The organism is Roseixanthobacter pseudopolyaromaticivorans, assembly GCF_043195145.2.
Lineage (GTDB): Bacteria > Pseudomonadota > Alphaproteobacteria > Rhizobiales > Xanthobacteraceae > NCEH01.
The window spans coordinates 3,688,163-3,744,576 of the sequence record NZ_CM195539.1 but is presented as its reverse complement, the minus strand read 5'-3'; the positions used below and the strand labels follow the sequence as shown (position 1 = coordinate 3,744,576).

Here is a 56,414-nt window from a genome sequence, read left to right as displayed (position 1 = left end):
ACCTCGGTTCCGAGGCGCAGACCGCGCTCGGCGGCGATGCGGGCGCCTCCCCGGACGCCGGCTGGGACACCGCCGACGCGCAGGACGCCGGCTATGACAACAGCGACGACGGCGGCTGGAGCGATGGCGGCTCGGACGATTCCTGGGCGTGATCCCGAACGCCGGCCTTCTTCTCCCGGATAAATCGAAAACCCCGCGGCGCTGCCGCGGGGTTTTTCATTCTGGGTGGGCGTCAGTCGCCGATGCAGGCGTCCACGGCGATGCGATAGGTGCGCGCCGCACCGAGCATGTGGGCTTCGTACGGCCCGCCGAACAAGCCCGAAACCGCCGGGTGGCGCACGTTCAGCCCGCCGGTGAGGCTGCCCAAGGCGGGCAGGACCATGCGGGCGCCGTCGGTGGCGAAGCAGCGCCGGCGGATCGAGCGTCCGCGCTGCACCAGCCGGGCGACCGGATGCAGATGCCCCGCGACTTCCCCCGCCGCCGCGCCGGGCACCGGTTCGTGGCGGAAGGTGAGGGGGCCGATGCGGATCTCGCGCGTCCACTCCCCTTCCAGCAAGGCGCTGGGCTCGGGATCATGATTGCCCGCGATCCAGACGAAGGTGCGTCCGCGCTGGAGCGCCGCGAGGCGCTCTCGGGTGCGCGGCGCGATGCGTTCCTGCGCCCAACGGTCGTGCAACGTATCGCCCAGCGCGAGCACCACGGCAGGGGCCCAGCGATCGACGAGCGCTTCCAGCCGGGCGAGGGTGTCGGCCGTGTCATAGGGCGGCAGCATCTGGCCGCGCCGGGCGAAGGCCGAGGCTTTTTCCAGGTGCAGATCGGCCACGGCGAGCAGGCCGCGTTCCGGCCACGCCAGCGCGCCGGCTGGATCCAGCACCATTTCCGCCCCGGCAAGGCCGATGAACGAAGGGGGAACAGAATCGGCGCGCGCGAGCATTCTGCGATATTGCCGATCCCGCGCGCGGGGGCAAGGGCAGAGCGCCGGGCATCCAGCCGGATGGGATCCGGCGCTATTTCTTTCCCAGCGCGCTGCGTTTTACCTGGCGCACGGCGGCCAGCTGCCCCTCCAGCACACGGATCGCGTCGTGTTCGCTGTCGCTGAGATTTTCCAGGGGCACATGCTTCAGCAGGATCTCCAGCACGTCGCCGATGCGGCCGAGCTGGCGGCCATAGCTGCCGACCTCATCGAGGATCGCCTGCTCCACTTCCGGGTGCGCGGTCAGGCCGAGATCGATGTTGAACAGGCCGAACTGCGCGTTTCGCAGGTCGAACGACCAGGGGTTGATCTGCTGCCACAATTCCTTCGGCGCCATCGAGACCTTGAATGCGTTTGCCATGTCGCCCTCCATCGGTAGACAGGCTAGGTCTGCGCCGTGCGGCTGACGAGCGTTAAAGTTGTGCACGTGGTGCCGCGATCAGCCCATGGCTTCGCGCACCAGATCTTCCTCCGCCTCCGCCAGCAGCGCCTCGGAGGCGTCCCCGCCCACGCTCTCGCGGCCGATCTCCAGCAGCACCGGCACCGAGAGCGGCGAGACATGCTCCAGGGGCTGGTGGGCGATGCGGCCCTTGATGCGGGCGAGCATGTCGCCCAGCCGGCGCACGTCCAGAAGGCCGGTCGCGGCGTCGGCGCGCGCGGCACGTAGCAGGATGTGGTCGGGTTCGTGCCGGCGCAGCACGTCATAGATCAGGTCGGTGGAGAAGGTCACCTGCCGGCCGGTCTTCTCCTTGCCGGGGAAGCGCCGCTCGATCAGCCCGGCGATGACGGCGCAATAGCGGAAGGTGCGCTTCATGAGGGCGCTTTCCGCGAGCCAGGCCTCCAGATCGTCGCCCAGCATGTCCTGGTCGAACAGATCGTCGAGCGAAAGCCAGCCCTGCTTCACCGCGAGGCTCATGTCGGACACCGCATAGACGGCGAGCGCGTAATCATTGGCGACGAAGCCGAGCGGATTGAGCCCGGCGCGCTCCAGGCGGCGGGTCAGCAGCATGCCGAGCGTCTGGTGGGCCAGCCGCCCCTCGAACGGATAGGCGACGAGATAATGCCGCCCGCGATTCTCGAACGTTTCCACCAGCAGGTCGAACCGCCCCGGCAGGCGGGAGCGCAGGCGTTGCAGGTTCAGCCAGTCGCGCACCTGTGGCGGCAGCGTCTTCCACCGTGCGGGCGCCGCAAGCAACGCCCGCACGCCGGCCGCGAGGAAGGTAGAAAGCGGAAACTTGCCTCCCGCATAGGCCGGCACGCGCGGCGAGGTGGCGGTGGAGCGCGAGACATAGACCTCGTCCTCCACCATGGCCTCGTAGCGCAGGATCTCGCCGGCGAACACGAAGGTGTCGCCCGGCACCATGGTCTCGACGAAATATTCCTCCACCTCGCCCAGCATCCGCCCGCCGAACCGCACCCTCCCAGCCAGTCCGCTCTTGGCTGAGCCGCGCGCCGAGACGAGACGCACTTTGAGCATGGTGGCTTCCACGATGGTGCCCACGTTCATGCGATAGGTCTGCGCGATCATCGGGTTGGAGACCCGCCAGAGGCCGTCCTTGGTCTTGCGGATCTTGGCGAAGCGCTCATAGGCGCGCAGCGCGTAGCCGCCGGTGGCGACGAAATCCACCGCCGCGTCGAAATCCTCCCGCGGGAGCGCGCGATAGGGCGCGGCGGAGCGCACCTCGTCATAAAGCGCGTCAGCGGAAAACGGCGCCGCGCAGGCCATGCCGAGAATATGCTGGGCCAGCACGTCGAGTGCGCCGGTGCGCTCGGGCGGAGTATCCTGGGCACCGGCCCTCACCGCCTCCAGGGCCGCGCGGCATTCCAGCACCTCGAAGCGGTTGGCCGGCACGAGAACGGCCTTGGAGGGTTCGTCCAGCCGGTGGTTGGCGCGGCCGATGCGCTGCATGAGGCGCGAGGAGCCTTTGGGCGCGCCGATATTGACCACCTGGTCCACATCGCCCCAGTCGATGCCGAGATCGAGGGAGGAGGTGCACACCACGCCTTTCAATTTGCCGGCGGCCATGGCTGCTTCCACCCGCCGGCGCTGCTCCACGTCGAGCGAGCCGTGGTGGAGCGCGATCGGCAGGTTGAGGTCGTTCATGCGCCAGAGTTCCTGGAACAGGAATTCCGCCTGCCAGCGCGTATTGACGAACACCAGCGTGGTCTTGTGCGCGGCGATGAGGCCATAGACCTCGGGCAGGGCATGCAGCGCGGTATGGCTCGCCCAGGGCATCACCGCCAGGCTTTCCAACATGGAGAGGTCGGGCGCCGCGCCGCCCTTGGCGATCACGAGGTCGGCGAGCGCCTCTTCCGCGTCGGGGTCGCCCGGATGCTGGCCCACGAGGTAGCGGCGCAGATCGTCCGGCTCGGCCACCGTGGCGGAAAGGCCGACGCCCTGGAGCCCCGGCGCGATGCTCCGCAGCCGCGCCAGGGCGAGCGCCAGCAGGTCGCCGCGCTTGGAGGTGACGAGGGCATGCAATTCGTCCAGCACCACCCGCTTGAGGCCGGAGAAGAGAAATTCCGCGTCCTTCGAAGCCAGCAGCAGGGCGATCTGCTCCGGCGTGGTGAGCAGGATGTCGGGCGGGTCGCGGCGCTGGCGCTGGCGGCGCGAGGCGGGGGTGTCGCCGGTGCGGGTCTCGACACGGATGGGCAGTCCCATCTCGGCAATGGGCGCCTCCAGATTGCGGGCGATATCCACCGCCAGCGCCTTCAGCGGGGAGATATAAAGCGTGTGCAGCGGGGATTGGCGCGGCGGCGGGACACGTCCCGCGAGGGGCTTGGCGGGCGCGCCGTCTGCCGTCTCCGCCTTTTTCGCTTTGGCCCGCGCCCGCGCATCCGTGCTGCGCGCTTCGCTGAGTTCCACCAGGGTGGGGAGGAAGCCCGCCAGGGTCTTGCCGGCGCCGGTGGGCGCGATGAGCAGGGTGGAGCGCCCCGCCCGCGCCGAGGCAAGCAGATCCAGCTGATGCGCGCGCGGCTCCCAGCCCCGGGTCGCGAACCAGTCCTGGAACAGCTTCGGCAGCGCGTGGGCGCGCCTGTGAGCAAGGGTCGACACGCAGGGAAGATAAGGCGCGTTCCCCCTTTGTGCCATGGGCTGGCGGGTCTTCGCGGCAAAAGCCTGGACGGTGCGCCGCGGCAAATCCGGCGCGGCGTTGCCGGCGATTAATCGCGCGTCAACCAAGCTGTCGCATGGTGTCGACAAATTTCCCGCTCCCGGAGTTCCGCCTCATGATGTCGCGCGCCGACCGGACCGTGCTCAGCGAATGGTGGTGGACGGTCGACCGCCTGCTGCTCGGCACGCTGTTCACCCTTATCGTCATCGGCATCGTGCTGTGCCTCGCGGCCAGCCCGCCGGTGGCGGCGCGCCTCGGCATCGCCGATCCGTTCCATTTCGTGAATCGGCAGGTGCTGTTCCTGATCCCGGCGATCGCGGTGATGCTGTTCACCTCCTTCCTGTCGCCGCGCACGATCCGTCGGGTGTGCATCGTGGTGTTCCTGATCTGCCTGGTGCTGCTGTTCGCGACGCTGGTGATCGGCCCGGAGGTGAAGGGCGCGCGGCGCTGGCTGAACATCGGCCCGATCACCGTGCAGCCGTCCGAATTTCTCAAGCCCGCCTTCGTCGTGCTGGCGGCGTGGCTTTTCTCCGAAAGCAGCAAACGCCCGGAAATGCCGGCCCAGTTGCTCGCCGTCGCGCTGCTCGGGAGCGTGATGCTACCGCTGGTGTTGCAGCCCGATTTCGGCCAGACCATGCTGGTGGTGCTGGTGTGGGGCGCGCTGTTCTTCCTGGCCGGCCTGCGCTGGATCTGGATGGTGGGGCTCATCGGCTTCGGCGTGGGCGGTGCCGTGCTGGCCTATAATGTCGTGCCGCATGTGAAAAAGCGCATCGACCGCTTCCTCGATCCCGCCTCCGGCGACACCTATCAGATCGATACCGCACTGGAGAGCTTCCGCCATGGCGGCTGGTTCGGCCAGGGCCCCGGCGAGGGCACGGTCAAGCGCATCCTGCCGGACGGGCATACGGACTTCGTGTTCGCGGTGGCAGCGGAGGAATTCGGCATCATCCTGTGCCTCATCCTGCTGGCGTTGTTTGCCTTCGTGATCCTGCGCAGCCTCACCCGCGCGCTCGACGAGCAGGACCCGTTCGCCCGTTTCGCCGCCACCGGGCTGGCGTTGCTGTTCGGCCTCCAGGCCTCCATCAACATGGCGGTGAACGTGCATCTGATGCCCGCGAAGGGCATGACGCTGCCCTTCATCTCCTATGGCGGCTCCTCGCTGATCTCGCTCGCCTTCGGCATGGGCATGCTGCTCGCCCTCTCCCGGCGACGACCGGGCGCGGCGGCGCTGGCGGCGCTGAGCGAGCCCGCGACGGAACCGCAGGGGCGTCAGGCGACGGCATGAGCAAGCCTTTGATCCTGCTGGCTGCCGGGGGAACCGGCGGCCATTTGTTTCCCGCCGAGGCGCTGGCCCATGTGCTGCGACGGCGCGGCTATGACGTCGATCTCGTCACCGACAGCCGGGCCGCGCGCTATGCGGGTCATTTTCCGGCGCGGCAGGTCCACGTGTTGCCGGCCGATACGGTGCGGAGCCGCTCCCCGGTGGCAATGGCAAAAACCCTTTTCACCTTGCTGCGGGGCCTCATCAGCGGCCTGGCGTTGATGCGGCGGCTCAAGCCGGCGGTGGTGGTGGGCTTCGGCGGCTATCCCACCTTGCCGCCCGTGCTTTCCGCCACCTTCTCGGGCGTGCCGAGCCTCATTCACGAGGCGAACGGCGTGCTCGGGCGGGCGAACCGCCTGCTGGCGGCGCGCGTGAGCGCCATTGCCACCGGCTTTCCCGACATTCTCGCCAACGAACCGGACCTTGCGCGCAAGACGATATTCACCGGCAATCCCCTGCGCCCTTCTGTGCGGGAGGCCGCCGGCCTCAGGTTCGACGCGCCCGAGGTGAGCAGCCCGCTGCGTCTGCTGGTGTTCGGCGGCAGCCAGGGCGCGCGCGTGATGGCGGACGTGGTGCCGCAGGCGGTGGCGCGCCTCAATGGTGATCTGCGGGCGCGGCTGTCCGTGGTCCAGCAGGCCCGTGAGGAGGATCTGGAGCGGGTCCGCAGGACCTACCTGGATTTCCACGTCCAGGCCGAGGTCGCGCCCTTTTTCGACGATCTGCCGGCGCGCATGAGCCGGGCCCATCTGGTGATCGCGCGGTCGGGCGCATCCACGGTGGCGGAGCTTGCGGCCATCGGGCGCCCCGCCATTCTCGTGCCGCTGCCGAACGCGCTCGATCAGGACCAGGCGGCCAACGCCCGATCCCTCGAAGCCATCGGCGCCGCCCAGGTGATGGCGCAATCCACCTTCACGCCCGAGCGGCTCGCCGCGGCGCTTTCGACCTTCGGCGCCGACCCGCGCGCATTGACGAACATGGCGCAAGCCGCCAGAAGCGCCGGCACGCTCGACGCCGCCGAACATCTGGCCGACGTTGTCGTGCATCTGGCAGGGGGGGCGCCCATCGCCACCTATCAAGGACATTGAGAATGAAGCTTCCGCAGGCGCTCGGCTCCATCCACTTCATCGGCATCGGTGGCATCGGCATGAGCGGCATCGCCGAGGTGCTGCACAATCTGGGCTACCAGGTGCAGGGCTCGGATGTGGCCGAGAACGCCAATGTGAAGCGCCTGCGCGACGAGGGCATCAAGGTCGTTGTCGGCCATCGGGCCGAGAATGTGGACCAGGCCGACGTCGTGGTGGTGTCCTCCGCCATCAAGCGCGACAATCCCGAACTGCAAGCCGCGCGGGCCAAGCGCCTGCCGGTGGTGCGGCGTGCGGAGATGCTCGCCGAGCTGATGCGGCTGAAGAGTTGCGTCGCCATCGCCGGCACCCACGGCAAGACCACCACCACCTCGCTCGTCGCGACCCTGCTGGACGCGGGCGCGATGGACCCCACCGTCATCAATGGCGGCATCATCAATGCCTATGGCACCAATGCCCGCCTCGGTGCCGGCGAATGGATGGTGGTGGAGGCGGACGAGAGCGACGGCACCTTCCTCAAACTGCCGGCGGAAGTGGCGATCGTCACCAATATCGATCCCGAGCACCTCGATCATTTCAAAACCTTCGAGAAGGTCCAGGAGGCGTTCAAGGCGTTCGTGGAGAACGTGCCGTTCTACGGCTTCGCGGTCATGTGCATCGACCATCCGGTGGTCCAGGCGCTGGTCGGCCGCATCGAGGACCGCCGCATCATCACCTATGGCGAGAACCCGCAGGCCGACGTGCGGCTGGCGAATGTGGATCTCAAGGGCGGCGTGACGAAATTCGACGTGGTGTTCCGCGACCGGAGCGGGGAGACCCTGAGCCATATCGAGGGCTTCCGCTTGCCCATGCCGGGCCGGCACAATGCGCTGAACGCGACCGCCGCCATTGCGGTCGCCCGCGAACTGGGGGTTCCGGACGCGCGCATCCTGGAGGCGATCTCCCAATTCGGCGGCGTGAAGCGGCGGTTCACCCGCACCGGTGAATGGAACGGCGTCGCCATCTTCGACGATTACGGCCACCATCCCGTGGAGATTGCCGCGGTGCTGCGGGCGGCGCGCGCCGCGAGCGAGGGACAGGTGATCGCGGTGGTGCAACCGCATCGTTATTCCCGCCTCGCTTCCCTGTTCGACGATTTCTCCACCTGTTTCAACGACGCCGACCATGTGATCGTCGCGCCGGTCTATGCGGCCGGAGAAAGCCCGATCCCCGGAGCGGACCGGGACCATCTGGTGCAGGGCCTGCGCGCCCATGGTCACCGCAGCGTCACCGCGCTGGAAGGGCCGGAGGCCCTGGCCGGGATCGTGAGCGGGCTGGCCAAGCCGGGGGACTACGTGATCTGCCTCGGGGCCGGCACCATCACGCAATGGGCCTATGCGCTGCCCGGCGAACTGGAGGCGCTGGCGCCCGCCGGCGGCTAAGCTTCCCCTGCAGGTTGCGCTGCGGCGTCGGACCGGATAGGCAAGCGGCGTTCAAGACACCGCCCGTCCGGAGACGATTATGAACCGCACGCTCTGGATCGCGGTCGGCAGCGTATTTATAGGCATCGTGGTGCTGGCGCTGAAGAGCGCGGCCTATTGGGTCACCGGCTCCATCGCCCTTCTGTCCGATGCCCTTGAAAGCATCATCAATGTGGCGGCGGCGCTTGCCGCTTTGGTGGCGCTGAAGATCAGCGCCCGCCCGGCCGACGACAACCACCCCTTCGGCCATCACAAGGCGGAATATATTTCCGCCGTGCTGGAAGGCGTGCTGATCGTGGTGGCGGCGGGCTCGATCCTGCGCGAGGCCTATTTCGGCCTGCTCGACCCGCGCTTTCCCGAACAGCCGCTGAACGGCATGCTGCTCAACGGCGGCGCGACCGTCATCAACGCCGTGTGGTGCATGGTTCTGCTGCGCACGGGCCGCGCTTTGCGCTCGCCGGCGCTGGTGGCGGACGGCAAGCATCTGATGAGCGATGTGGTCACCTCGCTCGGGGTGCTGGCCGGTTTCGTGCTCGTGCCGATCACCGGCTGGCCGGTGCTGGATCCGCTGCTGGCGGGCATCGTGGCGCTGAACATCCTGTGGACCGGCTGGGGCCTGATGAAGGAATCGGTCGGCGGTCTCATGGATGCCGCCCCGCCACCGGAGGTGGTGGCGGCCATTCGCGAACTCGTCTCCACCCATGCCGACGGCGCCCTGGAGGCGCACGACCTGCGCACCCGCCATGCCGGGCGCATCACCTTCGTGGAATTCCACCTCGTCGTGCCCGGCGACATGACGGTCGCCGCCGCCCACGAGATCTGCGACCGCATCGAGCGCGCGTTCGCGAAAGACATGGACCACGCCATCGTCACCATCCATGTGGAGCCGGAAGGCGAGGCGAAGCATCGCGGCGTCGTCGTGGTGTAGGGCCAAGGTTGGCTTTCGCGGCGCGGCGTTCTAAACGCTCCCCATGTCCGCGACCTCGCCCTTTCCCGATCTTGTGCCCGAACTGACCGCGCGCCTGCTGCAGCTGCGGGGCCGCCTCTCGGCCAATGCGTCGCTCGCCGACCTCACCTGGTTCCGCGTGGGCGGCCCGGCGCAGGTGCTGTTCGTGCCCGCGGACGAGGCGGATCTCGCCTATGTGCGCGCCCATCTGCCGGACCATGTGCCGGTCACCGTCATCGGCCTCGGCTCCAACCTGATCGTGCGTGACGGCGGCGTGCCGGGCGTGGTGATCCGGCTCGGCAAGGGGTTCGGCGAGCTGAGCGTGACCGGGATGCAGGTTCTGGCCGGCGCCGGCGTGCCGGACGTGAAGGTGGCGCGCGCGGCGGCGGATGCGGGATTGAAGGGTCTCGCCTTCCTGCGCGGCATTCCCGGCGCGGTGGGCGGCGTGCTGCGCATGAACGGCGGCGCCTATGGCGGCGAGACCAAGGATGCGCTCGTCTCCTGCCGTGCGGTGGACCGGAGCGGCGCAATCCACGTCCTCTCCAGCGCGGACATGGGCTTCACCTATCGCCATAGCGCGGCGCCGGAGGATTTCATCTTCACCCAAGCGGTGTTTGAAGGCACGCCGGGCGACGCGGTCGAGATCGCCGCCGAGATGGACCGCATCACCTCCTCACGGGAGGCGACCCAGCCCATCAAGAGCCGCACCGGGGGCTCCACCTTCAAGAACCCGCCCGGAGCGAAGGCTTGGCAATTGGTGGATGCCGCCGGCTGCCGCGGCCTCGTGATGGGGCGGGCCCAGGTCTCGCAGATGCACACGAATTTCCTGATCAATCTCGGCGGTGCCACCGCGGCCGACATCGAGGCGCTCGGCGAGGAGGTGCGCCGGCGCGTGCTGGAGACCTCCGGCGTGACGCTGGAGTGGGAGATCAAGCGCATCGGCATTCCCGCGCCGCTTTAGGGAATTGCAAACGCTGTGCAGCTTTAGATGACAGGCCCGTCGCCGGGCATGGCCGAGGGACAGGCAAGATGAGCAAACACGTCGCAGTGCTGATGGGCGGCTGGTCGGCCGAGCGGGACGTTTCCTTGCGGTCGGGCGAAGCCTGCGCCGTGGTGCTGGAGGCCGCTGGCTACCGGGTCACGCGGGTGGACGTGAAGCGTGACGTGGCCGAGGTGCTTGCCCGCCTCAAGCCGGACGTCGCCCTGAACGTGCTGCATGGCTGCCCCGGCGAGGACGGGACGATCCAGGGAATCCTGGAAATCCTGCGCATTCCCTATTCCCATTCGGGCGTTCTCGCTTCGGCGCTGGCCATGGACAAGGCGCAGGCGAAGATCGTGATGGAAGCGGCCGGCGTGCCGGTCCCGTTCGGCCGGGTGGTCAGCCGCGCCGAAGCGGCGAGGGCCCATGTCATGGAGCCGCCTTATGTGCTGAAGCCGGTGGCCGAGGGGTCGAGCGTCGGCGTGTTCATCGTGCGCGAGGACCAGGCGCACCCCCCGCAAGAACTGACGCGAGCCGACTGGCCCCACGGCGAGAGCCTGCTGGCGGAGCGCTTCATTCCCGGCCTGGAGCTGACCTGCGCGGTGATCCGCGAGGAAGCCACGGGCGTCATCGAGATCGAGTCGACCCAGGCTTTTTACGATTACGAATCCAAATATGCACCGGGCGGCTCGCGGCACATTCTTCCTGCCCGGATTTTACCCGAAGTTTACCAACAGGCGCGGATATTTACGCTCGCGGCACACAAGGCACTCGGGTGCCGGGGCGTCTCGCGTGCGGACTTCCGATATGACGAAAATGCTGGCGCAGGCGCCGGCCTGATCTGTCTGGAAGTCAACACGCAACCCGGCATGACCGAGACCTCCCTGGTGCCCGAACTGGCAGCCCACGCGGGCATATCGTTCGGCGAGCTTGTGACATGGATGGTGGAGGACGCATCGCTGAATCGGTAAGGGAGCGCCCGCGCGGGCTGCGCCCGGGCACGAACCCGCCTGTCGCGTCCGCCGGCCGCAAGCCGGTGCGGCCCCAGCCGATGCGCGAGCCCCCGCCGCCCAGCCGCATCGCCTTGTTCCTGCGCCGCATGACGGTGCGCCTCGGTGCCTCGCGATTCGGCCGGCGCGGCGCCGCTTTGCTCAGCCTCGTGGTGATCGGCGGTTTCACGGGCTATGGCGTGGTGCTCGGCGGCCATGTGGAGGAAGCCCACGAATTCGTCGTCGACATGGGCGATGCGGCGGCCAACATCGCCGGCTTCAAGATCGCCCAGGTCAACCTCTCCGGCCAGAATCACGTCACGCCGTCCGAAATCCTGGCGGCGGCGGGCATCAAGCCGACCACCTCCATCCTGTTCGTGAATGCGGACGAGACCCGCGCGCGGCTCGAATCCATGCCCTGGATCGCCAGCGCCAGCGTGCGCAAGCTCTATCCCGACCGCGTGGACATCCACGTGGTGGAGCGCGAGGCCTATGCGCTCTGGCAGATGAACGGCCAGATCAACGTCATCGCCAAGGACGGCACCCCGATTGCCCCCTATTCCGACGATCCGCGCTACGTGAACCTGCCGATCGTGGTGGGCGAGGGCGCGCAGGAGCAAGTGGGCGAAATCGTCGATGCGCTCGCCCGTGTTCCCGCCGTGCGCGACCAGGTGCGCGCCGCCATCCTCGTGGCCGAGCGCCGCTGGACGCTGAAGCTGCGCAACGGCATCGACGTGCGCCTGCCCGAAGGCCCTGTGGACGACGCGCTGCTTCAGCTCGCCGACCTCGACCGCGACAAGAAACTGCTCACCCGCGACATCACCATCGTCGACCTGCGCTTGCCCGACCGGGTGGTCGTGCGCTTGTCCGACGCTGCCGCCGATGCCCGCGCCCAGATGCTGAAGGCCCGCGCGAAGGCCAAGAAAGGAGGCGCCGCGTGAGACATCGGCTCGCACAAGGTTTCGCCCCGAAGATGCGTCCCATGCCGCCCAAGAAGAGCGGCATCATCGCGGTGCTCGATATCGGCACCAGCAAGATCGTCTGCGCCATCGCGCGCCTCAAGCCGCGCGGCTCGTCCGACGTGCTGCGCCGGCGCACCCATTCCATCGACGTGCTCGGCATCGGCCACACCCGCGCGCACGGGGTGAAGGGCGGGGCGGTGATCGACATGGCGCGCGCCGAACTGGCGATTCGCCAGGCCGTGGACATGGCGGAACGGGCCTCGGGGGTACAGATCGCCTCGGTGATTCTCGGCGTGTCCGGGGCGCGCTTGTCCTCGCAGCATTACGAGGCGGCGGTGCGCCTCACCGCCCCGGCGGTGGAGGAGTTTGACATCCGCCGCGTGCTGGAGGCCGCCTCCACCTATGCCGTCGGCGATGGCCGGGCGGTGATGCACGCCTTGCCGGTGGGCTATTCGCTGGACGGTCGGCGCGGCATTGGCGAGCCGTGCGGCATGCTCGGGCGCGAACTCGGCGTCGACATGCATGTGGTGACGGGCGATCTCACCTCGCTGAAGAATCTGGTGCTGTGCGTGGAGCGCTGCCATCTCGGCATCGAGGCCATGGTGGCCGCGCCCTATGCGGCGGCGCTGTCCTCGCTGACCGACGACGAGATGGAACTCGGCGTCACGCTCATCGACATGGGGGCTGGCACCACCACCTTCTCCATCGTGTCGGGTGGGCACTGCGTCTATGTGGACGGCATTGCACTCGGGGGGCAGCACATCACCAACGATGTCGCGCGCGGCCTGCCCGCGCGCCTTGCCGACGCGGAGCGGCTGAAGGCGCTGCACGGCGCGGTGGTGGCCGTGTCGTCCGACGATCACGACATGCTGTCGATCCCGGCCTTGTCGGGCGACGAGCGCGACCATCCCCATTCGGTGCCGAAATCGCGCCTGGTGACAATTGTTAAGCCTCGCGCCGAAGAAATCGTCGAACTGTTGCGCGATCGCCTCAAGGCCTCCGGACACGGGGGCGACGCCGGTCGCCGGCTGGTGCTCACGGGCGGCGCGGCGCAATTGCAGGGCCTGCCGGACCTGATGGCGCGGGTGATCGGCCCGCAGGTCAGAATCGGCCGCCCGCTTGGGGTTTCGCGCCTTCCCGAGGCCGCGCGCGGCGCCGCTTTTGCGGTTGCGGCGGGCCTGCTGGTCTATCCCCAGGTGGCGGGCCTCGAGCATTTCGAACCCCGCCGCCGTCAGGCGGCCGGCGCGGAAGGCGGCACATATTTTGGCCGCGTCGGGCGCTGGTTGAGGGACGGCTTTTAGAGATGGTTAACGGTATTCCCCTTAACAAAGGGGGGAGCCACGGATTCGGACGGCGTGCCGGCGCCCAGGGCGCGATGGAGTGGGAACATGACGATCAACCTTCAGATGCCTGACATTCGGGAGTTGCGGCCGCGAATCACCGTGTTCGGCTGCGGTGGCGCCGGTGGCAACGCCGTCAACAACATGATCACCGCCGGCCTCACCGGCGTGGAGTTCGTCGTCGCCAATACGGATGCGCAGGCCCTCTCCCTCTCCAAGGCGGAGCGCCTGGTGCAGATGGGCGTCGCGGTCACCGAAGGCCTCGGGGCAGGCTCGCAGCCGGAAGTCGGCCGCGCCGCCGCTGAGGAAGTGCTGGACGAGATTCGCGACCACCTGTCCGGCTCGCACATGGTGTTCATCACCGCCGGCATGGGCGGTGGCACCGGCACTGGCGCTGCCCCCGTCGTGGCCCGCGCGGCCCGCGAACTGGGCATCCTCACGGTGGGCGTGGTGACCAAGCCCTTCCACTTCGAGGGCCAGCGCCGCATGCGCGTCGCCGAGCACGGCATCAACGAATTGCAGAAGACGGTCGACACGCTGATCGTCATCCCGAATCAGAACCTGTTCCGGGTCGCCAACGAGAAGACCACCTTCGCGGACGCCTTCGCCATGGCGGACCAGGTGCTCTATTCGGGCGTCGCCTGCATCACCGACCTGATGGTGAAGGAAGGCCTCATCAATCTCGACTTCGCCGACGTGCGCGCCGTGATGCGCGACATGGGCAAGGCGATGATGGGCACCGGCGAAGCCTCCGGCGACAAGCGCGCCATCCAGGCCGCCGAAGCCGCCATCGCCAACCCGCTGCTGGACGAAACCTCCATGCGCGGCGCGGGCGGCCTGCTGATCTCCATCACCGGCGGCAACGACATGACGCTGTTTGAGGTGGACGAAGCCGCGACCCGTATCCGCGAGGAAGTCGACCCCGACGCCAACATCATCCTCGGCGCCACCTTCGACCAGAGCCTGGACGGCATCATCCGCGTGTCGGTGGTGGCCACCGGCATCGACCCCGCGGTGATCCCCGAGCAGATCCAGTATCGCGGCGAGAGCACGCCGGACCTGCAGGGCCGCAAGATGTCCAACGCCGGCCGCGCGGCCGTGGAACAGGCCCGCGAGGCCCAGATCCGCAGCGCGGTGGCGGCGATCTCCGCCGAAGACCTGATGGCGCTCGACAATGCCGTCGCGGCCCAGCCGGCGCCCCAGCCGCAGCATGCGGCGCCCGCTCCGGCTCCGCAGCGCCCGGTGGCCATCGACGAGGTGACCATCCGCGCCGCAGCGCCGAAGCCCTCCTTCTATTCCGAGCCTGAGCCGGCCCCCGCGCCTGCCCCGGTGGAGGAAGAGGAGTTCGCGCCCTACATCCCGCCGCAGGCCCAGCGCCCCCGCGCGCCGCGCATGCCCCGCGTGGATGAACTGCCGATGCCCGCGCAGAACCAGATCCGCGCCCAGCGCGGCGAGCCTGCCGCCGAGCAGAAGCGCATGACCCTTCTCCAGCGCCTCGCCAATGTGGGGATGGGACGCCGCGAGGAAGAGCCCGAGGCCCCCGCGCGCCGCGAGCAGCCGAGCATGCGCGCCCCTGATTCGCGGGCGCCCCAGCAGAAGCCCGCCGGCCGTCCCGGCGAACCGGTCTCGGAATTCGCAAAGCGCCCGCCCGCGCGGCCCGTCGCCGAGGTTCCGAGCCGCCATGCACCGCAGCACGGGCACGAGGAAGATCACCTCGAGATTCCCGCCTTCCTGCGTCGCCAGGCGAACTGATTCGCTGGCTTTTGGTAACACGCACCTGCGCCCGGGACTGTGTCCCGGGCGTAAGTATTTGATAACCAAGAAGTTTTTTGTGACGTGTTTGGTAACAGGCGGTAAGCAAGCGTGATTTGGCGCAGCGCAACGAGCCCGCTAGGTTGACCCTCGAACCTTGCTTAACGCGGTCGGCGCGGAATGGATCCACACGCGGTCCATCAAATTCCAACCCGGCGGCAAAATTAGGCGGGTGAGGTGAAACATTAGAGGCGGGAATGCGGCGGCCCTTGGGCCGTGACGGTTTCCGGGGTCCATATGGCTTCCGAGATGCAGACGACCCTTGCTGGCGAGATCGCTCTTTCGGGCGTTGGCGTTCACGGGGGCATCGAAGCCTCTCTCACCCTGAAGCCCGCCCCAGCAGACACCGGTATTGTTTTCATCCGCACCTTCGCCGACCAGGCCCCCCGCAAGATGGCGGTCTCCCGCCAGTCGGTGCAGGCCACCGACCTCGCCACCGTGCTCGGCGACAAGAGCGGCGCCCTCGTTTCCACGGTCGAGCATGTGCTCTCCGCTTTGTCCGGCCTCGGGGTCGACAATGCGCAGGTGGAAGTGACCGGCCCGGAAGTTCCGATTCTCGACGGCAGCGCCGGTCCGGTGGTCGCCGCCATCGACGAAGTCGGCATCGCGGTGCTCCCCGCCCGCCGCAAATATCTCAAGGTGCTGAAGCCCATCCGCGTCGAGAACGGCGCCTCCTTCGGCGAGCTTCTGCCCTATGACGCCGGCTTCCGCCTGGAAGTGGAGATCGAGTTCGATCATTCCGGCATCGGCCGCCAGCGCTTCGCCGGCAACCTCACCCCGAACGTGTTCCGCCGCGAACTCGCGAGCGCCCGGACGTTCGGCTTCCTCAAGGATGTGGAGCGCCTGCGCTCTGCCGGTTATGCCCGCGGCGCCTCGCTGGAAAACACCGTCTGCCTTGGTGAAGCCGGCATCCTCAATCCCGAAGGCCTGCGCTTCACGGACGAGTTCGTGCGCCACAAGGCGCTGGACGCGGTGGGCGATCTGGCGCTTGCCGGCCTGCCCCTGATGGCGCGCTACCGCTCCTTCCGCGGCGGCCACAAGCTGAATTTCAACGTGGTGGACGCTCTCCTGGCGGATCGCTCGGCCTTCGCCGTGGTGGATGCCCCGGTTCGCGGCCGGCGCGAAGGCGCGGAACTCGCGATCGGCGCCCCCGTCCTCGCCTACGCCCCGGAGCGGTGAGCCGCGGGGCGTGGCCTTTGAGGCGGGTCGTCCCGCCCTGCGCACCGCAACCTTGTCTTTTTGCGATCCCGTTTTCGATGCCACATGCGGCCGGTCTTGCGCCTGTCGCCTCCATGCATTCTCGCGCGCGGACCGTGTTCTGCCGCGAGCGCCCGCCCGCCGGCTTGACGTGCGCGCCCCCGCCCTTAAAAAACCGAGCGAACCAGGTGGCGGAAACGCATTTGACGGTGCTTCGCCCCCGCCCGCCACATTGCCGACTGAAAGCGCCGTTAGCCGCGTAGTCTGCGGCGTTCTGCACGGAAGCCGACGGCTTGGGATGGAACCTTCACGTGATGCGCCTTTTCTCTGACGCCGCTGTCCTGCGCACCCGGGCGGCCAGCCTGCTCGGACTCATCTTCCTTGCCACCAGCCTCGCCGGCTGCGCCAGCAACAAGGACGATGTCATTCCGCCCGACGAGCCGGCCGAGAAGATCTATAACGAGGGCCTCACCCTGATGCGCAAGGGTGATTATACCGCGGCCGCCAAGCGGTTCGAGGATCTCGACCGCACCCATCCCTATTCGGAGTGGGCGCGCAAGGCGCTGCTGATGGACACCTACGTCTATTACGAGGCCGGCAAATACGACGACGCGATCGCGGCCGGAAAGCGCTACATGGCGCTGCATCCCGGCTCGGAAGACGCGGCCTATGCGAGCTACCTCGTCGCCTCCGCCTATTTCGACAACATTCCCGACATCACGCGCGACCAGAAGGCGACGCGCCAGGCGCTCGATGCCCTGGACGAAGTGATCCGCAAATATCCGAATACGGAATATGCCGCCTCCGCCAAGAAAAAGGTGGAAGTGGCGCGCGACCAGCTGGCCGGCAAGGAAATGATGATCGGCCGCTATTATCTGGAAAACCGCAACTACACGGGCGCCATCAACCGCTTCAAGGTGGTGGTCACTCAATACCAGACCACCCGCCAAGTGGAAGAGGCCTTGTTCCGCCTGACCGAAGCGTACATGGCGCTCGGCATCATCTCCGAGGCGCAGACCGCCGCCGCCGTGCTGGGCTATAATTTTCCCGATAGCCAGTGGTACAAGGACGCCTATAAGCTTGTGCAATCGAGCGGCAAGCTGCCGGTCGAAAACAAGGGGTCCTGGATCAGCCAGGCCTTCAAGAAGCTCGGTCTCGGCTAGGATCCATGCTCTCCTCTCTCTCGATCCGGGACATCGTTCTGATCGAGAAGCTCGATCTGGCGCTGGCGGACGGCCTCACCGTCCTCACCGGCGAGACGGGCGCGGGCAAGTCGATCCTGCTGGATGCCCTGTCCCTTGCGCTCGGCGGTCGCGGCGATGGCAGCCTCGTCCGGCATGGAGAGGCGAAGGGGCAGGTGACCGCCGTCTTCGATCTGCCGCTCGCCCATCCCGCCCGCGCGATTCTCGCCGCAGCCGACATTGCGGACGAGGGCGAGGTGATCGTTCGCCGCATCCAGATGGCCGATGGGCGCACGCGTGCCACCATCAATGAGCAGCCGGTGAGCGTGCAAACCCTGCGCGCGCTCGGCGCCCGGCTGGTGGAATTGCACGGCCAGCATGATGATCGCGCGCTGGTGGACCCGACCACCCATCGCACGCTGCTGGACGCCTTCGGCGGGCTCGCCGGCAAGACCGAAGCGGTCGGCCGGCTCTGGCGCGCCTGGCGTGCCGCTTTGTCCGAGGCTGGCGCCGAGCGTGCCCGGCTGGAGGAAGCGCAGAAAGAAGCCGATTTCATCCGCCACGCGGTGGAGGAACTGACCGCCCTCGGCGCCGAGCCGGGGGAAGAAACCGCACTTTCCGAGCGCCGCACCAGCATGATGCGTTCGGAGAAGATCGCGGGCGACCTCTCGGAGGCGCTGGAGGCGGTCGGCGGCAGCGGCTCGCCGGTTCCCTCGCTGTCCGCCGCGGTACGGCGGCTGGAGCGCCGCGCCGGCGAATCCCAAGGCCTGGTGCGCCCGGCGGTGGAAGCCATCGACCTTGCGCTCGACGCGCTGGAGACCGCGCGCTCGCACCTTGAGACCGCCCTGCGCGACGCCGCCTTCGATCCGCGCGAACTGGAGCGCGTGGAAGAGCGGCTGTTCGCCCTGCGCGCGGCCGCCCGCAAATATGGCGGAGCGATCGACGACCTGCCCAAGGTCGCCGCGCAATTCGCCGCGCAATTGGACGCCTTGAACCGCAGCGCCACCACGCTCGCGGCACTGGAAGCGAAGGTCGCGGAGGCGGAGGACGCCTATCGCGTGGCCGCCGCCGCGCTGTCCGCCGAGCGCAAGGCCGCCGGCGCGAAGCTGGATGCGGCGGTGGATGCGGAATTGCCGCCGCTCAAGCTGGAGCGCGCTCACTTCACCGCCCGCATCGACAGCGACCCGCAGACCCCCGGCAGCGAGGGTTATGACCGGGTGGAATTCTGGGTGCGCACCAATCCCGGCACCCGTCCCGGCCCCATGATGAAAGTGGCCTCGGGCGGCGAGCTCGCGCGCTTCCTGCTCGCCCTGAAGGTGGTGCTGGCGGATCGCGGCTCCGCGCCCACCCTGATCTTCGACGAGATCGATACCGGCGTGGGCGGCGCGGTTGCCGATGCCATCGGGCACCGTCTCTCCCGTCTCGCGGGGCAGGTGCAGGTGATTTGCGTGACCCACGCGCCGCAGGTGGCGGCGCGCGCGGGCCAGCACCTGTTGATTTCCAAGGCGTCCGCGGGTGCCGGCAAGGATGCGCCCGTCACCACGCGCGTCGCGCCCCTCGACGCACCGCGCCGCAAGGAAGAGATCGCCCGCATGCTCGCCGGCGCCAGCATCACGGCGGAAGCCCGTGCCGCGGCGGAAAAACTGCTCCAGGCGGCAACCCTCTCCGCTTGAGGAGGGGGCGCGGTGCGCCCGTTCAGTCGGCTTGCGGTTTGCTCTGGCGCAGGCTCTTCACCACGCCGCGCCGCTCTTTTGCCTCAAGCCGCCGCTCCTTCGAGCCGAGGGTTGGCCGCGTGGGCCGTCGGACCGGCGCCACATAGGTCGCCTCGCGAATCATCTCCACCAGGCGTTCCAGCGCGTCGGCGCGGTTGCGCTCCTGGGTGCGATGGCGCTGCGCCTGGATGATGACAATGCCGTCCTGCGTCATGCGCTTGCCGGCGATGCGGATCAGCCGGTGCTTCACGCCGTCGGGCAGGTTTGGCGAGGCGAAGGCGTTGAATCGCAATTGCACCGCGCTCGACACCTTGTTGACGTTCTGCCCGCCGGGCCCGGACGCACGCACGAAGGCGAGTTCGATCTCGTCCTCGGAGATGGCGATGCGCGGGGTGATTTCGATCATGGACGGCAAACCCGGACGCGCGGAAACGGACCGAGGCCGTAAGCCGGCCCGCGGGCCCCAGCTATGGCAGAAAGCCGCGCCGCGCGACAGGCTTGCGCATTTTCCATGCCGCCCACGCCCCGATGCCCGCCCGATAGCGGTGCGGCACAGTGCATGCCCCCCCCGGCGCGCGTCACGCGAAGGCGGGACTCGCGGAGCCTGGCTCAGATGGCGTGGCGGTTCGCGGTAGGGCCGAAATGCTCCACATAGCGCGCGCTGATGATCGAGCGCGGCAGCACGACCAGCACGTCGGTGGTGCCGAACTGATGGTCCACCACCGCCCCGTCGCCCACGAAGCCACCGAGGCGCAGATAGCCCTTCACCAGCGGCGGCAGGGCATGCAGCGCGGCCTTCATGTTGATCCGGTCCTTGGGAATGCGATCCATGGACACATAGCGCTTGTCGATCGCGCGGGCGCGCCATTCCTCGGGCGCGAGCGCATTGTGGTGCAGGAACGAGAGCTGCAGCGCCAGCGCCTCGGGGTCGGTGCCCTCAAGACTCGCGCAGCCGATCATCACGTCGATATTGTTGCGCAGGATGTAGGCCCACACCCCATGCCAGAGCAGCTCCACCGTGCGTTTGTTGCGGTAGGGCTTGAGGACGCAGGAGCGGCCCAGCTCCAGGAATTTCAGGCCGGGGTGCGCCGCGATGATGCGGTTCACGTCGAACTCGCCCTGGGTGTAGAAGCCGCCGTGGCGGTCCGCTACGTCCTGCTTCAGCAGGCGATAGGTGCCGACGACCTTGGGCTTGCGACGGCCGAGCACCATCTTGCCGGCTTCGTAATCCAGCACCAGCATATGGTCGCAGATGGCGTCGAACGCGTCCACGTCGCGCCGGGCGAGCCGGGCTGCGGCGTCGGGTACGGCGGACATTTCCTCGTAGAAGACCTTATAGCGCAGGCGCTGGGCGCGGCGCACGTCGCGCGCGGTGCGGGCGAGCCGCACTTCCAGCGGCCCGAGCCGGCCGAGCACAACCGGCTCGCCAAACGGGACGGCCTCGCGATGGCGGATGCCGGAATAGGCGCGGAAATCGGAGACCAGCTTCTGCGGCCCGTTCAGCGCCGGCTTGCCGTCCGCCCGCAGGATGGGCGGCGCGAACAGCGGCGCGCCGAACTTGGCGCCCGGAAACTTGGCGAAGCCTTCCTTGGCTACGTCGATGCCGCGGCCCACCAGAGCCGGCCAGCTGAAGGGCTGCGGGTCGAGACCTGAACCGGACGGATCTTGGCGTTTCATGCAACGACCCCCTCCTCGGGCCGCCGCTGGACAACGGCGGTTCTATGGGATGCCGCGCGCCGTCCCAGACGAGCTCGAAAGCGGGTCCGCGCATTGTGCGCGTTCATCCCGCGTGACCATCACATTCACCATAGTTTTCCTACGGCTATGTGACAATGACAGATTGTGACACCCCGGTCGTGTCATATGACGGCGGTGGCGCATTGCCGGGGCTGGGAGCGCATGCTAGCGCGAAACCCGGTTGGGCAATTCGGGGATTCGGGGGCATCATGTCTAAGGTTCGTTTTCTGTCGGGCGTCGCCGGCTGCAGCTTGGCGCTGAGCGTCGCGTTTTCGAGCCTCGCCCACGCGCAGGCTAGGCCCACCCCCGCCGCTGTGAGCGTCATCAACGTGCCGGGCGTCGGCGCGATGAACGTGCTTAGCTATCAGGCGCGGTTCGTTTCCGCAGATCCCGCCACCCGCCGCGTGGTGTTGGAAACCCCGAACGGCAAGCGCTGGGCGGTGATCGCCCCGCCGCTGCTGGGCGATGTCATGCAGCTCGCCAACAGCCGGCAATTGCTCATTCGCGTGCTGCCGGGCCTCGTCACCGCACTGGGCAAGGCACACCAGGGCACGCCGGGCGTGGCGATCTCCGAACTGGTGCTCAAGGACGGCCTGCCGGGTTGGCCGGAGGATTATGGCTTCCGCGAAGTGACCATCACCTCCATGCTGGTGAATATCGACAAGACCAACGGCACCATCAGCTTCGAGGGGCTCGACGGCGTGGTGCGCACCGTGAAGGCGGCGAACCCGCAGGTGCTGGCCGATCTGCAGAAGGTGGAACTGGGCGATCTGTGCCAGATCACCTATTACGAAGGCCTCGCCATCAACGCCATGTAGCGTGGGGCGTTAGCCTGCGGCCGCCCTCGAGTCGCACGGGGCGGCTCAGGCTGCGGCGCGCGAGCGGTCGGCCAGGGCGCGATAGGCCAGAGCCTCGGCCAGATGCCGCCGGCCGAGGCTCTCCGCCCCGCCGAGGTCGGCGAGGGTGCGGGCCACCTTGAGCACGCGGTGGTAGCCGCGCGCCGAGAGGTTCATGGCGCTGGCGGCATCGCGCAGCAAAGCGAGCCCGCCGGCATCGGGCGCGGCGACCACTTCCAGAAGCGGGCCGGAGGCTTGCGCATTGGTGCGGATGTCCGGCCGGTCCAGCGCCGCGTAACGCTCGACTTGGAGGGCGCGCGCGGCAGCGACCCGCGCCGCCACCTCCCGCGAGCCCTCCGCCGGGGCGGGCAGCACCAGATCGGCGGCGGTGACGGCCGGCACGTCCAGATACAGGTCGATGCGGTCGAGGAACGGACCGGACAGGCGCGCCTGATAATCCTCCTTGCAGCGCGGCCCGCGCTTGCAGGTGAAGCCGGGCTCGCCCGCATGGCCGCAGCGGCAGGGGTTCATGGCGGCAATCAATTGGAATCGTGCCGGATAGGTCACGCGGTGGTTGGCGCGGGCGATCAGCACGTCGCCGGTTTCCAGCGGCTGGCGCAGGGAATCCAGCACCTGGGGCGAGAATTCCGGCAATTCGTCCAGGAACAGCACGCCGTGATGGGCCAGCGAGACCTCCCCGGGCTTCGCCTTCGCCCCGCCGCCCACCATCGCCGCCATGCTGGCGGAATGGTGCGGCGCGCGGAACGGGCGGCGGTCCACCAGGGCACCGTCCTGGATCGCGCCCGCCACCGACGCGACCATGGAGACGTCCAGCATCTCCGCCGGCGAGAGCGGCGGCAGGATGGAGGGCAGGCGCTGGGCCAGCATGGATTTGCCGGCGCCGGGCGGGCCCACATACAGCAGATTGTGGCCGCCGGCCGCGGCAACCTCAAGCGCGCGCTTGGCGGTTTCCTGGCCCTTCACGTCCTTGAGGTCCAGGCCGGAGCCTCCGGGCGGGCGCAGGCGCGGATCGGGGCGGGCGAGGATCTGCCGGCCCGTGACATGGTTCGCCAGTTGGATCAGCGAGATGGGCGCGAGAATCTCCATGTCGGGGCTGGCCCAGGCGGCTTCCGCGCCGCAGGCGCCGGGGCAGATGAGCCCGTGGCCGCGCGCATTGGCGCCGATCGCCGCCGGCAGCACGCCCGCGACAGCGGCGATGGAGCCGTCCAACCCCAGTTCCCCAACCACGGTGAAGCCGGCGAGCGCATCGCTTGGAATCGCGCCGATCGCCGCCATCAGCCCGAGCGCGATGGGCAGGTCGTAATGGGAGCCTTCCTTCGGCAAATCGGCGGGCGCGAGATTGATGGTGATCCGCCGCGCGGGCAGGGCGAGCCCGGAGGCGATCAGGGCGGCGCGCACCCGCTCCTTGGCTTCCGTCACCGCTTTGTCGGGCAGGCCGACGATGGTGAACGCCGGCAGGCCCGGCGCCACATGCACCTGCACGTCCACCGGGCGCGCATCCACGCCCTCGAACGCCACCGTCGCCACACGCTGGATCACGCTTCAGCCCCCCGGCTTGCCAGTGGGGAAGAGGGTAGTGGAGTGGGCGTGTCGGCACAAGAACATATTGGGAACATGCGCCCTTATGCGGCCTTTATGGGAGGGCCGCGTGTTCCCAATCGCGCCCTTACGGCGAGCGGCGCGATAAGGGCTGCCGTGAGGACCGACCATGACCCAATCTTATTATTTCTCCCCCACCAGCACCCCCTTTCCGCGCGCACGGCCGCTGCCGCCCCAGCAGACCCGGGGCATTCGCCGGCCCGGCCCGCTGGCCCGCATGGCGCTGAAGGCGGCCTGCCTTGTGCCGCTGCTGGTGCTGGCTTTCGCGTTCCACGCCCTGTGGAGCTAAACGGCCGGCTGTTCCAATCATCGGCGCGCGCCTGGAGGTGGTTCCATGACCCATATTCAGCCCTTGTCCCCCAAGCCGCGCCGCGAGGACGCGCGGCAGACCGAGCCCTCTCCCCGTCTCGGCTGGGCCGAGTGGGGCAGCCTCGGCGGCACGGAGCGCCTCCTTCCCTTCGGTCGCAGCCCGTTGCGGAGCGCAGCTCCGGTCTGCGTGCGTGGTCTGCTGGTTGCATTTGCTCTGGTCTGCATCGTTGCTATGGTGCGATGAGGGACATGCGCACGCCGCCTTCCTTCCGCGATCCCTCGCGCAACCAAAAGCCTTGCCTCATGACCATGACCGATCTGAAAGACGGCGACCACGAGCGCCTCGTCTCCGCCCAGTTCAGCCCCCAGGCCGCCGCCTATGTCGCGAGCGCGGTCCACGCCCAAGGCGCGGATCTCGATGCCCTTGCGCAGATGATGGCGGGCCGCGGCGCGGCGCGGGTCCTCGATCTTGGTTGCGGCGGCGGTCATGTGAGCTTCACCGTGGCACCCCATGTGGCGCAGGTGATTGCCTATGACCTGTCCGACCGCATGCTGGAGGCGGTCGCGGGCGAGGCGCAGCGGCGCGGCCTTTCCAATATCGAGACCGCCTGGGGCGTGGCGGAGGAATTGCCGTTTCCCGACGCCACCTTCGATTTCGTGGTCTCGCGCTTCAGCGCTCACCATTGGCGCGATCTCTCCGCGGGGCTGGCGCAGGCGCGCCGCGTGCTGAAGCCGAACGGGCGGGCCATCTTCATGGACGTGGTGGCGCCGCCGAGCGATGTGCTGGATACGTTCCTGCAGACCATCGAGCTTCTGCGCGATCCCTCCCACGCCCGCGATTTTGCGGTCAGCGAGTGGGTCGAGCGTGCCGAGGCGGTAGGTCTGGCGTGTCAGTCGATTACGGAAGGACGGCTGCGGCTGGAGTTTTCCTCCTGGATCGCGCGCATCAATACGCCCGATCTGCACGTGGCGGCGATCCGTTCGCTTGAAGAACTGGCGACGCGCGACGTGCGCGCCCATTTCGAGATCGAGGCCGACGGCAGCTTCACGCTCGATACCGCGACACTTCTCTTCGCGCCGGTCTGAACGCTATTTCTTCTGGCCCAGCATCAGCTGGCCCTGCTTCTGGATCAGCGCCTTGGCCTTTTCCGCCATCAGGTGCAGCAGCCAGGGCAATTCCACGGAGAGATGCACGGCGGTGTCGGCCACGTCCAGCGTGCCGTGGGCGGTGTGGCCCAGCACGCCGACGCGGAATTGCAGGTGGGAATCGGTCCAGGTCTCTTCCATCACCTGCAATTTGTCGCCGAACTTCGCCCGCACGCTGGTGAGGCCGCCCTGGAGGCGACGGGTCGCCTCCGCCTTGCCGAGCTTGTGGGGGATGGAGACGGTCAAGGGCTGGGGCATGGCTGGCCTTTCCGCGTGTGAGGAAAGCGGCGCGCTCAGGCGCCCCGCTTTTCCTCGATCTTGTCCCAGATCTGCGCGGCGATATCGGGGCCGCCGAGCCGCTTGATGGCGCGAAGCCCGGTGGGCGAGGTCACGTTGATCTCGGTGAGATTGCCGTCGATCACGTCGATGCCCACGAACAGCAGGCCGCGTTCCCGCAGCGCCGGGCCGATGCGCTTGCAGATTTCCTGCTCGCGGTCGGTGAGGTCGGTGGGCTTTGCTGCGCCGCCGCGCACCATGTTGGAGCGCAGATCCCCTTCGCTGGGCACGCGGTTCACCGCGCCGGCGGCTTCCCCATCCACCAGGATGATACGCTTGTCGCCGTGCTTCACGGCCGGCAGGAAGCGCTGGATCACCCAGGGCTCGCGGAAGGTGACGGCGAAGAAATCATAGAGCGAGCCGAAATTCAGGTCGTCGGCGGTCAGGCGGAACACCGCGCCGCCGCCATGGCCGTAGAGCGGCTTCATCACCACGTCGCCGAATTCCGCGCGGAAGGCTTTGATCTCGTCCAGGTCGCGGGTGATCAGGGTGGGGGGCATCAGCTCCGGAAAATCGGTGACGAAAATTTTCTCCGGCGCGTTGCGCACCTGGGCGGGGTCGTTCACCACCAGCGTCTTGGGGTGGATGCGCTCGAGCATATGGGTGGTGGTCACATAGGCCATGTCGAACGGCGGGTCCTGGCGCAGCAGCACCACGTCGTAATCGGTCAGCGCCACGCGCCGCTTTTCGCCCAAGGTGAAATGCTTGCCCGCCTCGTCGGCGACGGTCAGCGGTTCGACGGTGGCGAACACCTTGCCGTCGCGCATGGCGAGCTGGTCGGGGGTGTAGTGCACGAGGGCGTGGCCGCGCCTCTGGGCTTCGAGCAACAGTGCAAACGTGGAATCGCCGGCAATATTGATGCGGGCGATATGGTCCATCTGGACCGCGACCTGAAGGGCCATGGAAATCTCCGGCGGGGCGCCCGGCAAAGGCGTGTCGTGCCCTATCTATAGGCGCACCCGCCTTGCCGCCAGACCGGCGCGACGCCGCGCTTGACGCGGGACCCGTTTTTCCGCACCCGTGCGCCGATCGGAGCAGGCTGCGGGGGACGAGATGATCCGGCGATATGGCGCGGCACTGGCCGCAATGTGCCTGTTCCTGTCGAGCGGGCCGGTGGTCGCGCAAGATGCCCCGGTGCCCACGGCGTTTCAGCCGCGCATCGAGCGGGTGAAGGTGGGTGAGATCGAGATGGGCTATTACGCCCGCGGGAATGGCGCGCCGCTGGTCATGATCATGGGGCTCGGCGCGACCATGTCCGATTGGGACCCCGCCCTGCTGGAAGCGCTCTCCCACGACCACACGCTGATCGTCATCGACAATCGCGGCTGCGGCTTCTCCTCGGACACGGCGCAGAACCATACGACCATCGCGCAGATGGCGGACGATGCGGCCGGCCTCGTGGCGGCGCTGGGCCATGAGAAGGTGGATGTGCTCGGCTATTCCATGGGTGCGATGATCGCGAGCCAGGTGGCGATCCGCCATCCTCAGATGCTGCGTTCGCTGATGCTGCTGGCGCCGAGCCCCGGTGGCAGCCACGAGGTGCCGCCTGCGCCGGGGGTGCTGGAGGCGATCGCCCACCACACGCTCGCCCTGCCGCAGGTGCTGGCGCTGTTCTTCCCGGAAGACCCCGCCGGCCAGGAAGCAGGCCGCGCCCTGGTCCTGCGCGCGGTCGCCGGCCGCAAGGCCGGCACGATCCCAGCCGCGCCGGCCTGTTCGGACGAGACCGGCAGCCGGCAGGTGGAAGCGCTGCGGCAGTTTTCCGCTTCCGATGCCAATTACGACGCGCTGCCTGCCATCGCGGCGCCCACCCTTGTGATGGGCGGTCGCGTGGACAAGGTGCTGCCGCCCGCCAATGCGCAGACGGTGGCGCAGCGCATTCCGTTTGCCTGGAGCACTTATTTCGAAGGCGGGCATCTGTTCTGGGCGCAAAGCCGGGAGCGGGTGATCGCGGCTCTGCGGGCCTTCCTGCAATAAGCTGTTCCGCCCTCACGCGTCGGGCTCGAACGCCCCGGGCAGATGCTCGGCCGCGCCATCGAGGCCGAGGAGGATCGCATCGAAGCGCATGTCGAGCCCGCCGAGCGCGGGATTGACGGCGAGATAAGCCTCGGCGGCGGCGGCGATGCGGCGCCTCTGGCGCGGCAGCACGGATTCTGCGGCCTGGGCCAAGTCCGCGCGCAGCTTCACTTCGCAAAAGACGAGCAGCCTTTCGTCACGCGCCACGATGTCGAGTTCGCCGGCGCCGGTACGCACGCGGCGGGCGAGGATCGCAAAGCCCTGCGCCTCCAGCAGCGCGGCCGCCCGGTCTTCGGCGGCAAGGCCGCGCGCATGGGCGGCCTGCTTCTTGCGGCGGGCGGGGGTGTCCGCCGGCGGCGCCTTCGGCTTCTTGATCTTGACCGGCGCGGTCATGCTTGGTCGGACGCCTCTTCACCGCTCTCGCCAGCTTGGGAAAGCGCGAGCGCGCGGGCATAGACCTCGCGCTTGTGCCGCCCGGTGAGGGCCGCGACCGCGGCCACCGCATCCTTCAGCGAATGCTCGGCGAGGGCGCGGGCGAGCGCGGCGTCCACGTCGTCATCCTGCGCGGCCTGCTCCACCGGCGGGCCGACCACCAGCACGATCTCGCCCTTCGGGTCGCGCTCGCCGGCATATTGGGCCGCCAGCTCCGGCAGGGGCCCGCGCCGCACTTCCTCGAACGTCTTGGTCAGCTCGCGGCACACGGCGGCGCGGCGGGGGCCGAGGATGTCGGCGAGGTCGGCGAGGCTCTCGGCCAGGCGCGGGCCGGTCTCGTACAGCACCAGGGTGGAGGGAATGCGCGACAGCTCGGTGATGCGGTTGCGCCGCTGGCCCGGCTTGGGCGGCAGAAATCCGTCGAACAGGAAGCGGTCGGTGGGCAGGCCGGCGGCCACCAATGCGGCGAGAAGTGCAGAGGCACCGGGCAGGGGGTGGATGCGATGGCCGGCCTCGGCCGCCTCCACCACCAGCTTGTAGCCAGGATCGGAGATGAGCGGCGTGCCGGCATCGGAAACCAGGGCCAGCGCCTGCCCGGCAGCAAGGCGCGCGAGCAGCTTTGGGCGCATCGAGGCGCCGTTGTGGTCGTGATAGGAAATCAGCGGCACGTCGATGCCGTAGCGATCGGTGAGGCGCCGCGTCATGCGCGTGTCCTCGCAGGCGATCACGTCGGCGCCGGCCAGCGTTTCCAGCGCGCGCACCGTGATATCGCCGAGATTGCCGATGGGCGTGGCCACCACATGCAGGCCCGGCGCGAGACGCGCCGCGGGCAGGGTGGTGCCGGCAAGGGTGAAGGAGCGGGGGCATTCGGCAGGAAGAGTCATGACCTCACCTTAACCCAGCCGCGCCGCGTGTTGAATTCGCTCCTCGCCGGCAGGTGGGGATGCCGCTCAGCCTAAGCCGGGACGGGCGCTCCGTCCTTCACCCGAACAGGAATGGTGAGATAGTGTACGCCATTGGCCGAGGCGGGCGGGAAGCGGCCGGCGCGCATGTTGACCTGAATCGAGGGCAGCAGCAGCACGGGGGCGGCCAGCGTCGCGTCGCGCGCGGTGCGCATCGCCACGAATGCCGCTTCGCTCACGCCCTCCTTCACATGCACATTATGCGCGCGCTGGTCGGCCACCGTGGTTTCCCAGGCATAGGTGTCGCGGCCGGGGGCCTTGTAATCGTGGCACATGAACAGGCGGGTCTGCGGCGGCAGGGCCAGCAGGCGATGGATCGAGTGGTAGAGCTGGTGCGCATCGCCACCGGGAAAATCGGCGCGCGCTGTGCCGTAATCGGGCATGAACATGGTGTCGCCGACGAACACCGCGTCGCCGATCTTGTAGGAAACGTCCGCCGGCGTGTGGCCCGGCGTGTGGAGCACCTCGGCATCGAGGCTGCCGATGGCGAAATGTTCGCCGTCCGTGAACAGATGATCGAAGTCGCAGCCGTCGGTTTTCAGGTCCGTGGCGTTGAAGATGGGGCGGAAGATGCGCTGCACTTGGACAATCTCGGCGCCGATGCCGATGCGAGCCCCGGTCTTCGCCTTGATGAAGGGCGAACCTGAGAGGTGGTCCGCATGGACGTGGGTTTCGATCGTCCAGACGACGCGATAGCCGTGGCGCGCCACGGCTTCGAGCACCGCCTCCACCGAGCGCGTGTCCACGGTTCCGGATTTGTGATCGTAGTCCAGTACCGGGTCGATCACCGCCGCGTCCCGCGTGACCGGATCGGCCACCAGATAGGTCACGGTGTGGGTCGGTTCGTCGAAAAACGCCTGGATCACGGCTGGGGTGGGCATGGTACCGGTCCTTTCGCGGCTTCGGCCGCCTGTTATTTAACAAACTGAAATGTGAAATTTCGGAGGCGGCGCGCCGGGCATCGCGCGAAGCGCGGCTCCGCTGCTCGCCCCAAAGGAATCTTTGCCGGGTCGCGCCCTCGCCAAATTGCCGGCATAAGGGTAATTCTGGAATTCGCGCCAACACCCGGCGCCCGCAGGAGAAACGAGTGACGCACCGCGCGCCTTCCCCGCCCCCTGTGCTTTCCTCTTTCGCAGAGGCAACCCGCCGGGAGGCGTTGATCCGTGGCTTGCGTCTTGGCGGCGGGCTCGTGTCTGCGGCGGCGCTGAGCGCCTGCGCAGGCGATCTGGGCGGCAAGGCTGTCGATCTCGGTCCCCAGCCGGGGCCCGCCAATGTGCCGCCTCCGGTTGCGAGCGGCCCGGCGGTGGCGCTCATTTTGCCGCTGGGCGCCCAAGGCAATGCCGGCCTGGTCGGCCAGTCCATGCGCAACGCGGCCGAACTCGCCATTGCCGAGGGCGGTGCGCCGGTTTTCCAATTGATCGTGAAGGATGACGCCGGCAACAGCCAGGGCGCGCGCGCGGCGGCGGAAGCGGCGGTCAACGAAGGCGCGCGCATCATCCTCGGCCCGCTGTTCGCGCATTCTGTCGGTGCGGTGTCCCAGGTGGCACGGGCGCGCGGCGTCCCGGTGATCGCCTTTTCCACCGATACCAATGTGGCGGCGCCCGGCGTCTATCTGCTGAGCTTCCTGCCGCAGAGCGATGTGGACCGGATCGTGCGCTATTCCGTTTCCCAGGGACGGCGCTCTTTCGTCGCCATGATTCCCGAGAACGCCTATGGCTCGGTCACGGAAGGCGCGCTCCAGCAGACGGCGGCCGACACCGGCGGGCGAGTGATGAGCATTGAGCGCTTCACCCCGGCCAAGCTCGCGGACGCGGCCCGGCGCATTGCCGCCGTGGCGCCCCAGGCGGATGCCGTGTTCATTCCCGATGCCGCCGACCAGGTGGCGAACGTGGTGCAGCAGCTCGCTGCCGCGGGCGTCGACCTGAAGAAGGTGCGCCCGCTCGGCACCGGGCTTTGGGACAATGCGGCGCTGATTGCCGATCCGCGCATGGATGGCGGCCAGTTCGCGGCCCCCGATAGCTCGGGCTGGCGCAATTTTTCCCAGCGGTATCGCCAGAGATTCGGCAGCGACCCGGTGCGCACCGCCACCTTGTCCTACGATGCGGTTTCGCTGGTCTCCGCCATCATGCGCACGCAAGGTCCGGAAGGCCTCACCGAATCCACGCTGACCAATCCCTCCGGCTTCAACGGCGTGGACGGCCCGTTCCGCTTCCGCGCCGACGGCACCAATGAGCGCAGTCTTGCGGTGATGGAGATCCGGGGCGGCAGCGCCCAGGTGGTGAGCGCGCCGCCGCGGACCTTCGGAAGCTGAGATGCGCGCGCCGGAGCGGGCGTCCCCCCACGGCACGGTTTTCTCGCCGCCATTTTGCGCTATAGCTGCGCGCGCGTCCGCTGGGCGCGGCCAACGGGCACTAGGAAGGACGAACGGGCCATGAAAGTGATTGCACCTTTGGCGGGCCTTATTCTCGCCGTTTCGGGTTTCGCGGCTCTGGCCCAGACGCCGGCCCCCGCTCCGGCAGCGCCCGCCGCCACCGCCCCCGCCGCAGCGCCGGCTGGCGACAAGGGGCCCGGAACCACCCAGGCCGGCACGCCGCGCCGGCCGGAAGTGCAGATCTCCCGCCCCATCGAGATGGTGCTGACCCAGCAGGCCGTGAGCATGGCCTATGACGGCAAGTCGCTGGTGCTCACGGGCGTCGCCCCGCTCACCACCTTCGCCGTGGACCGGCCCGAGCGCATCGGCGGCACCATGACCACCGAGCAGTTCGCCAAGCTGTGGAACGTGACCGCGGACATCTTCAAGAACGATCCGCCCAACGCTGCGCTCACCATCCTGGGCGCCACGCCGACACAGGTGGTGGTGGAATTGTCCCATGTGACCCAGTCTGGCTCGACGCTCACCTTCGAAGTGGGCCTGCTGGACGGCGATCTGCCCGCCACGGGCGGCCCGGTGACGCTGGTGATGGCGCCGACCGTCTATCGTCCGCTCGACCATGCCGGTCCGTTCCTGAAGTGCTGGTGGAGCCCTTATTGGGTGCAGCGCGTGTGCCGCGCCGCCTGGTGAGCCTTCGAGCTATTCGATACGTCTGCAAAACGGCGCCTTCGGGCGCCGTTTTCGTCAGGCGGCCAGGCGCGCGCGCAGGGCGCCGTCGTGCCATTGCTCCATCTCCAGATGCGTGCCGTCATCGCGAATGACTCGCCACGCGCCTTGTGGATGCGGCAGGCCGTGCAGGGCCACGGGCAGGGCGCGGCTTTTCAGACGGATCACTGGGGCGGTGTGCGCATATCCGGCATGGGGCAGGCCCAGCAGATCGTGGGCGATCGCCTCGGCCTGTTTGGAGATCGGCTCGATGAAGCGGCACGGCGCGCCATCGATGCTGACGCAATCGCCGAGCGCGGAAATGCCCGCCACGCTGGTGCGCAGGCTGGACGGGTCCACCGCGATGCCGCGCTGAAAGGCAAGCCCGGCCGAACGCGCCAGCCGGCTCGCCGTGGCAAGCCCGGTGGCGGCCACCAGAATGTCGGCGCCGAGCACCTCGCGTTCTCCGTCGGTATTCTTCGTGAAGAGGATGGCGCTGCCGTGATTGCCCCGCTCGGCGCGCTCAACCGAAATGCCGCCGAGGAACCGGACGCCGAGGCTTTCCAGCCGCACCCGCAGCCGCTCCGCCGCCAGCTGCGGCAACAGCGCTGCGAGCGGCGCTTTCTCCTTGTCCAGCAGCGTCACCTTGTGCCCCGCGCGGGAAAAATCCTCCGCGAGTTCACAGCCCACGAGGCCGGCACCGACGATCAGGATCGCGCGCGCGGCGCCGTGGAGATGGGCGGCAAGTCCGCGCCAGGCGTCGAGATCGTTCACGCGCCAGCACAGGTCCGCCGGCAAGGCGGGCGGCAGCGCGGGGCGTGCACCCTGGGCGAGCACGAGATGGTCATAGGGCAATGTGCCGGATGTGGTGCGCAGGCGTTTTCGGGCGGGATCGATGCCCACCGCAAAGGTTTCCGCAAGCAGATGCACGCCCAGGCGCGCCGCCATATGGGTTCCGCTCTCTCGGCGCAGCCGGTCTTCCGAAAGGCCGCGCTGGAGCGCGATGGAGAGTTCCGGCTTGTGATAGACGTCGCCGCTGCAGGACGTGACCAGGGTGATGGGCACGTGGGAATCCAGGGCGCGCACCGCTTCCGCCACGGCGCGGCCGGCGATGCCGGCGCCCACGATGACGACCCCCGGCGCGTGCGCACGCTGCACCGCGGGTGCCGGCGCGGCGGCGGGGGCGGAATGCACATAAGGCTCGAAATCGGATTTGCGCACGCCGCAGATCGGGCATTCCCAGTCCTCGGGAATATCCGCGAACCGCGTGCCGGGGGCGATGCCGCTGTCGGGGTCGCCGTCCTTCTCATCATAGATCATGCCGCAGGCGCGACAGATATATTGGCGCCAGACGATCTCGGAGGTGTCGGTCGCGCTCATGCGGGCATCTCCTCGCGGGAGAGGCGGGCCATTTCCCAGCGCAGATGCTTGATGGCGGGCGTGACGATGGCGATGAAGTGCGCCTCGCGCACGCGCCGCTGCGGCGCCGAGGACATCAGATAGCCGCGCGCACCCTGGTGCAGCAGGGCCGATTGGGTCGCCCGCAGCGCCAGCTCGGCGCCCTGGGCGCGCGTGTCGAGCACATCGAGGAAATAGTCCGGATCCTGCTCGAAAGGTGTTTGCGCCAGCATCAAAGCGTGGGCGGTGAGTTCGTCCAGCTCGGCCTGGATCTCGTCCGGCCGGTCGGAGAGGTGGCGGTTCACATGGCCGAGGGCCGGCTCCACCTCGCGCATGGAATCGATGGCGCCTTGGATCACGCCGACCGCCATGCCCGCCTGTAGCAGGATGAACGCGCCGCGGATGCGCTTTATGAACGGACGGGCGGGGTCGGCCACCAGATCCTGCTCGGCGACGAAATAATCATCGAGCCGGATGCCGAAGGTGGAGGTGCCCTCCATGCCGGAGAACTGCGGGCATTGGCGCAACTCCACCGGCGGGTCGCAGCGCAGGATGAACATGATCTCGTGGGAGGGCGTGCCGTCGTCGCGATGGACGCGCGCGATGGCGCCGCAATATTGGCCCGGCGCGATATGGCTGACCCAAGGCAAGGTCCCGCTGACCAGATAACCGCCCACCGTCCTGCGCGCCCGCAGCAGCATGGGCTCGATTTCGGCGAGTGCCTTCATAGGATTGGACAGGGCTGTGCCGCCGAAGGTGCGCCCTGCCGCATGGTCCTCCAGCATCCGCCCCATGAGTGCGGGATTGCCGGACTGTTCCATATAGAGCCCGCACACGTCGTGCGCCCACATGAGGAAGCCGGTGGCGCCGCACACCCGGCTGGCCGCGCCCATGGTGGCGAGCGCGGTATCGAACCGCCCGCCATTGCGTGCCAGATGCGCGCCGAGAGCGCCCTGCGCGCCGAATTCGGCGAGGATCTCCAGCGGATAATGACCGTGGTCGATACGGTTCACGGCCGCCCGCAGTGGGCCTTGGGCGATGGCGGTGGTGCAGGACAGGATATCGTCCGAGTGGCCTGCCTCGGGTCCGGCAGGGGGATGCGACTGGGCAAGCGTCATCGTGGCCTCCGGCGCAGGGGCGGTTTCGGTCAGATTGTGGGGAAGGAAAGAAAGGTCGGCGCGAGGCGGGCCAGGGCAGGAGCCTCGCGCCGACCCCCCCTTCAGTCGGCGAGGCCGATGCTGAAGGGGATCGGATTGCGCATGGTGTTGGCGACGGGCGAGAAATAATTGGCGCGCTTGACGATTTCGTCCAGTTCTTCGCGGCTTGCGTCGCCCTCGATCGTGACTGTCACGCGGATTTCCTGGAAGCCCATCTGCTCGGGTTCGCGGTCCGCGCCGCCGGCGCCCCAGGCGGCGGTGTTGCCGATGTCGCCTTCCACCCGCAGTTCGAGCTTGGAAAGCTTGACCTTCTTCCAGGTGGCGACGGCGGTGATGCCGACCGCAAGGCACCCGCCGAGCGCGGACAGGACAATCTCGCCGGGGGCGGGGGCGGTGTTCTCGCCGAACAGGTGCAGCGGCTCGTCCACGACCACCGGCTTATGGTCGCCCACATAGTTCAAGGTGCGATACTGGCCCTCGACCACGGTATGCACCACGTTGGTGCCGCGCCGTTCGGGGTTCTCACGGCCCTTCTCGGCAAAGCCGAGCAGGCCCTCGCGATCGATGGGCCGCAGATAGGTCGTCACGGTCTTCACGGCATTGGTCGTGTCGTTCACTGGGAGCTTCCTTTCGAAAGGGGTTCTGGGGCCCGCGCCGCGGACGGCGTTCAAAACGAGATCAGCAAGCCCTGTGCCACTTTCCTGCGCACGCAAAAAATGCGTCACAGCCTCACGCGCCGCAACGACTTTGTGCGGAAAATGGTGTCTCACGACCACTTTTTCGTAAAGCTAAACGAGCCTGACATTGTCAACATTGTTCACAATGTAAGGCTAGTCGGTATGGGCGCCCTCTTCGCTCTCCAATTCGGCCTTCTGCCAGCGATAAGCGAATTGCCGCGCGGTCAGCCCCAGGCTCTGGGCGGCGCGCGATTTGTTGCCGCCGCTCTGCGCCAGCGCCCGCCGCAGGTCCTCGGCCGAATGGGAGTCGATGTGCAGATAGGGCCGGAAGGCCGGCCCGCCTCGCGCGGGCACGAGGCTGCGTAGGGCCGCTTCCTCCTGGGCTGCGGTCCGGGTTGAAACATGCGCCATCGCCGAGAGGAACGGCGCCAGATCGCTCGCATCGATGGACGGCTTGTCCGTCAGCAGCACCAGGCGCTCGATGAAATTGGACAATTGGCGGATGTTTCCCGGCCAGGGATGCTCGCGCAGCCGCGCCATCGCGGCGGCCGTCAGATTGACGTTGCGTTGGTTCGCCTCGTTGAACCGGCTGACGAAATGCATGGCCAAGGCGGGAATGTCGTCGCGCCGTTCGGCGAGCGTGGGCAGGCGGATCGGGATCACGTTGATGCGGTAATACAGATCCTCGCGAAATCGGCCGACGGCGACCTCGCGCTCCAGGTTCCGGTTGGTGGCGGCGACCAGGCGCGCATCCACCTTGATCTCCTTTTTTCCCCCGAGGCGCGTGACGGTGCCTTCCTGGAGGGTGCGCAGCAATTTGGTCTGCATGGCGAGGGGCAGTTCGCCGATCTCGTCCAGCAAGATCGTGCCGCCCCCCGCTTGCTCGAACCAGCCCGCGCGCGCCTCGCTCGCCCCGGTGAAGGCGCCGCGCTCGTAGCCGAACAGCTCGGATTCGAACAGGCTTTCTGGGATGGCGGCGCAATTGACCTTGATGAACGGCCGGTCGCGGCGCGGGCTCGCCAGATGCAGCGCGCGGGCAAACACCTCCTTGCCGGTACCGGATTCCCCCAGCAGCAGCACGTTGGCATTGGCCGAGGCCACCAGTTCCAGCTCCGCCAGCGCCTTCAGCAGGGCCGGGGCGGTGCCGATGATGCCATAGCGCGCGCTGTGGGTTTCGAGCGCACGGGCGAGCATCTGGTTGTGCTCCTCCAGCGCGCGGGTCTTGCGGTCCAGAATCTCGTTCAGTTCCAGCACCTGGCCGGCCAGGGTGGAGCAGATGCGCAGAATCGTGATGTCGTCGGAAAACGGCCGGCTGCGATTGCGGATGCGGTGGCAGCCGAGCACGCCCACGGTGCGGCGCTCCACGCGGATGGGAATGACCAGGAACGCCACCGGCTCCTGGGGCAGGGTTGCCCGGTCCACCGCGCGGAACAGGAAATCCGGCTCCTGGTCGATGTCCTGCACGATGATCAATTGCTCATGGGCGAGCGCCCGCCCGGTGATGCCCTCGCCGGCCTGGTAGACGCCGCGGGCCTTCTCGTGCGCGGTGAGGCCATAGGAATACTGGATCTTGAAAAGGGCGCTCTCGGCGTCCCACAGCACGATGCGGCCGCGGTTGAGGCCCAGCATCTCGGAGAGCAGATGGAGCATCTCGTGGAGGATGTGCTCCACCTGCAGCCCCTTGCCGATCAGCCCGATGATCTGCTGGATGAGCAGCATCTCCTGCGCCCGCCAATAGGCTGGGGGCTCGTCCTCGTGCTGTGCCGTGTGCTTGGCCTGGGCGGGGCTGCTGGCCATGCCGGGAAGTGCCCGCGCCCTTTGTTTTCCGCCTGTTTTCCTGCCGTCGTTCATGGCCCTTCCCGTCGCGCGGAAGGCCTCATCCTAACAGGCCGCCGGCAGGCATTTCCACGGAAACAGGGGCCACCCCTCGCAATCGAGGGCTTGCAATGCCATTTTGTTCTCACGAGAGAATCAAAAAGCATCGCGCGAGCGTTGCTGCGAGAGCGAGCGAGTGTCCATTCCAGTCGAGCCTAAGGGCCTGCGTCCCGCAGGCGAAAGCGTCGAGGCCCCCGCACTGCGGCCGGGCGGCATTGCCGCGCGGGCGCGGGCCGGCGGCGGTTCCGCCGCGCCCTTGCCCAATTATCTCAACGGCCTCAACCCCGAGCAACGCGCGGCGGTGGAGACCATCGACGGGCCGCTGCTGGTGCTCGCCGGCGCCGGCACGGGCAAGACCCGCGTGCTCACCACACGTATCGCCCATATCCTCAATCTCGGCCGCGCCTTCCCCTCGCAAATCCTCGCCGTGACCTTCACCAACAAGGCCGCCCGCGAGATGAAGGAGCGCATCCACTCCATGGTGGGGGATGCGGTGGAAGGCATGCCGTGGCTCGGCACGTTCCATTCCATCGGCGTGCGCATCCTGCGTCGCCATGCCGAGCTGGTGGGGCTGAAGAACGGCTTCACCATTCTCGACACGGACGACCAGATCCGCCTGCTCAAGCAGTTATTGGCAGCCGAGAATATCGACGACAAGCGCTGGCCGGCGCGCCTGCTCGCCAACACCATCGACGGGTGGAAGAATCGCGGCCTCTCGCCCCAGAATGTGCCGCCCGGCGAGGGATCGGCCTTCGCCAACGGCAAGGGGCAGATGCTTTATGCCGCCTATCAGGCGCGGCTGAAGGCACTGAACGCGGTGGATTTCGGCGACCTTTTGCTGGAAGGTATCCGCCTGTTCCGCGAGAATCCCGATGTGCTGGCGGATTATCACCGCCGCTTCAAATATATCCTGGTGGACGAATATCAGGACACCAACGTCGCCCAATATCTGTGGCTGCGCCTGCTGGCGCAGGGCTCCAAGAACGTGTGTTGCGTCGGCGACGACGACCAGTCGATCTATGGCTGGCGCGGTGCTGAGGTGGACAACATTCTGCGCTTCGAGAGCGATTTTCCCGGCGCCACCGTGATCCGCCTGGAGCGCAATTACCGCTCCACCGGCCATATCCTGGCAGCGGCCTCCCACGTCATCGCCTTCAACCAGGGCCGTCTCGGCAAGACCTTGTTCTCCGAAGGCGAGATGGGGGAGAAGGTCTCCGTCACCGGCTCGTGGGACAGCGGCGAGGAAGCCCGCGCCATCGGCGACGAGATCGAAACCCTGCACCGCGCCGGCCATGCGCTCTCGCAGATCGCCATATTGGTGCGCGCCTCGTTCCAGATGCGCGAGTTCGAAGACCGTTTCGTCACCTTGGGCACCCCCTATCGCGTCATCGGGGGGCCGCGTTTCTATGAGCGCGCGGAGATCCGCGATGCGCTCGCCTATCTGCGCTGCGTGCTCTCGCCCTCCGACGATCTCGCCTTCGAGCGCATCGTCAACGTGCCCAAGCGCGGGATTGGCGATGCCACGCTGAAGCAGATCCACGATGTCGCGCGTGCGGCCGGCGTGCCGTTGCAGGAAGCGACGCGCGCGCTCACCGAGAGCGAGGAACTCAAACCCAAGGTGCGCGCCACTTTGCGCGGCCTGCTGGAGGCGTTCGAGCGCTGGCGCCGGCAATCCGGCGAGATGCCGCATACGGAGCTTGCCGAAATCGTCCTCGACGAGAGCGGCTACACCGAGATGTGGCAGAAGGACCGCTCCGCCGAGGCGGCCGGGCGGCTGGAAAACCTCAAGGAACTGGTGCGCTCCATGGAAGGGTTCGAGAACCTGCAAGGGTTTCTCGAGCACATCTCCCTGGTCATGGACGCGGACAAGGGCGCCGGCGAGGATGCGGTCCAGATCATGACCCTGCATTCCGCCAAGGGGCTGGAATTCGACACCGTCTATCTGCCCGGCTGGGAGGAGGGGCTGTTTCCCCACCAGCGCGCGCTCGACGAGCAGGGCAAGGCGGGCCTGGAGGAGGAGCGCCGCCTCGCCTATGTGGGCATCACCCGCGCCCGGCTCTCGGCGCGGATCTATTTCGCCTCCAACCGGCGCATCCACGGCATGTGGAATTCCACCGTGCCGAGCCGGTTCCTGGACGAATTGCCCGACGCCCATGTGGAGGTGCAGGAATCCAAGGGCGGCTTCGGCTGGGGCGGTTCGAGCTATGGCGGCGGCTCCTACGGGGAAAGCCGGTTCGATCGCGCGGCCAAGGTGGAGCCCTTCTCGTCGACCTATTCCACGCCAGGCTGGCAAAGGGCGCAGAATGCCCGTGCCTCCGGCAACACGTCCTCTGGTTCCGGCTTCTCCGAGCGCGGCGGTGGCGCCTTTGGGGCAGGGCGGGGCGGGCGTGGCGCGGTGATCGAGGGCACCCTGCTGGCGTCGTCTACCGGCGCCCCCTCCAGCTTCAAGCACGGCGAGCGGGTGTTCCACATCAAGTTCGGCTATGGCGAGATTTCCGGAATCGACGGCAACAAGCTGACGGTGCAGTTCGACAAGGCGGGCGAGAAGCGGGTGCTGGAGAGCTTCGTCGAGAAGGTCTGAGCCCTCGTTTCGGCGCTCGTCGGCGCGCCGACACCCAGAGCGCGGGCGATTCCTGCGCCTAATCGCGCGGGCCGACTTCACAGGCGCGCAGGTGGCGGTATTGTGGGGTTCCATCGCATCTGCGCGCACGCAGACCCGTCCTCATCAGCCGAGCCATGCCGATTCTCAATATTGTCCTGCTGCTGATGGAAATGGCCGTCTATGGCAGCTTGATGCTGGGGCTGTTTCGCGCGCGGTTTCTCATCGGCATCGGGCCGTTCTTCTGTGCGCTGGGCGCGGTTCACGTGTTCGCCGTTTATCTGGCGATGTGCGTGTTCCTGGTTCTGCCGTTCGGCCTTTCCGCCTCTCCGGGATCGGTGGTCTTTTATGCGGGCACGCTAAGCCTGCTGCTGATGACGCATATGATCGAGGGGCAGGATGTGGCACGCCAGCCGGTGCTCGGGCTGCTGCTGGGCACCGTGGCGGTGGTGATCGCGGTCGCCTTTCTCGCGCTTGAGCAGGGGCGTGCCGGGGCGGCGCGGCCGGCGGACCTGACGGTCCTCAACCGAATGGGCATGCTCACCTTGTGGAGCACGCTGCTGCTGTTCCTGGAAAGCTTGGTCATCTTCCGTCTGTACGACCGATTGCTGGTGGCGCTGGGGCGGCGCAGCTTCGCCGCCTCCTGGCTGACATTGGCGCTGGTTTGCACCTTCGATCAGGTTTTCTTCTTCAGCGCCGTTTACCTGGTGCAGGAGGCGCCGCTCTCCGCCGGGATTGGCGGATGGATCGGCAAGCTGGTCGCCTCGGGCTTCTATTCGGGCCTGATCTGGCATTATCGCCGGCGCCTGGATGGGCCGGAGCAGGCGCTGGCGGCGGCGCGGCAGCGGCCCGGCGCCTCTCAGGGGCGCTTCCGGCACGATCCCGCCACCGGCGCCTTCCATCGCGGGCGGCTGGAGACTTTGCTCGCCGACCTGCTGAGCATCACCCGCGCCACCGGCCGGCCGGTGAGCCTGATGCTGGTTGCGGTGGATGGTTTCGATCCGCTGCGCGGCCGACTGGATGCGGAAGATGTGGACCGCGATCTGAGGCGTGTAGCGGAGACGCTCGGGAAGGGCCTGCGCAGCGGCGATTATGTGGTGCGCTACGATGGCGACGCCTTTGCGATCCTCGCCCCAGGCCTGCCGCACATGGCGGCGGCGCAGGTGGCAACCATGCTGCGCCAGCGCGTGGCCGCCCTCCAGATGCCGCCGGGGCTCGAGATTTCACTGGCGATCGGGCTCGTCACAGCGCCCCTGGACGGAGAAAGTGTCGCCAAGCTCTTGTCGGTGGCCAATGAGCGGGTCTATGCCGCACGGCAACAGGGCCGCGACCGCGTCATTGGCGCGTACGGGGTCTGAACGCAAAGCGCCTCCCCGGAAAGTTCTCGATGTTTGAAGGTCTCCTCCCCAGCGACGCCACTCATTTCATGCGGGTCTCCGCCCCCGAGATGCAGGCGCGCCGCATCGCGGATCTGCTGGCGGAAAGTTTCGATCCGGCCGAGGTCGCGGTCGCCAATTTCGAGCAGCCGGACGGCAGCTGGGCGGTCGAGGTCTATGCCGGCGAGGCCTTCGATCCCGATCGCCTGCGCGAACTGGTGGAGGTGGCGGCCGGCGCCGATCTCGCGGCGCAGGTGACGTTCGGAGAATTGCAGGAGAAGGATTGGGTGGCCGCGAGCCTGGAAGGGCTTGCGCCCGTGCGGGTCGGCCCGTTCCATGTGCACGGCTCGCACGACCGCGCGCGGGTGCCGCCCAACGGCATCGGCATCGAGATCGAGGCGGCGCTGGCCTTCGGCACGGGCCATCACGGCACCACGCAAGGCTGCCTGGCGGCGATCGTGGATGCGGCGCGGATCGGCCGGCCGGGCAAGGTGCTGGATGTCGGCACGGGCACCGGCGTGCTGGCGATCGGCGCGGCGCGGCGGTTCCGCGTTCCGGTGATTGCGAGCGACCTCGACGAGGTGGCGGTGCGCACGGCGCGCGAAAATGCCCGCGCGAACCTCGCCGGGCCCTATATCCATATGGTTTTGGCAGCTGGCGCCGGCGCCGCGGCGGTGCGCCGGCCCGGTCCCTACGACTTGATCCTGGCCAATATCCTGCTGCCGCCGCTGAAGCGCTTGGCGCGCCCGCTGCGTCCGCTGCTGGCCCATGGGGGAAAGGTGGTTTTGTCCGGCCTGCTGCCGTCCCACGCCAATGCGGCGCTTGCGGCCTATCGGGCGCAGGGCCTGCAATTGGTGCGGCGTCGCGACATCGACGGCTGGACCACGCTGACGCTGTCCGCAACCGGCGCCAAGCCGAAGCGCATATGGCCGGCGTGAGAAGAGCGCGGACGGAAAACGCGGCGTGCGCGTGAGCCTCGCACGCCGGGGAGATCAAACTACCCCTGGCGCTGTGGGCATTTCTTCAGGAACCACGCCGCCGCCGGCATGGGGCCGGGCTTTTCAGCCGCGACCCGGCGCGTCTGCGGCGGCGCATTCGCTCATGCGCGCGGCGTGAAGGCACGCGCGCGCATCGTCAGCTCACTTGCGCGGGTCGAAACCGGTGCGCTGCATGTAGGTGATGAAATCGCGCTCGGCTTCCGCGGTGCGGGCGGCGACGATCGCATCGAAAATGCGCTTGAAAACACCCTTGCGGGCTTCGGCCGGCTTGGCAGCGGCGGCAGCTTCCGCCGTCGTGGCGGTCGAGAAGGAATCGGTCGAGAAAGTAACGGCGCCCATGACAGGCCTCCAACGCTTGGCCGCAACCGTGCGGCTCTTGATGCGATGCAATATGCTCCCTGTTGCATCGCACTAGAAGCGATGTGTCAGCATGGCTGACCTGCACCGCATGCAGCGTTGGAAATAAGCTTTCTGCAAGAAAATCGTGCAATCGGGATCATCGCGGCGGCCGCGCCGCCGACGATGTTCCTTCCTGGAGGCGATCAGGAGCGCGCGTCGAGACCGATGCTGCGGCCGATGCCGTCCGGCTGGGGCAGAGCGGAATGAACCGAGCGCATGCCCGCGACCCGTTCGAGTACATCGTCCGCAAAGGGGGCTGCGCGATGGGAGGCGCGGTCCATTTGCAACGTCATCTGCTCGCAGGTGGCGGCGACCCACCCTTCCGTACCGTGGTGGAGCGAGAGGAAAAGGTGCAGACGCTTGGCGTCATAGTCGATCAGCCGCATGGTCACCCGAACGTCGCCTTCGGCCGGCAGGCTGCGAAGGTAGCGCATGTGGGCTTCCGCGGTGAGGAAGGAGAACCCCCGCGTGCGGGCGTATTGCGGCCCCAACCCAAGAAGCGCGAGCGCTTCCCCAAAGGCGCGATCGAACAGGACATTGTAATAGGCCGGGGACAGATGACCGTTGTCATCGATCCATTCCGGTTCGATCTTCATCGCGGAAGATACGAACGGAGCGAAAAATACCGGTTCGAAGTCGTTCCTGTCCCACATGGCGCTCTCCCTGACCGAGAGGGGGCACGGAATTCAAAGAATTGCCTGCTTGCTGCGCAGTGTGCCGCGAGTTTTGACATTGGTCACTGTCGAAATGGCATAAGATTGTCGCCGGTGCGGAAACATCATGCACTTCTGCGGCATGGCGCTACCGGCAGAACCCCTTGCCGAATGCGTGCAGGCCGCTAATCTGCTTCGCCCGCCTTGGCCATTTGGCTTGATTTTAAAGGATTCTTAAATGTTTGGTGCCGACGCGACGGTCACGCGCGAATCGCTGCCGGGCCTGCCGGCGGTGCTGGAAGCTTTGCAAGCTACTCTTGGTAACAAAGTCGTGACATCTCATGCTGTGCGGGAGCAGCACGCAAATATCACGACCTATTTGCCTAACGAGCCGGCAGATGCGGTTGTTTTCGCTCAGAGCACACAAGATGTGCAGACCGTTGTCGGCCTCTGCGCGGCCCATCGAATACCGATCATCCCCTGGGGAACCGGAACCTCGCTGGAAGGTCACGTAAATGCGCCGAAAGGCGGAATCTGTGTCGATCTATCCGGGATGAATCGAATTCTCGCCATTCATGCCGAGGACCTCGACTGCGTGATCGAGCCCGGCGTGACGCGCAAGCGGCTGAACGAGGATTTGCGCGACCAGGGGCTGTTTTTCCCCATCGATCCGGGCGCCGATGCCTCGCTCGGCGGCATGGCCGCCACCCGCGCCTCGGGCACCAATGCGGTGCGCTACGGCACCATGAAGGACAATGTCCTGGCACTGAAAGCCGTGCTGCCCAACGGCGAGATCATCACCACCGCCCGGCGCGCGAAGAAGTCTTCCGCCGGCTATGATCTCACCCGCCTGTTCGTGGGCTCGGAAGGCACGCTCGGCATCATCACCGAGCTGACCCTGCGCCTCCAGGGCATTCCCGAGACCATCACTGCCGGCGTCTGCCCATTTGCCAGCATCGAGGATGCCTGCAACGCCGTCATCGCCACCATCCAGTCGGGCATCCCGGTGGCGCGGATCGAACTGCTGGATGAAGAGCAGGTGAAGGCGTCCAACGCCTATGCGAAGCTCGATCTGCCGGAGACCCCGCATCTGTTCGTGGAATTCCACGGGACGCAGGCCGGCGCGCATGAGCAGGCGGAGCGTTTCGGTGAGATCGCTGCTGAATTCAACGGCGGCCCGTTCGTGTTCGCCGCCAAGGCCGAGGATCGGAGCCGCCTGTGGCAGGCCCGGCACGATGCCTATTGGTCCGTGCTGCCCATGCGGCCCGGCGCGAAGGCGGTCGCGACCGACGTGTGCGTGCCGCTCTCGCGCCTTGCCGAATGCGTCATGGAAACCAAGCGGGACATCGTCGAGATGGGATTGATCGCGCCCATCGTCGGCCATGTGGGCGACGGCAATTTCCACACCACGCTGATGGTGGACGTTGAGGACCCGGCGGACCTCGCCAAGGCGAAGACCTTTATGTCGCGCCTGGTGGACCGCGCGCTGGCGATGGAGGGGACCTGCACCGGCGAGCATGGCGTGGGGCAGGGGAAGATGAAATACCTCTCCGCCGAGCATGGCGAAGCCACCCTGGACGCGATGCGGGCGATCAAACGGGCATTCGACCCGCTGAACATCCTGAATCCGGGCAAGATCGTCAAAATCTGAGGGTGCGCAGCCCCTGCGTCACCATCGGATCGCCACCATCCCAACGTTACCATTCCGCGCTAGACTTCCCCAACGCGCCGGCTGCGGCGCGCCCCTTGAAGCGAGGACCGGCTGGTGCAGGGCGTCCTGATCACGATTGCCTCGGCGGTGATCCTTGCCATCGTTGCGGCGTTCGCGGCGCCGTTCGTGGTGGATTGGACGGCCTGGCGCGGCGCGTTTGAAAGCCAGGCGAGCCGTTCACTCGGCGTGCCGGTGGTGATCCGCGGGAACATCTACGCCGACATCCTGCCGACACCGCGCGTCATCCTGCGCAACGTCTCCATCGGCGCCGACGCCATCTCCACTGGCGCGGTTGTGGATGAATTGCGGGCCGATCTTTCTCTCGGCGCGCTGGTGCGCGGCAGTGTCGAGGCGAAATCCCTCACCTTGGTGCGTCCCCGCATGCGCTTGGTCCTGGACAGCGCCGGCCGGGTCGCCTTGCCAACGGGGGCCGCCGCGCCCGGCGGCATCTCCATCTCCCAACTCGCAATCGAAAGCGGAACTCTCGACCTGCTCGACCGCGGCGCCGATCGCACCCTGCGCTTTACCGATCTCGACCTGCGCGGGGAGGCGCGTTCGCTGGCCGGGCCGTTCCGCCTGGAGGGGGAGGTGGAGACCGAAGGCCGGCGCTTTGGCACCCGTCTCAGCCTCGCGGCCTTTGGCACCGACGGCAGTCGCATGCGCCTGATCGCCGAGGACCGTTCCCGCCCCATCACCCTCGATCTCGACGGCACGCTGCGGCTGGACGGCGGCGCACCTCGCTTCGAGGGGCGCGGCAGTCTGGCCCGCCGCCCGGACGCGGCGGCCGGCGCGAATGCCGGCGGATCGCCGGGTGCGGGGCAACAGGGCTCCGGGCAAGACTCCTGGCGCCTGTCCGGTGCGTTGCGTGCCAGCCCGGAAGCGGTGGTGGTGGAGACGCTGGATCTTTCGCTGGCGGACACAGCGCGCCCCGTGCAATTGGCGGGCTCCGCGCGCCTCGCCCTCGGCCGGACGCCAGGGCTCGATGTGGTGCTGAACGCCCGTGCGGTCGATGCCGACGCCTTGCGCGCGTCGCCGGTGGCACCGCAGACCGCAGCAGAATCCCTCGCCGCCTTGATGGCGGCCTTCGACGCCCTGCCCGCGCCGGAGGTGCCCGCGCGCATCGGCGTTGCGGTTGAGCAGCTCACTTATGCCGGCACCGTGTTGCGGGACGCGCGGCTGGACCTCTCGGGCGTCGATGGCGGTTGGCGCATCGATGCGGCGGAGGCGAAGCTTCCGGGCCAGTCGGCGCTGCGTCTCTCAGGCATGCCCGGCCGCGCGAGCGGGGCCGGCTTTACCGGCGATCTCGCCTTTTCCAGTGACGATCCGGCCGCCTTCCTGCGCTGGGCGGCGCCGCGCGCCACGGCGGATTTTGCGACCGCGGTGGTTGGCCCGGTGAAGCTTGTGGGACGGGTTACGGCGGGTGCCGGGCGCTTCGGGGTGCAGAAGCTCGATGCCAGCTTCGGCGCGGCGACGGTGTCGGGATCGGGACAATTCACCGAGGGCGACCGCGCGCGCGCGCGCCTCGATCTTTCGCTGAGGCTGGATGGGCTCGACCTCGACCCGGCACTGGCGGCGTTGCGTCAGGGGTTGGCGATTGCCGGCGAGGCGGTGGATGGCGGCGTCGCGCTGGAAGGCCGGCGCCTCAAGGTCGGCGGTCTTTCCCTCGGCGCCCTGTCGCTTGCCGCGGAGGGGGCAGGCGGCACCTGGACCCTTTCGCGCCTCGCCGTGGATGACCTCGCGGGCCTGCATCTGGAGGGCAAGGGCAGCCTCACGCGGCTCGCGCCGCTCCAGGGGCGCCTGGACCTGACGGTTGCCGGCGCCAAGGCGGACGGTTTGGTGCCGCTGGCGCGGTTGATCTCGGGCGAACGCGCGGGCGAGGTCATGACCCGGCTGCTCCCGGTTGCGGCCCCGGTGAACCTTACCGGTTCGACGACATGGCGCGATGGCGGCGCGGGCGCTGTGCGCCTGGACGGTACGCTTGGGCTGCTCACGGGTCATGCCGCCTTCGCGCCCGGTGCAGCGGGCGGTATGCCGCGCGTCGATCTCACGCTTTCCGCAAGCGATGGCGCTCGTGTGCTCGAAGCTGCAGGGCTTTCCGGCCTGCGCCCCGGCCTCGGCGCGGGACAATTCAACCTCGCCCTCGCGCCATCCGGCGGGGACGAGGCCATGCTCGATGGCCGCCTCGTCCTCGCCGATACGGTTGCGACCGCCAAGGGGCCGGTGAAGGTCGCGGGAGACGGGACGCTTCAGCCCCGCCTCGCCATGCGGCTTGACGGTGCGGACGTGGCCAAGCTGTTCCTGGTCGCCGCGCCGGCGGCGGAGGACGGTCCGGTGCCGGCCGCGCTGGGCTTCACCTTGTCGCGTGCTGGCGGCGCCTGGCAACTGGACGAGTTGAAGGGCCTGCTCGGCGGCGCGCCGCTTTCGGGCGCCGTGGCCATTGAGGGCGGAGAGGTGCCGCGCCTGACGGGCCGGCTCGATCTCGATGCGCTCTCGCTGCCGCGCCTGCTGGGCATGTGGGGCGCGCGCAGCATCGGCCCGGACGTGGGCAACGGCCCCTGGTCCGCCGCGCGCTTCACCCCGGCGCCGGCCGCGCCGGTGGCCCTGATGCTCGATCTCACGACGCGCCGGCTCGATCTTAACGGCACCTATGCCCTGCAGGAGGCCAAGGGCCGCTTGCAGGCGCGCGACGCGACCCTGGATCTGCGCGATCTATCAGGCAGCATCGGTGGCGGCACGCTGAGCGGCAATCTCACCTTGCGCCGCCGGCCGGATATGGTGGCGGCCGAAGGTCATCTGGGTCTCGATGGTGTCGATTTCGCCGCCCTCGTCCAGCCGCTGGCGCCGCGTGCGCCGCTCGCCGGGCGCCTGTCCCTCTCCGTGGACATGGGCGGCGTCGGCCGCTCGCCGCTCGCCCTGGTCCAGAGTCTGTCGGGCCAGGGGACGCTGGGCGTCCAGGCGCTGAGCATTCCCGGCACCGATCCCCATGCCATCGAAAGCGTGCTGACGGATACCGCCACCGGCGCGCCCCCCGATGAGCGGCGCGTGGTGCAGATGTTCGACCGTGCCCTCGCGCGTGGCCCGCTGAAGCTTGCCACCCTCGACAGCACAGTGAGTCTGGTGAACGGGGTGGTGCGCCTCTCGACCGCCCGTGCCCAGGCGGACGGCGCGCGCGCCACTTTCTCCGGAACGCTGGACCTGCCGCGCCTGTATCTGGACGGCATGCTGGATCTTGAAGCCGCAGAGGCGGGCGGGGCGGTTCCGGGCGGCTCCATCTCCTGGCGAGGCCCCATCGCCGCCCCGGAACGGCGCGTCGCCGCGCCGGCGCTGGTGGCCGCGATCTCGATGCGTGCCATCGAGCGGGAAACCCGCCGGCTGGAAGAGCGGCAGGGCCTCGTACCCGCCCCCTCGGCCGGCAGCGGCACCGCGCCGGCCGCAGCGCCCGCGCCCACCCCAATCTCCACAGCGCCTTCGGCGCCCGTGTCCACCGCACCGGCTGCTTCGCCTCAGGTGCCACCGGCACAACCGGCCCCCGTGCAATCCGCTCCTGCGACTTCCGCGCCTGCCCAATCCCCGGCTTCGCCTCCCGCCACCGCGCGCGAAACCTCCGAGCCGGCGAACGGCGAGGAGAGCCGTACCCGCGCCCCCGCGCGTTCCAGCGCGCCCCGGCAGGCGAGCGAGCGCAGCCGGTCGGCTGCTCCTCCCCTCGCGCCGCCCATCGAGATCGGCCCGATGAGCCGCGCGCGCCCGGCGCGGCCCTCGCTGCCCCCCGAGGGCGGGAGCTTTGCGCCGCCGACGCCCGGTTTCGGCAACCTGCCGCGCCCGCCGGCCCTGGTGCCGGGCGAGTGAGGCGTGTGGCCAGCGCGCTGGCGAGACCCGTTCAGGCGCGGGTGAGGGTGATGTAGGTGAAGGGGAAATCGTCCTTCGGCCCCTGCGTCGGGCCAACGCGCTCCACCTCGCGCCACTCTGCCGGATCATAGGGCGGCAGCAGCACGTCGCCATCGGGCGCAGCATGCACGCGGGTGAGGTGGACGGTGCTCGCCAGCGGCAAGGTGTCGGCGAACACCCGCCGCCCGCCGATGACCATGATGTCCTCTGCGCCGAGTTCCCCCGCTGCGGCCTCGGCCAGGGTGAGCGCTTCCCCGAGATCATGTCCCACGCGGACGTCAGCATGGTCGGCGCTGAACGCACGATCGCCGGTTAGCACCACGGAGATTCGCCCCGCCAGCGGCCGTCCGATCGAAAGAAAGGTGTTGCGCCCCATCAGCAGCGGCCGTCCCCAGGTGAGCGCGCGGAAGCGCTTCAGATCGGAAGACAGGTGCCAAGGGAGGGACTGATCCTTGCCGATCACTCCATTCTCGGCCACGGCCACGATCTGCGCGAGAGGAAGCATCAGGCGGTGCCTTTCAGCAGGGAGATCACGGATCGGGCCGCCGCCTGCCCCGAGAGATGGGCGCCGTGGCAGGTGGAGAAGGCATGCTCCGACACGGCCTCTCCAGCAAACACGATGCGTTCGGCGAGCGGCGCGAACAAACGCCCGCGCATGTGCGCCTTGCCGGGCAGCGCGCAGGAATAGCCGCCGCCGATGTGCGGATCGCGCGCCCATGAGGTCGCGCGCCATGCGGTGACGCGCGCACGGATATCGGCGCCGAACACATCCGTCAGTCCAGCCAGGGCAAAATCGGCCATCGCCTGCGGGCCTGCTCCCACCAGCGCCCGCCCGGCTGCGCCGCCGAGATGAGCAATGGCCAGCGGCCGCGCGCCGGGCAGGATCTGGAAATTCACCGGCGCCCGGTCGGGCCGTGTGAGATCTATGGTGTTGATGCCGGCCCTTTCGGTAAAGCCGAATACGTCGCTGTCAAAGCCGAACGCGACTTTTTCCGAGACCCCGAGCGGCAGGGCTTCCATGGCTTCGGCCAGATCCGGCGGCAAGGCGGGGGCGAAGCGCAGATGGCCCTTCGCCATCACATCGGTGGAGACCGCGACAATCACGATCCGCGCGGTCACATCCCCCTTTGGGGTTGCGAGCCGCACCCCGGGGCCGGACCAGTCCACCGTCTGGACCGGGCAGTTCAGCGTCACCGCGAGGCCCCGGGCCTGTGCCGCGACGAGAGCCCCATAGCCTTCCACCACCGGCCAATTTTCGCCGCCGTCATGGTAATTCGCGAAATCGAGGGTCGAAACATCCTGCGGGGTCGCCGCGGTCATCAGCCCCACCCAATGGCGGACCAGACGGTTCCACTGGCCGGCATCGGCGATCACGTCGGATGCGGCCACATCGCGTCCGGCTTTTCCGGCCTCGGTTACTGCCGCGAATGCGGCTTCCACGGCGTCGGCAGCCGCGTCGCGCTCCTCGTCGCTCGCCCAGCGGGTGCCGAGATGCAGCCTGCGGATATAATGCTGGGTCGAACGGCGATAGGAAAAGCCGAGCCGGTCGGCGATCGCGACAAAGGGATTGTCGAGCGCTGAATGCATCCAATGGCAGCCGAGATCCCAGGGCTGCGCGAAACTGGCCGTGTCGGTCCGGGCGCGTCCGCCGATCCGGGGGGCCGCTTCCAGAATTGTAACGGAAAGGCCGCTGCCCTCGAGCGCACGCGCCGCCGCAAGGCCGGCAGCCCCGGCGCCGATCACGGCGACATCAAACGTGCTCATGGGCGGACCAACGCGCGATGTAAGACCGAAGCCTCAGATAAAAGCGGGCGTGGTGCGGGCTGCGCCAGCTCACTTCTTGCGGAAGACGTCCAGCCGGACGACTTCGGCACCGCCGGAGGGGCGCTCTTCCTTGGCGGAATCTTTGCCACCCTTGGCCTCCTCGGCACCCTTGGTCGTGGCATCCGGGGAGGTGTCCTGAGCGGAAACCTTGCTGGTTGCGCTGGCGATGTCCGGGGCGATGGACTTCATGGCCAGCACGGATTCGTTCTGATCCCCGTCGCTCTTGTCGCCGCCAAGCTTGGCGGTGGCGAGGGCGGGCTCCGACCCCGCGCCGCGCAGCGGACGCACCGAAGCGCCCGCGCCGGGCAAGCGCGTGGGCGCTTCCGCGGGAGCATGGTCGCCCGTTGTCTCGATCTCCTCGCCGCTGGCGAGTTCGAACTGGAGGCCGAAGCTCACCGAAGGGTCGAAGAAGCCCTTGAGCGCGGAAAACGGCACCAGCAGCCGTTCGGAAATTCCGCCGAACGAGAGGCCCACCTCGAAGGCGTGCTCGCTCACGTTCAGGTCCCAGAACTGGTGCTGGAGAACGATGGTCATCTCCTCGGGATATTTCTCGCGCATGCGCTGCGAGAGCCGAACGCCGGGGGCCCGGGGATCGAAGGAGACGTAGAAATGATGGTCGCCCGGCAGTCCGTCGCGGGCGACGTCGGAGAGCACGCGGCGAACGACGCCGCGCAGGGCTTCCTGCGCCAGAAGATCGTACCGGATATGATCGACCGAAGACATGGGGTGTGATGCTCGCGGGGTGTGATGCTCGCGGCCGGTGCCCGTTGCGGACGAGACCCGCGCCGCGGAAAAGGCGTGCCGCCCCTCCGCCCACGGACATGAGACCCATCCCCCTTCCCCGAAGGTCCGGCCGGCCCTTGGAGAAGTGGAGGCTTCTGTTGCCAGGTGCCTCCGAACCCCGCCTAGCCAGTGCTACCCGGTAGGACTTTTATTTCGGTACCTTTACCGCTCACGCGGCAACGGCAACCGGAGCATAGTTGTCATTCGCAACTATAGGTCGGCCCGATATCGGCGGAACCATGCCGAGCGAAAGAAAGCCCTTTACACCCTCGTCGATCCTATTTCGCCCCCGCCGCAACCCGCAAAGCCTTGCGAAATCACGGGTTCTGGTGGAGGCGCCGGGTACTGCCCCCGGGTCCGAAAGGTTTATTCCGACAACCATTTATCGCCATATCTGGCTTGCACCAGCGCCACGAATATAGGGCCCGGGCCGGCATGATGAAAGGGGCAAGCCGGGGTTTTCCCGCCATGGCGGCGGAATGCCCCGCCCCCTCTAGCGTCCCGAAAGGGGGTGCAGGTCGCGCACCATGTCCTTCAGCCGTTCGTCCAGCACGTGGGTGTAGATCTGGGTGGTGGAAATGTCGGCGTGGCCGAGCAGGGTCTGGACGATCCGCAGGTCCGCTCCATGGGCCAGAAGATGGCTCGCGAAGGCATGGCGCAGCACGTGAGGCGAGAGCTTGGCCGGATCGAGACCGACGGCCACCGCGAGGTCCTTCAGGTCGCGCGCGGTCTGCTGGCGAGTGACGTGGCCGGATTTCGCGCCAGTGGGAAACAGCCATTTCGAGGCGTCCAGCCCGGCGGCACGGCGCCCGTCCAGATAGGCCGACATGATGGCCTTGGCGGGTCCGCTCAGGGGCACGAGCCGGTCCTTGTTGCCCTTGCCGGTCACGATGATGGCGTCGGTGCGCGTCCGCGCCGCGGTGGCGGGAAGCGCGATCAGTTCCGAAATGCGCAGGCCGGTCGCATACAGAAGCTCGATGCAGCAGGCGACCCGCAGCCGGCGCAGCGTCTCCCCCTCCGTTTCGGCCTCGGCGACGCGCGCATGGGCCGTCTCGATGAGGCGGCTCACCTCGTCCACGCTGAGCACCTTGGGCAAGGGCCGGCCCCGCTTGGGACCTTCAAGGACGGCGGCGGGATCATCGCTGCGGTGCCCCTCCGCATAGAGGAAGCGGTAGAGCTGGCGGATCGCGGAAAGGCGGCGCGCTACCGTGGTGCTCTTGAAGCCGCGGGCGGAAAGATCGGCGAGATAGGCCCTTAGCACCGGCGTGACGGCGGCCGCGACGGTGTCGCCCTGTGCACCGAGAAAGGCCGAAAAATCCTCGAGGTCGCGCCGATAGGCATCGAGCGTGTTGGCACTCGCACCGCGTTCCACGGCCTGCATGTCGAGAAACAGGGCCAGCGGCCCGCTGCCGGAAATGCCGGTGCGGGAGGAGCCGGCCTTGGTCATGGCCCGTGCCTCACTTCTGGAAGCGGTCGTTTGGGACGGTGATGGTCACGTCCCGCGTGACCGGTTCCACCTTGGTGGCGAGCCAATAGGCGCCACCATAGACCAGGGCTACGAGGATAGCGATCGCCGCCAGAAGGCGGATCAGACTGGGCACGGTGCGATTTACCTGCGTTCTGCCTTGCCTGCGTTCCACGCGAATCGCCGGCCGGCGCTGCGCTCTGAACAGGTGACATGCGCGCGCGCCTCTTTCAACCGCCATTGCCCCCCCGCCACGGCAATGCTAGTGCGCTTTTTTCGCGCTTCGCGTCCATTTTGAAGCCACGCGTGCGGACGGAGGTATCTTTGAGCAGCGAGAGCGAGCGAGAGCCAGGTGCGATGCCGGAAGCGGCTTCGAATGGCGCCCTCCTGGCTCGGCTGGGCCGCCGTTCGATCGTGCTCGTCGGCATGCCGGGCGCGGGAAAATCGTCTGTCGGCCGCCGCCTCGCCAAGCGGCTGGCGCTGCCGTTCGTGGATGCGGACGAGGAAATCGTCCGTGCCGCCGGCATGAGCATTCCGGAAATCTTCGCCAGCCGGGGCGAGGCCGAATTTCGCGAGGGCGAAAAGCGCGTGGTCGCCCGCCTTCTGCAATCCGGTCCCATGGTGATCGCCACCGGCGGCGGCGCTTTCATGAGCGCAGAGACCCGGGCCGCCATTTCCGCGGCGGGCGTTTCCGTGTGGCTGGAGGCGGACCTTCACACCCTGCTGCGCCGGGTGAAGAAGCGCAACGACCGGCCGCTGCTCGCCCAAGGGGACGCGGAAGCCAAGCTGGCCGATTTGCTGGCCGCGCGCGGACATATCTATGCCCTTGCCGACGTGCGGGTGGAATCCCGCGACGTCGTCCATGAAACCGTGGTGGAAGAAGTGATCGCCGCCGTGACGCGCCACTTCGCGCCGACCCAGGACCAGACCCCATGACGCGCCTTGCCGCCTCTTCTTCCGTTGCCGCCCCAGAGACAGGTGTGCGCACCGTGCGGGTGGATCTCGCCGGCCGGCCCTATGACATCGCCATCGGGCCGGGCCTGCTCGGCGGAATCGGCGCGCGCATCGCCGCCCTGCGGCCGGGGGCGCGGGTGGCCATCGTCACCGACGAAAATGTAGCCGAGCAGCATCTCGGCACCGTCGAGGCGGCGCTGACGCACGCGGGCATCGCCCATTCCGCCGTGATCGTCGCGCCGGGTGAGAAATCCAAGAGCTATCGGGGCCTGGAGCAGGTCACAGAGGGCCTGATCGCGGCCCGCATCGAGCGGCGCGACCTGGTGCTGGCGCTGGGCGGCGGCGTCGTGGGGGATCTCGCGGGCTTTGCCGCGGCGGTCGTGCGGCGCGGTGTGGACGTGGTCCAGGCGCCGACCACGCTGCTCTCCCAGGTGGATTCCTCGGTCGGCGGCAAGACCGGCATCAATTCCCCCCAGGGCAAGAATCTCGTGGGTGCGTTCCACCAGCCGGTGCTTGTGGTGGCGGACACCGCCGCGCTCGACACGCTGCCGGCGCGGGAGGTGCGCGCGGGCTATGCGGAAGTCGCCAAATACGGCCTACTGGGCGATGCGCCCTTCTTCGGCTGGCTGGAGGCGCACGGCGCCGAGGTGCTGGCCGGCGGCGACGCGCGGGTGGAGGCGGTGGCCGCCAGCTGTGCTGCAAAGGCTGCCATCGTCGCCCGCGATGAGAAGGAAACCGGCGACCGGGCCCTGCTCAATCTCGGCCACACGTTCGGCCATGCCCTCGAAGCCGGCGCTGGCTTCTCGAACCGGCTGCTCCATGGTGAGGCGGTCTCCATCGGCATGGCGCTCGCCTTCGCCTTCTCGGCGCGGCTCGGCCTGTGCAACGGGCAGGATGTGGTGCGCGCCACACGCCATCTGGAAGCCCTCGGCCTGCCGACCCGCATCGCGGACGTGCCGGGCGACTTGCCGGATACCGACGGGCTGATGATGCTGATCGCCCAGGACAAGAAGGTGAGCCGCGGCGCGCTGACCTTCATCCTGGTGCGCGGCATCGGCGAAGCATTCATCGCCAAGGATGTGGACGGCGCGGAGGTGCGCGCGTTCCTGGAGCAGATGCGGCGCGCGTAGGGCGAGCCCGCGTGGCGGAGAGACGCGACGCCGGAGTTGCCGGAAGCGTGCGGGAGCGCTATGGAGGCGGCCACTTTCAAGAACCCGTGTCGTTCAACCGGGCGCGGGGAGGGTCAGGGAATGTGCCAGACGGCCGCCATCATCTGTGTTCCACACTGCGCGCCGCGGCGCGGCCTGGGCAAACGCGCGCGAAAATGACGCGTGCCTGACTGCGAGACCGGCGCACCCGTCCGCTTTCGCCGATGATGGCCCCCGGCGGTTCGACGCCGGCTGAACCCTGATCTACAGCCCCTGTTGAGAGAGAACGCGAGCCATGGCTCGGCTTGTCATGAAGTTCGGCGGCACGTCCGTCGCCAATATCGAACGTATCCAGAACGTGGCCCGCCATGTGAAGCGCGAGGTCGACGCCGGCTATAGCGTGGTGGTGGTGGTTTCCGCCATGTCCGGCAAGACCAACGAACTGGTGGCTTGGTGCCGTGAGGCATCCACGCTGCACGATGCGCGCGAGTATGACGCCGTCGTCGCCTCGGGCGAGCAGGTGACGTCGGGACTCCTGGCCATCGCCCTGCAGGCGCGCGGCTTGAACGCGCGGTCCTGGCAGGGCTGGCAGGTGCCGATTTCCACCGACGACGCCCACGGCTCCGCGCGCATCCTGGAGATCGACGGCACCGCGCTGGGCGCGCGCCTGGATGAGGGCGAGGTGGCGGTTGTGGCCGGCTTCCAGGGCGTGCACTTGCCCTCGGGCCGCATCACGACGCTCGGGCGCGGGGGCTCGGACACCAGCGCTGTCGCGCTCGCTGCCGCCATCGGGGCGGAACGCTGCGACATCTATACCGATGTGGACGGGGTCTATACAACCGATCCGCGTGTCGTTCAGCGCGCCAAGCGCATGAAGAGCATCGCGTTCGAGGAAATGCTGGAAATGGCGTCGCTGGGCGCCAAGGTGTTGCAGGTGCGCTCGGTGGAGCTGGCCATGGTGCACAAGGTCCGCACCTTCGTGCGCTCCAGCTTCGAGGACCCCGACGCCCCGCACATGAGCACGGTCGAGGCGGCGGGCACGCTGATCTGCGACGAGGAGGAAATCGTGGCAAACCAGATGGAATCGCAGGTGGTGACGGGCATCGCCTTCGCCAAGGACGAGGCGCAGGTCTCCATTCGCCGCGTCGCCGACAAGCCCGGCATCGCCGCCGCCGTGTTCGGCCCGCTGGCCGAGGCCCACATCAATGTGGACATGATCGTGCAGAACGTCTCGGCGGACGGCTTCACCGACATCACCTTCACGGTGCCTTCGGCCGATTACGAGCGGGCCCGCGCCGCGCTTGAAAATTCGCGCGATGCCATCGGCTTCCAGGTGCTGGAAGGGGCCACCGACGTTACCAAGGTGTCGGTGATCGGCATCGGCATGCGCTCGCATGCGGGCGTTGCGGCGCAGGCGTTCCAGGCGCTGGCGGGCAAGGGAATCAACATCCGGGCCATCACCACGTCGGAGATCAAGATCTCGATCCTGATCGATGCCGCCTATACCGAACTTGCGGTGCGGACTCTCCATTCGCTATACGGTCTCGATAGCTGATAATCGGTACTGCGGGGGGCGGGTCATCGGCGGTCAAACGAGGTGAGAACGCCTCGCAACTCTTGAAGGATGCGGCCGATGCGTGGCGCGCTCGGCGGGCCTCGGGTGCTGTTAAGACGTCTCCGCGAGGTCATGGCGGAGCCGGTCAGCGCCCAGGATCGCCTGGATAAGATCGTTGTCCTGATCGCCGCGAACATGGTGGCGGAGGTGTGCTCGGTCTATGTGCTGCGCGTGGACCAGACGCTTGAGTTGTACGCCACCGAGGGCTTGAACCGCGACGCGGTTCACTTGACCGTCATGCGGGTGGATGAGGGCCTGGTTGGCCACGTGGCGCGCGAGGCGGAATCCCTCGCGCTGTCGGATGCCCAGCATCATCCCGAATATTCCTATCGCCCGGAAACCGGCGAAGAAATCTACAATTCC

At 68.0% G+C, this 56,414-nt stretch carries 51 protein-coding genes and 1 other RNA gene (2 of these 52 running past the window's edge); 29 read left to right on the top strand and 23 right to left on the bottom strand.

Annotated features, from left to right (window positions below; all coding sequences use genetic code 11):
• Positions 1-152: the 3' portion of a DUF2076 domain-containing protein gene (locus V5F68_RS17615; protein WP_394014301.1), read on the top strand. 685 nt of this gene lie to the left of the window's left edge; the window shows 152 of its 837 coding nt (coding positions 686-837); the start codon falls outside the window, past its left edge; it ends in the stop codon at positions 150-152.
• A gap of 80 nt (positions 153-232) precedes the next feature.
• Here V5F68_RS17615 and pdeM read toward each other — a convergent pair whose 3' ends face one another.
• The 3 genes from pdeM to V5F68_RS17600 all read right to left on the bottom strand — a co-directional run bounded on the left by pdeM (position 233) and on the right by V5F68_RS17600 (position 4,064).
• Entirely contained in the window at positions 233-934 is a 702-nt protein-coding gene (pdeM, locus tag V5F68_RS17610; protein ID WP_394014300.1) for a ligase-associated DNA damage response endonuclease PdeM, read from the bottom strand.
• 73 nt (positions 935-1,007) lie between these two features.
• Positions 1,008-1,334, bottom strand: coding sequence for a hypothetical protein (locus V5F68_RS17605; protein ID WP_394014299.1), 327 nt, complete (start codon positions 1,332-1,334; stop codon positions 1,008-1,010).
• Positions 1,335-1,412: 78 nt separating this feature from the next.
• The gene (locus tag V5F68_RS17600; RefSeq protein ID WP_394014298.1) at positions 1,413-4,064 is read right to left on the bottom strand and encodes a ligase-associated DNA damage response DEXH box helicase; all 2,652 of its coding nucleotides are present in this window, start codon (positions 4,062-4,064) and stop codon (positions 1,413-1,415) included.
• Positions 4,065-4,201: 137 nt separating this feature from the next.
• Here V5F68_RS17600 and ftsW point away from each other — a divergent pair, with 137 nt between their 5' ends.
• The 12 genes from ftsW (at position 4,202) to recN (ending at position 19,028) form a co-directional block, all read left to right on the top strand.
• The gene (ftsW, locus tag V5F68_RS17595; protein ID WP_394014297.1) at positions 4,202-5,371 is read left to right on the top strand and encodes a putative lipid II flippase FtsW; all 1,170 of its coding nucleotides are present in this window, start codon (positions 4,202-4,204) and stop codon (positions 5,369-5,371) included.
• Positions 5,368-6,492 (top strand): undecaprenyldiphospho-muramoylpentapeptide beta-N-acetylglucosaminyltransferase, encoded by a 1,125-nt coding sequence (gene murG / locus V5F68_RS17590; protein WP_394014296.1) that lies wholly within the window; start codon positions 5,368-5,370, stop codon positions 6,490-6,492. The genes ftsW and murG overlap by 4 nt, the downstream gene beginning before the upstream one ends.
• Positions 6,493-6,494: 2 nt before the next feature.
• Complete coding sequence (gene murC, locus V5F68_RS17585; protein WP_394014295.1) at positions 6,495-7,910, top strand: UDP-N-acetylmuramate--L-alanine ligase; 1,416 nt, start codon at positions 6,495-6,497, stop codon at positions 7,908-7,910.
• 79 nt (positions 7,911-7,989) lie between these two features.
• A complete protein-coding gene (locus tag V5F68_RS17580; protein ID WP_394014294.1) occupies positions 7,990-8,877 on the top strand; it encodes a cation diffusion facilitator family transporter in 888 nt (295 codons plus the stop codon).
• Positions 8,878-8,920: 43 nt separating this feature from the next.
• Positions 8,921-9,856: a UDP-N-acetylmuramate dehydrogenase gene (gene murB, locus V5F68_RS17575; RefSeq protein WP_394014293.1), complete on the top strand. Its 936-nt coding sequence runs from the start codon at positions 8,921-8,923 to the stop codon at positions 9,854-9,856.
• Positions 9,857-9,924: 68 nt separating this feature from the next.
• Positions 9,925-10,845, top strand: coding sequence for a D-alanine--D-alanine ligase (locus tag V5F68_RS17570; RefSeq protein ID WP_394014292.1), 921 nt, complete (start codon positions 9,925-9,927; stop codon positions 10,843-10,845).
• Between the two features lie 80 nt (positions 10,846-10,925).
• Positions 10,926-11,804, top strand: coding sequence for a cell division protein FtsQ/DivIB (locus V5F68_RS17565; protein WP_394104122.1), 879 nt, complete (start codon positions 10,926-10,928; stop codon positions 11,802-11,804).
• Between the two features lie 32 nt (positions 11,805-11,836).
• Positions 11,837-13,126, top strand: a complete 1,290-nt coding sequence (gene ftsA / locus V5F68_RS17560; protein ID WP_348844576.1) for a cell division protein FtsA — start codon at positions 11,837-11,839, stop codon at positions 13,124-13,126.
• 87 nt (positions 13,127-13,213) lie between these two features.
• Positions 13,214-14,917 carry a cell division protein FtsZ gene (gene ftsZ / locus V5F68_RS17555; protein ID WP_394014290.1) on the top strand — a complete coding sequence of 568 codons (1,704 nt, stop codon included), beginning with the start codon at positions 13,214-13,216 and terminating at the stop codon, positions 14,915-14,917.
• 297 nt (positions 14,918-15,214) lie between these two features.
• Positions 15,215-16,156: a UDP-3-O-acyl-N-acetylglucosamine deacetylase gene (gene lpxC / locus V5F68_RS17550; RefSeq protein WP_394014289.1), complete on the top strand. Its 942-nt coding sequence runs from the start codon at positions 15,215-15,217 to the stop codon at positions 16,154-16,156.
• A gap of 332 nt (positions 16,157-16,488) precedes the next feature.
• A complete protein-coding gene (locus V5F68_RS17545) occupies positions 16,489-17,337 on the top strand; it encodes an outer membrane protein assembly factor BamD (RefSeq protein WP_394014288.1) in 849 nt (282 codons plus the stop codon).
• Positions 17,338-17,342: 5 nt separating this feature from the next.
• Positions 17,343-19,028 carry a DNA repair protein RecN gene (gene recN, locus V5F68_RS17540; protein WP_394014287.1) on the top strand — a complete coding sequence of 562 codons (1,686 nt, stop codon included), beginning with the start codon at positions 17,343-17,345 and terminating at the stop codon, positions 19,026-19,028.
• Between the two features lie 22 nt (positions 19,029-19,050).
• Here recN and arfB read toward each other — a convergent pair whose 3' ends face one another.
• Both arfB and olsB read right to left on the bottom strand, forming a co-directional pair.
• Positions 19,051-19,473: an alternative ribosome rescue aminoacyl-tRNA hydrolase ArfB gene (arfB, locus tag V5F68_RS17535; protein ID WP_394014286.1), complete on the bottom strand. Its 423-nt coding sequence runs from the start codon at positions 19,471-19,473 to the stop codon at positions 19,051-19,053.
• A 203-nt stretch (positions 19,474-19,676) separates the two neighbouring features.
• Entirely contained in the window at positions 19,677-20,744 is a 1,068-nt protein-coding gene (olsB, locus tag V5F68_RS17530) for a l-ornithine N(alpha)-acyltransferase (RefSeq protein WP_394014285.1), read from the bottom strand.
• Positions 20,745-21,013: 269 nt separating this feature from the next.
• Here olsB and V5F68_RS17525 point away from each other — a divergent pair, with 269 nt between their 5' ends.
• A complete protein-coding gene (locus V5F68_RS17525) occupies positions 21,014-21,622 on the top strand; it encodes a hypothetical protein (RefSeq protein WP_394014284.1) in 609 nt (202 codons plus the stop codon).
• A gap of 45 nt (positions 21,623-21,667) precedes the next feature.
• On the opposite strand, the gene V5F68_RS17520 is transcribed toward V5F68_RS17525, so the two are convergent.
• On the bottom strand, positions 21,668-23,200 hold the full coding sequence (locus V5F68_RS17520) for a YifB family Mg chelatase-like AAA ATPase (protein WP_394014283.1): 1,533 nt from the start codon (positions 23,198-23,200) through the stop codon (positions 21,668-21,670).
• 169 nt (positions 23,201-23,369) lie between these two features.
• Between V5F68_RS17520 and V5F68_RS17515 the strand changes: the two genes are divergently transcribed.
• Genes V5F68_RS17515 through V5F68_RS17505 form a run of 3 tightly spaced genes read left to right on the top strand, consistent with a single transcriptional unit; the run spans position 23,370 to position 24,655 of the window.
• Positions 23,370-23,549: a hypothetical protein gene (locus V5F68_RS17515; RefSeq protein WP_394014282.1), complete on the top strand. Its 180-nt coding sequence runs from the start codon at positions 23,370-23,372 to the stop codon at positions 23,547-23,549.
• 45 nt (positions 23,550-23,594) lie between these two features.
• A complete protein-coding gene (locus V5F68_RS17510; RefSeq protein ID WP_394014281.1) occupies positions 23,595-23,813 on the top strand; it encodes a hypothetical protein in 219 nt (72 codons plus the stop codon).
• A 59-nt stretch (positions 23,814-23,872) separates the two neighbouring features.
• Positions 23,873-24,655 carry a class I SAM-dependent methyltransferase gene (locus tag V5F68_RS17505; protein ID WP_394014280.1) on the top strand — a complete coding sequence of 261 codons (783 nt, stop codon included), beginning with the start codon at positions 23,873-23,875 and terminating at the stop codon, positions 24,653-24,655.
• A gap of 3 nt (positions 24,656-24,658) precedes the next feature.
• Here the strand turns inward: V5F68_RS17505 and V5F68_RS17500 are convergent, their stop codons facing one another.
• On the bottom strand, positions 24,659-24,973 hold the full coding sequence (locus V5F68_RS17500) for a polyhydroxyalkanoic acid system family protein (RefSeq protein WP_348844164.1): 315 nt from the start codon (positions 24,971-24,973) through the stop codon (positions 24,659-24,661).
• A gap of 35 nt (positions 24,974-25,008) precedes the next feature.
• Entirely contained in the window at positions 25,009-25,953 is a 945-nt protein-coding gene (gshB, locus tag V5F68_RS17495) for a glutathione synthase (RefSeq protein WP_394014279.1), read from the bottom strand.
• A gap of 151 nt (positions 25,954-26,104) precedes the next feature.
• Between gshB and V5F68_RS17490 the strand changes: the two genes are divergently transcribed.
• Positions 26,105-27,025 carry an alpha/beta fold hydrolase gene (locus V5F68_RS17490; protein ID WP_394014278.1) on the top strand — a complete coding sequence of 307 codons (921 nt, stop codon included), beginning with the start codon at positions 26,105-26,107 and terminating at the stop codon, positions 27,023-27,025.
• Between the two features lie 12 nt (positions 27,026-27,037).
• On the opposite strand, the gene V5F68_RS17485 is transcribed toward V5F68_RS17490, so the two are convergent.
• The 3 genes from V5F68_RS17485 to V5F68_RS17475 all read right to left on the bottom strand — a co-directional run bounded on the left by V5F68_RS17485 (position 27,038) and on the right by V5F68_RS17475 (position 29,339).
• Entirely contained in the window at positions 27,038-27,457 is a 420-nt protein-coding gene (locus tag V5F68_RS17485) for a YraN family protein (RefSeq protein WP_394014277.1), read from the bottom strand.
• Positions 27,454-28,380 carry a 16S rRNA (cytidine(1402)-2'-O)-methyltransferase gene (gene rsmI, locus V5F68_RS17480; protein WP_394014276.1) on the bottom strand — a complete coding sequence of 309 codons (927 nt, stop codon included), beginning with the start codon at positions 28,378-28,380 and terminating at the stop codon, positions 27,454-27,456. The genes V5F68_RS17485 and rsmI overlap by 4 nt, the downstream gene beginning before the upstream one ends.
• Before the next feature lie 71 nt (positions 28,381-28,451).
• On the bottom strand, positions 28,452-29,339 hold the full coding sequence (locus tag V5F68_RS17475) for an MBL fold metallo-hydrolase (RefSeq protein WP_394014275.1): 888 nt from the start codon (positions 29,337-29,339) through the stop codon (positions 28,452-28,454).
• Positions 29,340-29,614: 275 nt separating this feature from the next.
• Between V5F68_RS17475 and V5F68_RS17470 the strand changes: the two genes are divergently transcribed.
• Both V5F68_RS17470 and V5F68_RS17465 read left to right on the top strand, forming a co-directional pair.
• A complete protein-coding gene (locus V5F68_RS17470; protein WP_394014274.1) occupies positions 29,615-30,769 on the top strand; it encodes a penicillin-binding protein activator in 1,155 nt (384 codons plus the stop codon).
• Between the two features lie 120 nt (positions 30,770-30,889).
• Positions 30,890-31,519, top strand: coding sequence for a hypothetical protein (locus tag V5F68_RS17465; RefSeq protein ID WP_394014273.1), 630 nt, complete (start codon positions 30,890-30,892; stop codon positions 31,517-31,519).
• 54 nt (positions 31,520-31,573) lie between these two features.
• On the opposite strand, the gene V5F68_RS17460 is transcribed toward V5F68_RS17465, so the two are convergent.
• From V5F68_RS17460 to V5F68_RS17445, 4 genes are all read right to left on the bottom strand, one after another.
• The gene (locus tag V5F68_RS17460) at positions 31,574-32,914 is read right to left on the bottom strand and encodes an FAD-dependent oxidoreductase (RefSeq protein WP_394014272.1); all 1,341 of its coding nucleotides are present in this window, start codon (positions 32,912-32,914) and stop codon (positions 31,574-31,576) included.
• The gene (locus tag V5F68_RS17455) at positions 32,911-34,050 is read right to left on the bottom strand and encodes an acyl-CoA dehydrogenase family protein (RefSeq protein WP_394014271.1); all 1,140 of its coding nucleotides are present in this window, start codon (positions 34,048-34,050) and stop codon (positions 32,911-32,913) included. Before V5F68_RS17455 ends, V5F68_RS17460 begins: the two co-directional genes overlap by 4 nt.
• Positions 34,051-34,151: 101 nt before the next feature.
• Positions 34,152-34,706, bottom strand: a complete 555-nt coding sequence (locus tag V5F68_RS17450; RefSeq protein ID WP_348844174.1) for an OsmC family protein — start codon at positions 34,704-34,706, stop codon at positions 34,152-34,154.
• Between the two features lie 213 nt (positions 34,707-34,919).
• Positions 34,920-36,563 carry a sigma-54-dependent Fis family transcriptional regulator gene (locus V5F68_RS17445; RefSeq protein ID WP_394014270.1) on the bottom strand — a complete coding sequence of 548 codons (1,644 nt, stop codon included), beginning with the start codon at positions 36,561-36,563 and terminating at the stop codon, positions 34,920-34,922.
• Positions 36,564-36,783: 220 nt separating this feature from the next.
• Here V5F68_RS17445 and V5F68_RS17440 point away from each other — a divergent pair, with 220 nt between their 5' ends.
• From V5F68_RS17440 to V5F68_RS17430, 3 genes are all read left to right on the top strand, one after another.
• Positions 36,784-39,222 carry a UvrD-helicase domain-containing protein gene (locus V5F68_RS17440; RefSeq protein ID WP_394014384.1) on the top strand — a complete coding sequence of 813 codons (2,439 nt, stop codon included), beginning with the start codon at positions 36,784-36,786 and terminating at the stop codon, positions 39,220-39,222.
• A gap of 155 nt (positions 39,223-39,377) precedes the next feature.
• Positions 39,378-40,598, top strand: a complete 1,221-nt coding sequence (locus V5F68_RS17435; RefSeq protein WP_394014269.1) for a GGDEF domain-containing protein — start codon at positions 39,378-39,380, stop codon at positions 40,596-40,598.
• A 29-nt stretch (positions 40,599-40,627) separates the two neighbouring features.
• Positions 40,628-41,554, top strand: coding sequence for a 50S ribosomal protein L11 methyltransferase (locus V5F68_RS17430; protein ID WP_394014268.1), 927 nt, complete (start codon positions 40,628-40,630; stop codon positions 41,552-41,554).
• Between the two features lie 201 nt (positions 41,555-41,755).
• Here the strand turns inward: V5F68_RS17430 and V5F68_RS17425 are convergent, their stop codons facing one another.
• Positions 41,756-41,953 (bottom strand): hypothetical protein, encoded by a 198-nt coding sequence (locus V5F68_RS17425; RefSeq protein ID WP_394014267.1) that lies wholly within the window; start codon positions 41,951-41,953, stop codon positions 41,756-41,758.
• Positions 41,954-42,156: 203 nt separating this feature from the next.
• Positions 42,157-42,666 (bottom strand): thioesterase family protein, encoded by a 510-nt coding sequence (locus tag V5F68_RS17420; protein WP_394014266.1) that lies wholly within the window; start codon positions 42,664-42,666, stop codon positions 42,157-42,159.
• A gap of 238 nt (positions 42,667-42,904) precedes the next feature.
• On the opposite strand from V5F68_RS17420, the gene V5F68_RS17415 reads away from it, so the two are divergent.
• Complete coding sequence (locus V5F68_RS17415) at positions 42,905-44,317, top strand: FAD-linked oxidase C-terminal domain-containing protein (RefSeq protein WP_394014265.1); 1,413 nt, start codon at positions 42,905-42,907, stop codon at positions 44,315-44,317.
• A gap of 114 nt (positions 44,318-44,431) precedes the next feature.
• Entirely contained in the window at positions 44,432-48,223 is a 3,792-nt protein-coding gene (locus V5F68_RS17410) for an AsmA family protein (RefSeq protein WP_394014264.1), read from the top strand.
• A 31-nt stretch (positions 48,224-48,254) separates the two neighbouring features.
• Here V5F68_RS17410 and V5F68_RS17405 read toward each other — a convergent pair whose 3' ends face one another.
• The 6 genes from V5F68_RS17405 to V5F68_RS17380 form a co-directional block, all read right to left on the bottom strand.
• Positions 48,255-48,767, bottom strand: coding sequence for a dihydrofolate reductase (locus V5F68_RS17405; protein ID WP_394014263.1), 513 nt, complete (start codon positions 48,765-48,767; stop codon positions 48,255-48,257).
• A complete protein-coding gene (locus V5F68_RS17400) occupies positions 48,767-50,026 on the bottom strand; it encodes a flavin monoamine oxidase family protein (RefSeq protein ID WP_394014262.1) in 1,260 nt (419 codons plus the stop codon). The genes V5F68_RS17405 and V5F68_RS17400 overlap by 1 nt, the downstream gene beginning before the upstream one ends.
• A gap of 69 nt (positions 50,027-50,095) precedes the next feature.
• Positions 50,096-50,809: an SspB family protein gene (locus tag V5F68_RS17395; RefSeq protein WP_394014261.1), complete on the bottom strand. Its 714-nt coding sequence runs from the start codon at positions 50,807-50,809 to the stop codon at positions 50,096-50,098.
• A gap of 144 nt (positions 50,810-50,953) precedes the next feature.
• Positions 50,954-51,317, bottom strand: a transfer-messenger RNA (tmRNA) gene (gene ssrA / locus V5F68_RS17390).
• Between the two features lie 45 nt (positions 51,318-51,362).
• Positions 51,363-52,316, bottom strand: coding sequence for a site-specific tyrosine recombinase XerD (locus V5F68_RS17385; RefSeq protein ID WP_394014260.1), 954 nt, complete (start codon positions 52,314-52,316; stop codon positions 51,363-51,365).
• 10 nt (positions 52,317-52,326) lie between these two features.
• Positions 52,327-52,470 carry a histidine kinase gene (locus V5F68_RS17380; protein ID WP_348844186.1) on the bottom strand — a complete coding sequence of 48 codons (144 nt, stop codon included), beginning with the start codon at positions 52,468-52,470 and terminating at the stop codon, positions 52,327-52,329.
• A 188-nt stretch (positions 52,471-52,658) separates the two neighbouring features.
• On the opposite strand from V5F68_RS17380, the gene V5F68_RS17375 reads away from it, so the two are divergent.
• The 4 genes from V5F68_RS17375 to ptsP all read left to right on the top strand — a co-directional run.
• Complete coding sequence (locus tag V5F68_RS17375; RefSeq protein WP_394014259.1) at positions 52,659-53,270, top strand: shikimate kinase; 612 nt, start codon at positions 52,659-52,661, stop codon at positions 53,268-53,270.
• On the top strand, positions 53,267-54,418 hold the full coding sequence (gene aroB, locus V5F68_RS17370; RefSeq protein WP_394014258.1) for a 3-dehydroquinate synthase: 1,152 nt from the start codon (positions 53,267-53,269) through the stop codon (positions 54,416-54,418). The genes V5F68_RS17375 and aroB overlap by 4 nt, the downstream gene beginning before the upstream one ends.
• A 313-nt stretch (positions 54,419-54,731) precedes the next feature.
• Entirely contained in the window at positions 54,732-55,991 is a 1,260-nt protein-coding gene (locus V5F68_RS17365) for an aspartate kinase (protein WP_394014257.1), read from the top strand.
• A gap of 78 nt (positions 55,992-56,069) precedes the next feature.
• On the top strand, positions 56,070-56,414 hold the start of the coding sequence (gene ptsP / locus V5F68_RS17360; RefSeq protein WP_394014256.1) for a phosphoenolpyruvate--protein phosphotransferase. The gene runs 1,923 nt beyond the window's last position; only the first 345 of its 2,268 coding nucleotides appear in the window; the start codon lies at positions 56,070-56,072; its stop codon lies beyond the right edge, outside the window.

Bases quoted from the DNA above. Each gene is read 5' to 3' on its own strand.
- V5F68_RS17600 (WP_394014298.1), bottom strand. From the start codon at position 4,064: ATGGCACAAAGGGGGAACGCGCCTTATCTTCCCTGCGTGTCGACCCTT.
- ftsW (WP_394014297.1), top strand. From the start codon at position 4,202: ATGATGTCGCGCGCCGACCGGACCGTGCTCAGCGAATGGTGGTGGACG.
- V5F68_RS17445 (WP_394014270.1), bottom strand. From the start codon at position 36,563: ATGGCCAGCAGCCCCGCCCAGGCCAAGCACACGGCACAGCACGAGGAC.
- V5F68_RS17400 (WP_394014262.1), bottom strand. From the start codon at position 50,026: ATGAGCACGTTTGATGTCGCCGTGATCGGCGCCGGGGCTGCCGGCCTT.
- V5F68_RS17515 (WP_394014282.1), top strand. From the start codon at position 23,370: ATGACCCAATCTTATTATTTCTCCCCCACCAGCACCCCCTTTCCGCGC.
- V5F68_RS17455 (WP_394014271.1), bottom strand. From the start codon at position 34,050: ATGACGCTTGCCCAGTCGCATCCCCCTGCCGGACCCGAGGCAGGCCAC.
- murG (WP_394014296.1), top strand. From the start codon at position 5,368: ATGAGCAAGCCTTTGATCCTGCTGGCTGCCGGGGGAACCGGCGGCCAT.
- V5F68_RS17485 (WP_394014277.1), bottom strand. From the start codon at position 27,457: ATGACCGCGCCGGTCAAGATCAAGAAGCCGAAGGCGCCGCCGGCGGAC.
- V5F68_RS17365 (WP_394014257.1), top strand. From the start codon at position 54,732: ATGGCTCGGCTTGTCATGAAGTTCGGCGGCACGTCCGTCGCCAATATC.
- V5F68_RS17490 (WP_394014278.1), top strand. From the start codon at position 26,105: ATGATCCGGCGATATGGCGCGGCACTGGCCGCAATGTGCCTGTTCCTG.
- murB (WP_394014293.1), top strand. From the start codon at position 8,921: ATGTCCGCGACCTCGCCCTTTCCCGATCTTGTGCCCGAACTGACCGCG.
- V5F68_RS17395 (WP_394014261.1), bottom strand. From the start codon at position 50,809: ATGTCTTCGGTCGATCATATCCGGTACGATCTTCTGGCGCAGGAAGCC.
- V5F68_RS17570 (WP_394014292.1), top strand. From the start codon at position 9,925: ATGAGCAAACACGTCGCAGTGCTGATGGGCGGCTGGTCGGCCGAGCGG.
- aroB (WP_394014258.1), top strand. From the start codon at position 53,267: ATGACGCGCCTTGCCGCCTCTTCTTCCGTTGCCGCCCCAGAGACAGGT.
- V5F68_RS17510 (WP_394014281.1), top strand. From the start codon at position 23,595: ATGACCCATATTCAGCCCTTGTCCCCCAAGCCGCGCCGCGAGGACGCG.
- pdeM (WP_394014300.1), bottom strand. From the start codon at position 934: ATGCTCGCGCGCGCCGATTCTGTTCCCCCTTCGTTCATCGGCCTTGCC.
- ftsA (WP_348844576.1), top strand. From the start codon at position 11,837: ATGCGTCCCATGCCGCCCAAGAAGAGCGGCATCATCGCGGTGCTCGAT.
- V5F68_RS17525 (WP_394014284.1), top strand. From the start codon at position 21,014: ATGTCTAAGGTTCGTTTTCTGTCGGGCGTCGCCGGCTGCAGCTTGGCG.
- murC (WP_394014295.1), top strand. From the start codon at position 6,495: ATGAAGCTTCCGCAGGCGCTCGGCTCCATCCACTTCATCGGCATCGGT.
- V5F68_RS17415 (WP_394014265.1), top strand. From the start codon at position 42,905: ATGTTTGGTGCCGACGCGACGGTCACGCGCGAATCGCTGCCGGGCCTG.
- V5F68_RS17475 (WP_394014275.1), bottom strand. From the start codon at position 29,339: ATGCCCACCCCAGCCGTGATCCAGGCGTTTTTCGACGAACCGACCCAC.
- lpxC (WP_394014289.1), top strand. From the start codon at position 15,215: ATGGCTTCCGAGATGCAGACGACCCTTGCTGGCGAGATCGCTCTTTCG.
- V5F68_RS17500 (WP_348844164.1), bottom strand. From the start codon at position 24,973: ATGCCCCAGCCCTTGACCGTCTCCATCCCCCACAAGCTCGGCAAGGCG.
- ftsZ (WP_394014290.1), top strand. From the start codon at position 13,214: ATGACGATCAACCTTCAGATGCCTGACATTCGGGAGTTGCGGCCGCGA.
- V5F68_RS17565 (WP_394104122.1), top strand. From the start codon at position 10,926: ATGCGCGAGCCCCCGCCGCCCAGCCGCATCGCCTTGTTCCTGCGCCGC.
- V5F68_RS17545 (WP_394014288.1), top strand. From the start codon at position 16,489: ATGCGCCTTTTCTCTGACGCCGCTGTCCTGCGCACCCGGGCGGCCAGC.
- V5F68_RS17605 (WP_394014299.1), bottom strand. From the start codon at position 1,334: ATGGCAAACGCATTCAAGGTCTCGATGGCGCCGAAGGAATTGTGGCAG.
- V5F68_RS17430 (WP_394014268.1), top strand. From the start codon at position 40,628: ATGTTTGAAGGTCTCCTCCCCAGCGACGCCACTCATTTCATGCGGGTC.
- recN (WP_394014287.1), top strand. From the start codon at position 17,343: ATGCTCTCCTCTCTCTCGATCCGGGACATCGTTCTGATCGAGAAGCTC.
- V5F68_RS17405 (WP_394014263.1), bottom strand. From the start codon at position 48,767: ATGCTTCCTCTCGCGCAGATCGTGGCCGTGGCCGAGAATGGAGTGATC.
- V5F68_RS17460 (WP_394014272.1), bottom strand. From the start codon at position 32,914: ATGAGCGCGACCGACACCTCCGAGATCGTCTGGCGCCAATATATCTGT.
- V5F68_RS17420 (WP_394014266.1), bottom strand. From the start codon at position 42,666: ATGTGGGACAGGAACGACTTCGAACCGGTATTTTTCGCTCCGTTCGTA.
- rsmI (WP_394014276.1), bottom strand. From the start codon at position 28,380: ATGACTCTTCCTGCCGAATGCCCCCGCTCCTTCACCCTTGCCGGCACC.
- V5F68_RS17465 (WP_394014273.1), top strand. From the start codon at position 30,890: ATGAAAGTGATTGCACCTTTGGCGGGCCTTATTCTCGCCGTTTCGGGT.
- V5F68_RS17385 (WP_394014260.1), bottom strand. From the start codon at position 52,316: ATGACCAAGGCCGGCTCCTCCCGCACCGGCATTTCCGGCAGCGGGCCG.
- V5F68_RS17580 (WP_394014294.1), top strand. From the start codon at position 7,990: ATGAACCGCACGCTCTGGATCGCGGTCGGCAGCGTATTTATAGGCATC.
- gshB (WP_394014279.1), bottom strand. From the start codon at position 25,953: ATGGCCCTTCAGGTCGCGGTCCAGATGGACCATATCGCCCGCATCAAT.
- olsB (WP_394014285.1), bottom strand. From the start codon at position 20,744: ATGAAACGCCAAGATCCGTCCGGTTCAGGTCTCGACCCGCAGCCCTTC.
- arfB (WP_394014286.1), bottom strand. From the start codon at position 19,473: ATGATCGAAATCACCCCGCGCATCGCCATCTCCGAGGACGAGATCGAA.
- V5F68_RS17505 (WP_394014280.1), top strand. From the start codon at position 23,873: ATGACCATGACCGATCTGAAAGACGGCGACCACGAGCGCCTCGTCTCC.
- V5F68_RS17435 (WP_394014269.1), top strand. From the start codon at position 39,378: ATGCCGATTCTCAATATTGTCCTGCTGCTGATGGAAATGGCCGTCTAT.
- V5F68_RS17425 (WP_394014267.1), bottom strand. From the start codon at position 41,953: ATGGGCGCCGTTACTTTCTCGACCGATTCCTTCTCGACCGCCACGACG.